At 74.1% G+C, this 57,671-nt stretch carries 38 protein-coding genes (2 of these 38 running past the window's edge); 13 read left to right on the forward strand and 25 right to left on the reverse strand.

The window, feature by feature from the left end:
- Together AC5WAM_RS10100 and AC5WAM_RS10105 are read right to left on the reverse strand one after the other, a co-directional pair.
- Positions 1-356: the beginning of a thioesterase II family protein gene (locus AC5WAM_RS10100; RefSeq protein ID WP_366792024.1), read on the reverse strand. Its footprint begins 424 nt before the window's first position; only the first 356 of its 780 coding nucleotides appear in the window; its start codon is at positions 354-356; the stop codon falls past the left edge of the window.
- Between the two features lie 13 nt (positions 357-369).
- Positions 370-6,483, reverse strand: a complete 6,114-nt coding sequence (locus AC5WAM_RS10105; RefSeq protein ID WP_495522379.1) for an amino acid adenylation domain-containing protein — start codon at positions 6,481-6,483, stop codon at positions 370-372.
- Between the two features lie 984 nt (positions 6,484-7,467).
- Between AC5WAM_RS10105 and AC5WAM_RS10110 the strand changes: the two genes are divergently transcribed.
- From AC5WAM_RS10110 to AC5WAM_RS10120, 3 genes are all read left to right on the forward strand, one after another.
- Positions 7,468-8,202, forward strand: coding sequence for an SDR family NAD(P)-dependent oxidoreductase (locus AC5WAM_RS10110; RefSeq protein WP_366792026.1), 735 nt, complete (start codon positions 7,468-7,470; stop codon positions 8,200-8,202).
- Positions 8,203-8,269: 67 nt separating this feature from the next.
- Positions 8,270-9,082 (forward strand): phytanoyl-CoA dioxygenase family protein, encoded by an 813-nt coding sequence (locus AC5WAM_RS10115; protein WP_495522380.1) that lies wholly within the window; start codon positions 8,270-8,272, stop codon positions 9,080-9,082.
- The gene (locus AC5WAM_RS10120; protein ID WP_495522381.1) at positions 9,079-10,185 is read left to right on the forward strand and encodes a zinc-binding dehydrogenase; all 1,107 of its coding nucleotides are present in this window, start codon (positions 9,079-9,081) and stop codon (positions 10,183-10,185) included. Before AC5WAM_RS10115 ends, AC5WAM_RS10120 begins: the two co-directional genes overlap by 4 nt.
- Positions 10,186-10,366: 181 nt before the next feature.
- Here the strand turns inward: AC5WAM_RS10120 and AC5WAM_RS10125 are convergent, their stop codons facing one another.
- The gene (locus AC5WAM_RS10125; protein WP_138962435.1) at positions 10,367-10,564 is read right to left on the reverse strand and encodes a ferredoxin; all 198 of its coding nucleotides are present in this window, start codon (positions 10,562-10,564) and stop codon (positions 10,367-10,369) included.
- Positions 10,565-10,843: 279 nt separating this feature from the next.
- Here AC5WAM_RS10125 and AC5WAM_RS10130 point away from each other — a divergent pair, with 279 nt between their 5' ends.
- A complete protein-coding gene (locus AC5WAM_RS10130; protein ID WP_495522382.1) occupies positions 10,844-13,996 on the forward strand; it encodes a non-ribosomal peptide synthetase in 3,153 nt (1,050 codons plus the stop codon).
- A gap of 89 nt (positions 13,997-14,085) precedes the next feature.
- Here AC5WAM_RS10130 and AC5WAM_RS10135 read toward each other — a convergent pair whose 3' ends face one another.
- The 5 genes from AC5WAM_RS10135 to AC5WAM_RS10155 form a co-directional block, all read right to left on the reverse strand.
- Positions 14,086-15,399, reverse strand: coding sequence for a cation:proton antiporter (locus AC5WAM_RS10135; RefSeq protein ID WP_495522383.1), 1,314 nt, complete (start codon positions 15,397-15,399; stop codon positions 14,086-14,088).
- Positions 15,400-15,584: 185 nt separating this feature from the next.
- The gene (locus tag AC5WAM_RS10140) at positions 15,585-16,283 is read right to left on the reverse strand and encodes a thioesterase II family protein (protein ID WP_495522384.1); all 699 of its coding nucleotides are present in this window, start codon (positions 16,281-16,283) and stop codon (positions 15,585-15,587) included.
- Between the two features lie 159 nt (positions 16,284-16,442).
- Positions 16,443-17,399 carry a chlorinating enzyme gene (locus AC5WAM_RS10145; protein WP_366795838.1) on the reverse strand — a complete coding sequence of 319 codons (957 nt, stop codon included), beginning with the start codon at positions 17,397-17,399 and terminating at the stop codon, positions 16,443-16,445.
- Positions 17,400-17,413: 14 nt separating this feature from the next.
- Complete coding sequence (locus AC5WAM_RS10150) at positions 17,414-17,659, reverse strand: acyl carrier protein (protein ID WP_172387784.1); 246 nt, start codon at positions 17,657-17,659, stop codon at positions 17,414-17,416.
- Between the two features lie 692 nt (positions 17,660-18,351).
- Complete coding sequence (locus AC5WAM_RS10155; protein ID WP_495522385.1) at positions 18,352-18,945, reverse strand: MBL fold metallo-hydrolase; 594 nt, start codon at positions 18,943-18,945, stop codon at positions 18,352-18,354.
- Positions 18,946-19,081: 136 nt separating this feature from the next.
- Between AC5WAM_RS10155 and AC5WAM_RS10160 the strand changes: the two genes are divergently transcribed.
- On the forward strand, positions 19,082-19,990 hold the full coding sequence (locus AC5WAM_RS10160) for a GlxA family transcriptional regulator (protein WP_495523551.1): 909 nt from the start codon (positions 19,082-19,084) through the stop codon (positions 19,988-19,990).
- A 12-nt stretch (positions 19,991-20,002) separates the two neighbouring features.
- Here AC5WAM_RS10160 and AC5WAM_RS10165 read toward each other — a convergent pair whose 3' ends face one another.
- Positions 20,003-21,235 (reverse strand): serine hydrolase domain-containing protein, encoded by a 1,233-nt coding sequence (locus AC5WAM_RS10165; protein WP_495522386.1) that lies wholly within the window; start codon positions 21,233-21,235, stop codon positions 20,003-20,005.
- A gap of 220 nt (positions 21,236-21,455) precedes the next feature.
- Between AC5WAM_RS10165 and AC5WAM_RS10170 the strand changes: the two genes are divergently transcribed.
- Positions 21,456-23,978, forward strand: a complete 2,523-nt coding sequence (locus AC5WAM_RS10170; protein ID WP_495522387.1) for a M14 family zinc carboxypeptidase — start codon at positions 21,456-21,458, stop codon at positions 23,976-23,978.
- Here AC5WAM_RS10170 and AC5WAM_RS10175 read toward each other — a convergent pair.
- The 5 genes from AC5WAM_RS10175 to AC5WAM_RS10195 form a co-directional block, all read right to left on the reverse strand.
- A complete protein-coding gene (locus tag AC5WAM_RS10175; protein ID WP_495522388.1) occupies positions 23,888-25,120 on the reverse strand; it encodes an MFS transporter in 1,233 nt (410 codons plus the stop codon). The two genes, AC5WAM_RS10170 and AC5WAM_RS10175, sit on opposite strands and share 91 nt — an antisense overlap.
- The gene (lanKC, locus tag AC5WAM_RS10180) at positions 25,117-27,639 is read right to left on the reverse strand and encodes a class III lanthionine synthetase LanKC (protein WP_495522389.1); all 2,523 of its coding nucleotides are present in this window, start codon (positions 27,637-27,639) and stop codon (positions 25,117-25,119) included. Before lanKC ends, AC5WAM_RS10175 begins: the two co-directional genes overlap by 4 nt.
- A 159-nt stretch (positions 27,640-27,798) precedes the next feature.
- Positions 27,799-30,354, reverse strand: coding sequence for a class III lanthionine synthetase LanKC N-terminal domain-containing protein (locus tag AC5WAM_RS10185; RefSeq protein ID WP_495522390.1), 2,556 nt, complete (start codon positions 30,352-30,354; stop codon positions 27,799-27,801).
- Positions 30,355-30,422: 68 nt separating this feature from the next.
- Entirely contained in the window at positions 30,423-31,484 is a 1,062-nt protein-coding gene (locus tag AC5WAM_RS10190; RefSeq protein ID WP_495522391.1) for a radical SAM protein, read from the reverse strand.
- 195 nt (positions 31,485-31,679) lie between these two features.
- Positions 31,680-32,324: a helix-turn-helix domain-containing protein gene (locus tag AC5WAM_RS10195; RefSeq protein ID WP_249401947.1), complete on the reverse strand. Its 645-nt coding sequence runs from the start codon at positions 32,322-32,324 to the stop codon at positions 31,680-31,682.
- A 497-nt stretch (positions 32,325-32,821) separates the two neighbouring features.
- Between AC5WAM_RS10195 and AC5WAM_RS10200 the strand changes: the two genes are divergently transcribed.
- Positions 32,822-33,610, forward strand: coding sequence for a polysaccharide deacetylase family protein (locus AC5WAM_RS10200; RefSeq protein ID WP_366795841.1), 789 nt, complete (start codon positions 32,822-32,824; stop codon positions 33,608-33,610).
- 9 nt (positions 33,611-33,619) lie between these two features.
- Here the strand turns inward: AC5WAM_RS10200 and AC5WAM_RS10205 are convergent, their stop codons facing one another.
- The 6 genes from AC5WAM_RS10205 to AC5WAM_RS10230 form a co-directional block, all read right to left on the reverse strand.
- Complete coding sequence (locus AC5WAM_RS10205) at positions 33,620-34,876, reverse strand: cytochrome P450 (protein WP_495522392.1); 1,257 nt, start codon at positions 34,874-34,876, stop codon at positions 33,620-33,622.
- A gap of 82 nt (positions 34,877-34,958) precedes the next feature.
- On the reverse strand, positions 34,959-36,113 hold the full coding sequence (locus tag AC5WAM_RS10210) for an XdhC family protein (protein ID WP_366795829.1): 1,155 nt from the start codon (positions 36,111-36,113) through the stop codon (positions 34,959-34,961).
- Between the two features lie 42 nt (positions 36,114-36,155).
- Positions 36,156-37,613: an NCS2 family permease gene (locus tag AC5WAM_RS10215; RefSeq protein WP_366795828.1), complete on the reverse strand. Its 1,458-nt coding sequence runs from the start codon at positions 37,611-37,613 to the stop codon at positions 36,156-36,158.
- 216 nt (positions 37,614-37,829) lie between these two features.
- Positions 37,830-40,220: a xanthine dehydrogenase family protein molybdopterin-binding subunit gene (locus AC5WAM_RS10220; RefSeq protein WP_366795827.1), complete on the reverse strand. Its 2,391-nt coding sequence runs from the start codon at positions 40,218-40,220 to the stop codon at positions 37,830-37,832.
- A gap of 4 nt (positions 40,221-40,224) precedes the next feature.
- Positions 40,225-40,818: a (2Fe-2S)-binding protein gene (locus AC5WAM_RS10225; protein ID WP_366795826.1), complete on the reverse strand. Its 594-nt coding sequence runs from the start codon at positions 40,816-40,818 to the stop codon at positions 40,225-40,227.
- Entirely contained in the window at positions 40,818-41,708 is an 891-nt protein-coding gene (locus tag AC5WAM_RS10230) for an FAD binding domain-containing protein (protein ID WP_366795825.1), read from the reverse strand. Before AC5WAM_RS10230 ends, AC5WAM_RS10225 begins: the two co-directional genes overlap by 1 nt.
- 482 nt (positions 41,709-42,190) lie before the next feature.
- On the opposite strand from AC5WAM_RS10230, the gene AC5WAM_RS10235 reads away from it, so the two are divergent.
- Both AC5WAM_RS10235 and AC5WAM_RS10240 read left to right on the forward strand, forming a co-directional pair.
- Entirely contained in the window at positions 42,191-43,948 is a 1,758-nt protein-coding gene (locus tag AC5WAM_RS10235) for a PucR family transcriptional regulator ligand-binding domain-containing protein (RefSeq protein WP_366795824.1), read from the forward strand.
- Positions 43,949-44,111: 163 nt separating this feature from the next.
- Positions 44,112-44,888, forward strand: a complete 777-nt coding sequence (locus tag AC5WAM_RS10240; RefSeq protein ID WP_366795823.1) for a hypothetical protein — start codon at positions 44,112-44,114, stop codon at positions 44,886-44,888.
- 224 nt (positions 44,889-45,112) lie between these two features.
- Here the strand turns inward: AC5WAM_RS10240 and AC5WAM_RS10245 are convergent, their stop codons facing one another.
- Positions 45,113-48,175 (reverse strand): alpha-mannosidase, encoded by a 3,063-nt coding sequence (locus tag AC5WAM_RS10245; protein ID WP_495522393.1) that lies wholly within the window; start codon positions 48,173-48,175, stop codon positions 45,113-45,115.
- Between the two features lie 164 nt (positions 48,176-48,339).
- Here AC5WAM_RS10245 and AC5WAM_RS10250 point away from each other — a divergent pair, with 164 nt between their 5' ends.
- Complete coding sequence (locus AC5WAM_RS10250) at positions 48,340-48,819, forward strand: ATP-binding protein (RefSeq protein ID WP_495523552.1); 480 nt, start codon at positions 48,340-48,342, stop codon at positions 48,817-48,819.
- 295 nt (positions 48,820-49,114) lie between these two features.
- Here AC5WAM_RS10250 and AC5WAM_RS10255 read toward each other — a convergent pair whose 3' ends face one another.
- Positions 49,115-50,167, reverse strand: a complete 1,053-nt coding sequence (locus AC5WAM_RS10255; protein ID WP_495522394.1) for a DUF2637 domain-containing protein — start codon at positions 50,165-50,167, stop codon at positions 49,115-49,117.
- A gap of 204 nt (positions 50,168-50,371) precedes the next feature.
- On the reverse strand, positions 50,372-51,241 hold the full coding sequence (locus AC5WAM_RS10260) for a (2Fe-2S)-binding protein (RefSeq protein ID WP_495522395.1): 870 nt from the start codon (positions 51,239-51,241) through the stop codon (positions 50,372-50,374).
- A 182-nt stretch (positions 51,242-51,423) separates the two neighbouring features.
- On the opposite strand from AC5WAM_RS10260, the gene AC5WAM_RS10265 reads away from it, so the two are divergent.
- Positions 51,424-52,167, forward strand: coding sequence for a GntR family transcriptional regulator (locus AC5WAM_RS10265; RefSeq protein WP_495522396.1), 744 nt, complete (start codon positions 51,424-51,426; stop codon positions 52,165-52,167).
- A 178-nt stretch (positions 52,168-52,345) separates the two neighbouring features.
- On the opposite strand, the gene AC5WAM_RS10270 is transcribed toward AC5WAM_RS10265, so the two are convergent.
- Together AC5WAM_RS10270 and AC5WAM_RS10275 are read right to left on the reverse strand one after the other, a co-directional pair.
- A complete protein-coding gene (locus tag AC5WAM_RS10270) occupies positions 52,346-54,088 on the reverse strand; it encodes a pyruvate dehydrogenase (RefSeq protein WP_495522397.1) in 1,743 nt (580 codons plus the stop codon).
- Between the two features lie 54 nt (positions 54,089-54,142).
- The gene (locus AC5WAM_RS10275) at positions 54,143-56,263 is read right to left on the reverse strand and encodes a protein phosphatase 2C domain-containing protein (protein ID WP_495522398.1); all 2,121 of its coding nucleotides are present in this window, start codon (positions 56,261-56,263) and stop codon (positions 54,143-54,145) included.
- Positions 56,264-56,527: 264 nt separating this feature from the next.
- Between AC5WAM_RS10275 and AC5WAM_RS10280 the strand changes: the two genes are divergently transcribed.
- Both AC5WAM_RS10280 and AC5WAM_RS10285 read left to right on the forward strand, forming a co-directional pair.
- Positions 56,528-57,535: a helix-turn-helix domain-containing protein gene (locus AC5WAM_RS10280; RefSeq protein ID WP_366795165.1), complete on the forward strand. Its 1,008-nt coding sequence runs from the start codon at positions 56,528-56,530 to the stop codon at positions 57,533-57,535.
- A gap of 66 nt (positions 57,536-57,601) precedes the next feature.
- Positions 57,602-57,671: the 5' end (the start) of a DUF456 domain-containing protein gene (locus AC5WAM_RS10285; protein WP_366795164.1), read on the forward strand. 416 nt of this gene lie beyond the right edge of the window; the window shows 70 of its 486 coding nt (coding positions 1-70); its start codon is at positions 57,602-57,604; the stop codon falls past the right edge of the window.

The raw sequence follows: 57,671 nt of genomic DNA on the forward strand, positions 1-57,671 counted from the left end.
GGCCCGGTCTGGCCCTTCGCGCGCAGGGCCTTGGCGAGCTCGAAGGCGAGGGCCGCGCCGCAGGAGTGGCCGAAGAAGGAGTACGAACCGCCGAGCACGGGCCGCAGCGCGTGGGTCAGCACGCTGACCAGCGGGCCGACCTCGCTGAACGGCTCCTCGGCGATGCGGTCCTGACGGCCGGGCAGCTGAACGGCGACCAGCTCGATCTCCGGCGGGAGCAGGGCCGCCCACTCGGCGTAGGCCGTCGCGCCGGCGCCCGCGTGCGGGAAGCAGATGAGCCGGTGCCTGCTCTGCGGCTGCCGGGCGCGCCAGATGTAGGGGGTCTCACCGGCGAGTTCGGGGCTCACTATGGACATGCTGGGTTTCTCCCTAGCTCATCTTGCGCAGTCGGGGGCCGCTCGCTGTGACGATCTCGTCCCAGTGGGCCGCCAGTTCGGCGATGGTCTTGTGCTGGAATATCGAGCGAAGGGTGAGCTCCACCCCGAGCTCGTTGCGAATGCGGCCGATGAGCCTGGTCGCGAGCAGCGAATTGCCGCCCATGGCGAAGAAGTTGTCGTCGACGCTGAGGTTCTCCCGCTGGAGCACCTCGCCGAAGACCTTCAGCAGGAACTCCTCGCGCTCGCTGCCCGCCGCCCGGGCCGGGCTCGGCGCCGCGGCTTCGGGCAGCCGCTTGGCGTCGAGCCGCCCGGTGGCGGTCCTGGGCAGCTGGTCCAGGACCAGGACCGCGCGGGGCACGAGCCGGTGCGGGAGGCGCTGCGCGGCCAGGGCCCGCAGCTCGTCGGGCACGATCCGGGCGCCCTCGGCGGTGACGACGTAGGCGACGGGGCCGCTGTCGTCGCTGACCACGGCGGCGGCCGCCACGGCGGCGTGGCCCGAAAGCACGGCCTCCAGGGCCTGTTGGCCCTCGGCCTGCTCGGCGGAACGGCCGAGCGGCTCGTACCCGCCGTCGGCGGTGACGCGGGCCCGCAGGCCGGTGCGGTAGAGGCGGGCCCCGGCCGGACCGTGGGGGTCGGCGACGAAGTGCTCGGCGGTGCGGGCCCGGTGCCTGGGGTAGCCGCACCCGTACTCACCGGTGAGGTACAGCTCGCCGGTGCCGCCGGGGGCGGTGGGGGCGAGGGACGGGCTGAGGACGCGGGCGCGGGTGGGGTCGGCGGCGAGCGGGTGGGCTTCCGGCGCGCCCTCGCGGATCTCGACGGCGCGGCCGGCGGCGAGCGCGAGCAGGAGCTCGGCGGCGGGCGTGGTGGGGCCCGCCTCGAGGAACGCCGCGGTGTCGGAGGCGAAGCCGGGCACGTCGCGCAGGAGAGCGGCGTGGGTGACGGCCAGCGCCCGCGGCCGGGCCGTGGTGTCCGGCGCGTGGGTCAGCAGGGCCAGGCGGCCGGGGAGCGGGTGGACCTGCGGGACGGCCGGAGCGGCGTCCAGGGCGTCCAGGGGCACCCGGATGCGGGGCGCGGCGCCCCAGTCGCGGTCGTCGGTCTCCTTGTCGACGATGACGGCGCTCACCGCGGTGTCCCGGACGACGGAGCCGGTCCACTCCGGGGAGTCCTCGGCGTCCAGGGGCAGGGCGCAGGCGCCCGCCTTCAGGACGGCGAGCAGAGCGGCCGTGCGGTCCACCGGGTCGACGCAGGAGACGGCCACCACGGAGTCGGGTTCCACGGCGTGCCGCAGGAGTTCACCGGCGAGGCGGTCGGCCCGCTCGTCCAGCTCGCGCCGGGTGATCACCCCGTCGGCGACGAAGGCCAGGGCGTCCGGGTCCTCGGTCACCAGGCGCGCGAAGAGCTGCGGCAGCAGCTCGCCGGACGCGGCCGGGGCCACCTGCGGGGTCTGGTCGGCCGCGAGCGCGCCGGACGCGGGGGCGCCCACCGCTCCGACCCTGCTGTGGGGGTCGGCGAGGAAGGCCCGCAGCACGCGAAGGAGGCGCTCCGCGACGTCGGCCGCCCGCTCCCGGTCGAACGCGCCGAGCTGGTACTGGAGCCGCAGGCGGAGCAGCGGGTCCTGCTCGGCCATCACGATGAGCGGGTAGTTCGCGCCCGCGATGTTGCGGAAGGTCGGCACGGACAGACCGGCCGCTCGGCCGGCGTCGGCGATGGCAGCGTTGTCGAAGGGGTGGGACTGGACCAGGACGAGGGTGTCGAACAGCGTGTCCAGGCCGGTGGCCTCGTGGATGTCGGCCAGGCCGCAGTCGTCGTGGTCGAGCAGGGCGGCCTGCGAGGCCTGGAGCTCGGTCGCCACCTGGGCGAGGGTCTTGCCCGGCGCGCAGCGCGCGCGGACCGGCACGGTGTTGATGAACAGGCCGACCGTGTCGGCCACGCCCGGCAGCTCCGGCGGGCGGCCGGAGACCGTGGCGCCGAACAGGACGTCGGTGCGGCCGGTGAGCTCGCCGAGGACGACGGCCCAGGCGGCCTGGACGACGTTGCTGGGCGTGCTGCCCGTCTCCGCGGCCCGCCGCACCAGGGCGCGGGCCTCGTCCGGCGTCAGGGCGAGGTCGAGTTCGCCGAAGCCGCTGGCGCCGCCTTCGGCCTCCTCGGGCACGAGCAGGGTCGGCTCGTCGATCCCCACGAGGGCGTCCGTGTGGGCCCGTACCGAAAGCTCGCGCCGTTCCTCGTCGCGGCGCTGGAGGTGGCCGAGGAACTCCTTGAAGGACGGCGCCTTGGCCAGCGCGGACGGGTCGGCGTACAGCCACAGCAGTTCGCGCAGCAGGATCGGCTCGGACCAGCCGTCGAACAGCACGTGCTGGCCGGTGAGGATCACCTCGGTGCGGCCGTCCCCGACGTGCGCCAGGGTCATGCGCAGCAGCGGCGGCTCGGTGGTGTCGAAGGTCGTGGTGCGGTCCTCGGTGAGGAAGGCCTCGAACGCGTCCTCCGCCACGGTCACCTCGCGCCAGGGCAGGGTCACGCCCGAGACGACGAGCTGCACGAGGTCGCCGTCCGCGTCGGGCACGTAGGCGGTGCGCAGGCTCGCGTGCCGGTCGAGGAGCGCCTGACCCGCCGCCCGCATCCGGGCGGCGTCCACCGGGCCTTCGAAGCCGAAGAGCAGCTGCACCTGGTACATGTCCACGCCGGTGCCTGCCAGCTCGGTGTGGTGCAGCAGACCGGCCTGCAGGGGGGTCAGCGGCCAGACGTCGCTCAGGCCCGGGTACCGCTTCTCCCAGGTTTCGAGCTCTCCCTGGGAGACGCTGACCAGCGGCACGTCCGACGGCGTCAGGCCGCCCGCGCCGGGGGCGGCCGCGTGCCGCACCAGGGCTTCGAGCGCCGACTGCCACAGCTCGGCCAGCTCAGTGACGTCCGCCGCCGGGAGCACCCCGGCCGGGGCGCCGAAGACCGCGCCCAGGCGCGGACCGGCCGCGGTGTCGGTGACCATCGCGTTGATGTCCACCTCGCACAGCGCGGGCATGGCCGGGTCGTGCCCGGCGTCCAGCTCGGCCAGCTCGGTGAACTCCGCGGCGTCCGCGGTCTGGGTGAAGCCCAGGCCGTGCAGCTCCTCGGGCATGTCGCCGGCGGAGAAGCGGCCCAGGTAGTTGAAGCCGATCTGGCCGAGGCCGCGCGGGCGCAGGACCTCGGCGGTCTCGGGGTTGAGGTAGCGCAGCAGGCCGTAGCCGAGGCCCTTGTCGGGCAGGGCGAGCAGCTGCTCCTTGACCGCCTTGATGACGGCGCCCGCGGCCCGGCCGGAGGCGAAGGCGTCCTCGACGTCGATGCCGGACAGGTTGAGGCGGACCGGGAAGACGCTGGTGAACCAGCCCACGGTGCGCGAGAGGTCGGCGCCGGGCACCGACTCCTCCTCGCGCCCGTGCCCTTCGAGGCGCAGCAGCGTCGAGGGCTCATCGACGCCGCGCGTGCGGCGCCAGCGGACCACCGCCATCGCCAGGGCGGCGAGCAGCACGTCGTTGACCCCGCCGCGGAAGGCCGCGGGCACGGAGGTGAGGACGGCCTCGGTGGCGGCGCTCGGGAGCACCACGCGCACCTTCTCGACGGTGGCCTGTACGTCCTTGGCCGGGTCGAGGCGCCGGGCGCCGAGGACCGGGTCGGGTCCGTCGAGGATCGAGGTCCACCGGTCGAGCTCGGCCACCCGCTCGGGCCGGGCCGCCTCCTCCACCAGGGCGTGGGCCCAGCGCCGTACGGAGGTCGCGGGGGCCGCGAGGCGCGGGGCGGCGCCGTCGCGCACCTGCTTCCAGGCGGTGGCGAGGTCGGGCATCAGGATCCGCCAGGAGACGCCGTCGACGACCATGTGGTGCAGGCCGACCAGGAGTCGTCCGGGGCCGGTGGGCGGCTGGAACCACACGAACTGCGCGAGGGCGCCGGCCGCCGGGTCGAGGCGCTTGGCCAGGTCCTGGAGTTCGGTCACGAGCAGGGTCCGCCAGGACTCGCCGGACCACTGTCCGTCGCAGGACACGGTGCGGATCAGCGGGTCCACGTCGACGGTGCCTGCCGGGGCGACGAGCAGCCCGTCGGGCAGCAGCCGCGCGCGCAGCAGGTCGTGCCGGTCGAGTACGGCCGTCAGGGTCGCGGCCAGGCCTTCCCGGTCGATGTCGTGCGGCAGTTCCAGGACCACGGCCTGGAGCAGGGAGTCGAAGCCCGCGCCGTTCTCCAGGATCCAGTGCGCCACCGGCATGAGCGGCAGGTGTCCCACGCCGCCGCCGTCGAGTTCGGCAAGGACGGGGCCGCTCTCGCCGGTGTCGGTGGCGGCGACGGCGGCCAGTTCGGCCACGGTCCGGTGCTCGAACACCTGCCGGGACGTGACCAGGAGGCCGTGGGTCCTGGCCCGCGACACCACCTGGATGGACTGGATGCTGTCGCCGCCGAGGGCGAAGAAGTCGTCGTCGACGCCGACGCGTGCCTGGCCGAGGACCTCGGCGAAGACACCGGCCAGGACCTCCTCGGTCCCGGTGCGCGGCGCGCGGTAGGCGGTGCTGGTGAAGTGCGGCTCGGGCAGGGCGGCCCGGTCCAGCTTGCCGTTCGGGGTCAGGGGCAGTCGGTCGAGCTCCATGAGCGCGGCCGGAACCATGAAGTCCGGAAGTCCCTTGGCCACGAACTCGCGCAGCTCGGCCGGGAGGTCCGCCGCGTCGGGCGCGGGCGCGCCGTCCTGGGTGCGGACCACATAGCCGACGAGCTGCTTGGCCGTGTCGCCGCCGCGGCCCTCCCGGGCGATCACCGCGGCGTGCGCCACCGCGGGGTGGGCGAGCAGCGCCGCCTCGATCTCGCCGAGCTCGATGCGGAAGCCGCGCACCTTCACCTGGTGGTCGGCGCGCCCCTGGTACACGAGGTCGCCGTTCGCGTCGCGGATCACCAGGTCGCCGGTGCGGTACATCCGTTCACCGGCCGGGCCGAAGGGGCAGGCCACGAACCGCTCGGCGGTCAGGCCCGGCCTGCGCAGATAGCCGCGGGCCACGCCGGGGCCCGCGATGTACAGCTCGCCGGGGACGCCCGGCTCAACCGGCCGCAGCTCCGCGTCGAGCACATAGCCCGCGAAGCTGTCAAGGGGCTGCCCGATCGGCACCTCGGCGTCCGGGTCCCGCGTGGGGTCGACCCGGTGGCTGGTGGCGAAGACCGTGGTCTCGGTCGGGCCGTAGCCGTTCACGAAGACGGTGTCGGGGCAGGCCGCCATGGCCTGGGCGACGGCCTGCGGCGAGACGCGGTCGCCGCCCACCCACACCTCGCGGAGCCCGGTCAGACAGTGCGCGTCCTCCTCCACCAGGAGGTTGAAGAGCGCGCTGGTGATCCAGACGGCGGTGACGTCGTGCCGCGCCACCTGCTCGGCGAGCGCGGCGGGCGTGAGGTCGGGCGAGGGGTCGACGACGACCGTGCCGCCGTTGAGGAGCGGCACCCAGATCTCGTAGACGGAGGCGTCGAAGGCCAACGGCGAGTGCAGCAGCATGCGTTCCTGCGCACCGCCGCGCCAGCGCTCGTCCAGGGCCAGGGCCGCCACGTCGCGGTGGGTGACGCCGATGCCCTTGGGCCGGCCCGTCGACCCGGAGGTGTAGATCACGTACGCGAGCGCCAGCGGGTGGGCGGCGACGGCGGGCGCCGCGCCGGTGGCGCCGGTCAGCTCCGCCACGTCCACGGCCGGGCAGGAGCCGGAGAGGCGCGGCGCGGAGTCCCCCGCGCTCAGCAGCAGGACGGGGTCCGCGTCGCCGAGCATCAACTCGACGCGCTCGACGGGGTAGTCGGGGTCGAGCGGCAGATAGGCGGCGCCTGCCTTGAGCACGCCGAGGAGGGCCACGACGGACTCCGCGGACCGCGGCAGCGCGACCGCGACGAGGGACTCCGGCTGTACGCCGCGCCCGGCGAGGCCCGCGGCCAGCGCGGCGGACCTGGTGTCGAGCTGGCCGTAGGTCAGGGTCTCGTCCCCGCAGACCACGGCGGTCGCGTCCGGAGTCAGCCGGGCCTGCTGGGCGAACAGCTCGAGCACCGTCGTGTCGAGGATCCGTCCGGCCGCACCGTCCCTACTCGTCAGCGGACGGTTTCGCTCCAGCGGAGCATGCACATCCATCACCCCACACAGACAAATGGATCGAAGAAGTGGTTCAGATCAAGCCGCCGCCCGCGGTGACCGGGCGGGGAAATATCCCCGGGCGTACCGCCGCCGGTGAATTCCGCACGCGCCGCCCAAGCCTCCCGGCCTGCGAACACACCCTCATGCCTGCGGCCTGCCGGGGTCAAGCAAAGAAGAGTCCCTGGCAGGGCGTTGCGCGGCGGCCCCCGTGTCCCGTCTACAGGACATCCGAATGGCGCCTGGCGAGGCCACTCGGGAGCACGGCGGACACGGACCCGAGCAGGGTTCACGGAAAGCCGCGGAAGGGCAATCCCCGGGCATGTCGCGGAGCATGTCCCCTACGTTTCCTCCGAGTTGCGCGACGGGGTCGCGCGGGCAACCGCGAAGGAGCGCCGCAGACATCTACGAAGAGGAGCCACAGGCTTCCGCGAAGGAGTGCCGCGGGCAACCGCGAAGGAGAGCGAAGGGCTTGTGCGGCGGCGGCCTGCCGCTGTCCGCTGTCCCTGTTCCGCACTGCTTCGCCATCGTTTCCGCATCGCGCGAAGGGGCCCTACTATCCCCCTCCGTGGCGCACGAAACCTCCGCGGCGCGAACACCAGCAATTCCCCGGCCCGTCCGCACGTGATTCCCCGGGGCATCGCCCGCACGACGCCCCACGTGTCCCGTGGACAGGACATCCGAGATGTCGCGAAGCGGTCTTGTCAGGCACTCTTTCCCTGCTTGACCCCGGCAGGCCGCAGGCGTGAGGGTGTGGCAGCGGGCCGGGAGGCCTGGGCGGCGCGTGCGGAATTCACCGGCGGCGTTACGCCCGGGGATATTCCCCGCCCGGTCATCGCGGGCGGCGGCCCGATCCGAACCAGTTCTTCGATCCATTCGTCCGTGCGGGGTGAGGGACGTACGCGATCCGCCCGGGCTGCTCGACGCCGGGGCGATCCCGCGTCCGGCCGACCGCCCCGCAGTACGCACCTCTGTGGAGTTCTCATGGCGACGGCAGTGATCAGCGGCGGCACCCGGGGCATCGGACTGACGCTGAGTCTGCGGCTCAGCGCCCTGGGCCACCGGGTGCTGGCCCTCTACCGGAGCGACGAGACCGCGGCCAAGGAGGCGGCCGAGGCGGGCGAGGGAAGCATCGTCCCCGTCCGGGCCGACGTCGGGCGGCCCGCGGAGGTCCGCGAGGTCTGCGCGCGGATCGTCGAGGAGCACGGCGCCCCCCGGATCCTGGTGAACAACGCCGGGGTCAACCGCGACCGGTCCTTCCTCTCCCTCACCGAGGAGGACTGGGACCAGGTCGTCGCGACCAACCTCTCCGGGCCGTTCCACCTCAGCCAGGCCCTCGCACCCGCCATGATCGAGGCGGGCGGCGGCTCCATCGTCAACATCGGCGCCACCACGGCGATCCGCCCGCGGGCGAACGGCGCCAACTACTGTGCCAGCAAGGCGGGGCTGCTCCAGCTCACCAAGTGCATGGCCCTTGAACTGGCTCCGCACATCCAGGTCAACGCGCTGCTCCCCGGATTTACCGACACCCCAGAAGTCACCGAGCGCTACCGGCTCGACGAGCCGGAACGACGCGCGGCCGTCATCGACTCCATTCCACAGCAGCGGATCGGCACCCCGCAGGACATCGCCGACGCTCTCGAATTCCTTGTGACCTCGCGGTCCTCCTACATCACGGGTCAGCAACTGATCGTGGACGGCGGACACTTCATGGGGTGAATCCCCGGCGCTACCTCACGTACGCGCCCACTACGTGAATTCCCTTCGCATAAGGAGCGAAAGAAGAATGCGTCTGACTCAGGAGCAGTTGGAGCAGTACCACGAGAACGGCTTTCTGCTGCTCGAATCCCTGCTGGACGAGCGCGAGGTGGACGCCCTGCGCACCGCGTTCCAGAAGGACTGCGAGACGGAGGGGCCGCACCGGATCATCGAGGACGGCGGCGAGGAGGTGCGCGCGGTCTACTCCTCCCACCTCCGGCAGCCCGAATACGCCCGCCTCATGCGTGATCCGCGGGTGCTGGTCCCCGCCCAGCAGCTGCTCCCCGACGACGTGTACGTCTACCAGTTCAAGATCAATGCCAAGCCGGCCTTCGGCGGCGACAAGTGGGCCTGGCACCAGGACTTCCTGGCCTGGCAGATCTCCGACACCCTGCCCGCCCCGCTCCAGGTGAACGTGGGCGTCTTCCTCGACGACGTCACCGAGTTCAACGGTCCCGTCATCTTCCTGCCCGGCTCGCACCGCGACGGGCTCGTGCACGAGGGGCGCAAGGCCGAGCGGAAGTCCTCGCAGCACCTGGACCCGGACGACATCTCGCTCTCGCCGGAGCAGCTGGCCGACCTCGTCGACCGGCACGGCATGGTCAGCCCGAAGGGACCGGCCGGTTCCGTGGTGCTGTTCTCCCCGGAGATCGTGCACGGCTCGGCCCCCAACATGTCCCCCTTCGCCCGCCGTCTGCTCATCGCGACGTACAACGACGTCTCGAACCTGCCGAGCTGGAGCGGCGAGCCGCGCCCCGACTACGTGGTGTGCCGCGACTCCGCCCCGCTCGCCCCGCTCGACGGCTCCTTCCTCGACGACTTCGAGGAGGCGGCCGTATGACCGGGCGCACCGGCCGCGCGGTCGTCCTGGAGGAGTTCGGCAAGCCGCTCGCGCTGCGCGAGTACCCGCTGCCCCCGGCCCCGGAGCGCGGCATGATCGTCGCCTGTGGCTACGGCGGCATCTGCGGCACCGACCTGCATCTGCACCAGGGCCACCTGCCGATCCCGACCCCGCTGGTCCTGGGCCACGAAGGCCTCGGTGTCATACGGGAGTTGGGCGAGGGCTTCACGCACGACGCCCTCGGCACCGAGCTCAAGCCCGGCGACTCCGTCATGTGGGCCTCGTCCATCGCCTGCGGGACCTGTCCGCCGTGCCGGATCCACCGCGAGCCGACGCTGTGCGAGAACCGTCGTACGTACGGGGTGAACCGCTCCACCACGGCCGGGCCCGAGCTGTCCGGCTCGTGGGCCGACCACATCGTCCTGCAGGAGGGCACCACCGTCGTCAAGGCGGCCGAGGGCGTCGACCCGCTCGCCGCGATGTCGCTGGCCTGCGCGGGCCCCACCGTCGTGCACGCCCTGTACGAGCGCCGCCCCGTGCGGCTCGGTGAGGTCGTCGTCGTCCAGGGCAGCGGCCCGGTCGGCCTCGCGGCCGCGGCGTTCGCCCAGATCTCCGGGGCCGCCAAGGTCATCGTCATCGGCGGCCCGGCCGAGCGCCTGGAGGCGGCGGCGCGGGCGGGCATCGGCGACGTCCACCTGAACATCGCCGACGCCGCCGACCCGGACGACATCCTGAACGAGGTGCGCGCGGCCACCGGCGGTCAGGGCGCCGACCTCGTCATCGAGTGCGCGGGCGTCCCCCAGGCCGTCGCCCAGGGGCTGTACCTGGCCCGCAGGGGCGGCACGTACCTGGTCATCGGCCAGTACACGGACGCCGGTGACACGCTGGTCAACCCGCACCAGATCGTCTACCGCCAGCTCGACGTGATCGGCTCCTGGGCCTTCACCGGGGCCCACCTCGTCGAGTACGTGCGCCTGCTGCCCACGCTCGCCGCCCGGTTCGACCTGGCGAGCCTGGTGACGTCCTTCCCGCTCGACCGGCACGCGGACGCCCTGGCCGCGGTCGCCGACGGATCGGTGATGAAGGCGGTCCTCACGAGCTGACCCGCGCTCGCACACGGGCAGCGCCGCCCCCGCTCGCCCGCGGGTGCGCAGGGGCGCCGGACCCCCGCTCCACCGCGGCCGGTCCCGCGCCCCGTTCCCCCCACACACAAAGAGCCGTGTCCCCCGGCCGCCTTCCGGCGGCCGGGGGACACGGCTCGTGCGGTGCGCGGCGGCGACGGGGTCAGGCCTCCGTCACCGTGATCGCCTGGGCCGGGCAGGCCCTCGCGGCCTCGACCACGTCCTCCTCCAGGTCCGCGGACGGCCGCCCCTCCAGGAGGAGGACCCGGCCGGTCATCTCGTCCTGGTCGAAGACGTCGGGGACGGTCAGGACGCACTGGCCCGCCCCGACACAGGACTGTTCATCGACGGTGATGTGCACGTTTTCTCCGTTCGGCTCCGGGCGGTTCCGGCTCATCCGTGAGAGGGATCCGGCCGCCACGACGATCGTCTCCGCCGGTCCCGTCGACGGGACAGACGAAAAGGCGCGGCCGGGCTTTGTCGAAATGGCGCGCGTCGAAATGACGCGTCACGCGTCGCGCATCGAGGTCGGACCCGGCACTGCGCACGCGGTTGTTCCGAGGAACACCCGGAACTATGGCACGGCGCGGACGGTCCCGACAGACTCGAACCACGCTGGACGAACAAGGAGTAGGCACGCATGAATCCGTTGTCGCTCGCGCAGCGCCGACTGTGGCTCATTCATCGAATTCAGGGCCCGTCGGCCATGCACAACATTCCGTTGGTACTGCGCATGACCGGGCCGCTGGAAAGGGCCGCGCTGGGGCGCGCCGTCAGGGATGTCGTGACCCGTCACGAAGGCCTGCGCACGCTCTGCACCGAGGACGTGGAGGGAGTTCCCGGCCGGTACGTGGTGCCCGTGTCCGAGCTCGACCTCGACATTCCCCTGGTGGAATCGGAGCCCGAGCGGATTTCCGATGCCGTCGCGGCACAGGCGTCCCACCGCTTCGATCTGACCACGGACATTCCCGTGCGCGCCGCCGTCATACGGTGCGCGCCCGAGGACCACGTCCTGGTCGTGGTGGTCCACGGCATCGCCGCGGACGAGGAATCGCTCCGGCCGCTGGCCGAGGATCTCGCGGTCGCTTATGCCGCCCGCCGGGAAGGGGCCGCGCCCGACTGGACGGACGCGCCGGTTCCCTATCCGGACTTCGCCCTGTGGCAGCAGAAACTCCTCGCGGAGGAGGACGGCCCGCACGGCGTCCACGCGCGCGACACCGCCTTCTGGCGCGCCGAGTTGGCGGGCGTGCCCGCTCCCCTGCCGCTGCCCACCGACCGGCCGCGCCCGCCGGAGGCCGGCCACCGCGCGGGCCGGGTCCCGCTGGTCGTGGACGAGGGCCTCACCAAGGCGGTGGCGGTCCTCGCCGAGCAGCGCGGGGTGGGCGCCGACACGGTGCTGCGCGCCGCCCTCGCGGTGGTGCTCCACCAGCTGGGCAGCGGTGCGGACATCCCCATCGGCTCCCCCGCCGCGCGGCGCCCCGACGCGGCCTGGGCGCACTGCGTGGGCCCCTTCGACGACCCCTGGGTGCTCCGGGCCGACCTCAGCGGCAACCCGGCCTTCACGGACCTCCTGGAGCAGCTGCGCGGCAAGGCCCTGGCCGCCGGGGCCCACCGCGACCTGCCGTTCGCCTCCCTGGTGGACGCGCTCGCCCCGCAGCGGTCCCTGGCCCACCACCCGCTGTTCCAGGTGGCGTTCGACCTGCGGGAGGACCCGGGGCCCGCCGTCGCGCTGCCCGGCCTGACGGTGACCGCGCTGGCGGCGGGGCCGGACAGCACCCCCTACGACCTGTCGCTGCGGCTGCACACGACGGCGGACGGCGCGGAGTTCCACGGCACGGTCACCTACGCCACCGACCTGTTCGACCCCGCGGGCGCGGAGTACCTGGCGGCCTGCTACCTGCGCGCGCTGCGGCACGTGACCGCGGAGCCCGAGGTGCGGGTGGGCGCGGTCGACGTCCTCGACGAGGCCGAACGGCGGCGGCTGCTCGTGGACTTCGTCGACACCGCGGCCCCCACCCCGCCGGTGACGATCCCGGAGCTGGTGGCGCCCCGGTTCGCCGCGGCCCCGGACGCCGTCGCCGTGGTCTGCGGAGACGTGTCGCTGACGTACCGGGAACTGGACGAGCGCACCGACCGGCTGGCCCGCACGCTGCTCGCGGCGGGCGTCGGCCCTGAGTCGGTGGTGGGCCTGGCCCTGCCCCGCTCCGCCGACCTGGTGGTGGCGCTCCTCGGCATCCTGAAGTCCGGCGCCGGATATCTGCCGATCGACCCCCGCTACCCCAGCCGTCGCCTGGGCCATCTGCTCCAGGACGCCGCCCCCGGCCTGATCCTCACCGACGCCGAGACCGCGCGGTCGCTGCCGGAGCACGCCATCACCTGTCTGCTGATGGAGACCCTGGGCCTGGACGGGCCCGCCGGGGACGAGCCCGGCGCCCGGCCCGCGCGGCCGCCGCTGCGCCCGGACAACCTCGCCTATCTGATGTACACCTCCGGCTCGACGGGCACTCCGAAGGGCGTGGCCATCTCGCACGCCAACATCGTCAACGGCGTGCTCCGCCTCGCCGCCACCGTGCACATGCGGCCCGGCGCGCGGATGCTGGCGAGCAGCTCCATCAACTTCGACGTGTCGGTGTTCGAGGTGTTCACCGCGCTGAGCACCGGCGCCACCGTCGAGGTCGTCCGCGACGTCCTTGAGCTCGGCGAGCGCGGGCGGTGGTCGGGCACCGTCCTGCACACGGTCCCCTCGGTCTTCGCCGAAGTGCTCGAACAGCTCCAGGGCCGTCTCACGGTGGACACCGCGGTGTTCGCCGGGGAGAAGCTCACGGCGGCCCTCGCGGACAAGGTGCGGGCGGCGCTGCCGGACACGACCCTCGTCAACGCCTATGGCCAGACGGAGAGTTTCTACGCCACCACGTACACCGTCCCCGACGGCTGGCGGGGCGCGGGCGGCGTGCCCATCGGGACGCCGCTGGGCAACATGCGCACCTACGTGCTCGGACCGGGCCTCGTCCCGGTCCCGCAGGGCGTGGTGGGCGAGCTGTTCGTGGCGGGCGCGGTGGGCCGCGGCTACCACGCCCGGCCGGGGCAGACCGCGGAGCGGTTCCTGGCCGACCCGTTCGGCCCGGCGGGCGAGCGGATGTACCGCACCGGCGACGTGGCCCGGTGGAACGCCGACGGGCAGTTGGAGCTGCTCGGGCGCGACGACGGCCAGATGAAGCTGCGCGGCATCCGCATCGAGCCCGCCGAGATCGAGTCGGCCCTGGTCACGCACCCCGGCATCGCCCAGGCCGTGGTCGCCCTGCGCCCCGCGGCCGGCTCGGGCGCCGGTGCGCTCGTCGCCTACGTCGTCCCGGTCGAGCCGGGCGGTGAGGCGGCGGCCGGGCTCACGGCGCGGGTGCTGCGCCGCCATGTGGCCGACCGGCTGCCCACCTTCATGATTCCGTCCGCGTTCGTGGTGCTCGACCGGCTGCCGCTGGCGCCGAACGGGAAGCTGGACCGGGCCGCGCTGCCCGCTCCGCGCCGGGGCGCGGGCAGCGGCGGCGCCGGGGACGGCGACCACGGCAGGACGCCGCGCACCGAGCGGGAAGGGGCCCTGGCCGCCCTGTTCGCCGATGTGCTCCAGCGGGCGGAGGTCGGGGTCGACGACCACTTCTTCGACCTCGGCGGCACGTCGCAGCTCGCGGTGCGCCTGAGCGTGCGGGCGCACGCGGAGCTCGGCCTGCGGGTGCCGGTGCGGGCGGTGTTCCAGGCGCCGACCCCGGCGCTGCTCTGCGACCACCTCGACTCCGTGTAGCCCCGGGGACGCGGCAACGCCAGGGCCCCGCCCCCGGATCTCGGGGGCGGGGCCCTGGCGTTGCCGGCGCCCTGGTGGGGCGGCGGCGGTCAGGAGGCCTGTCCGGCCAGCTCCCGTTGCCGCTCGTGCTCGGCCGTGGTGACCGGCATGCTCCGGGTGGCGTGGCGCAGGAACGGCGGGGCCATCATCGAGGTGATCACGGCGATCAGCACCACGATGGTGTACGTGGCGGTGGTCAGGACGCCGAGGTTGAGTCCGACCGTGGCGATGACGATCTCCACGACGCCGCGGGCGTTCAGGCCCGCGCCGATGGCGAGGCCCTCCCCGTGGTCGAGCCGGCTCATGCGGGCGCCGAGGTAGCCGCCCGCGAACTTCGCCAGGGTGGCGACCAGCAGGGTGACCACCGCGGCGAGGAGCACCGTGGGCCGGGTCAGCGCGCCCAGGTCCACCTGGAGCCCGGCGGTGGCGAAGAACAGCGGCGCGAGCGTCGACATCACGAAGGTGCGCATGGAGTCCAGCGAACGGCGGGCGGAGACGCCGAGGGAGCTGATCACGATGCCGCAGAGGAAGGCGCCGAGGATCGGCTCCATGTCCAGGGCCAGCGTGCCGGCGGAGGACAGCAGGATCATCACGGCGATGGCGGCGACGCTGACGTCCGACTGCGGCGAGCGGTCGGTGTACTGCAACACCTTGCGGGCCACCGGCCGGGCCACGAGGGCCGTGCACGCGAGGACCAGGAGCAGATAGCCGACGGACTCCAGGACCAGGCCGGTGTGCAGGCCGCGGGTGGCCATCGCGGCGACGATCGACAGGAGCATCCAGCCGACGATGTCGCTGATCGCGGCCGCGCCGATGATGAGCTGGCCGACGTTGCGGTGCAGCAGGTCCATGTCGAGCAGGGTCTTGGCGATCACCGGCAGCGCGCTGACCGCGATCGCGACGCCGACGAACAGGGCGAAGGTGCCGCGCTCCGCGTCGGGGGCCATCAGCGACTGCGGCATCAGGAATCCGAGGCCGATCCCCAGGGCCAGCGGCAGCAGCACGCTGGCCGCGCTGACCACCCCGATCACCCGGCTCTTGCGGCGCAGCAGCCCGACGTCGATGTGCGCGCCCGTGATGCCGACGAGGAGCAGCACGCCCAGCTGCCCCACGGCGGCCAGGAGGTGCATCTGTGCCACGTCGCGCGGGAGCAGCCAGTCGCGCAGGTCGGGCAGGAGGTTGCCGAACACCGACGGGCCGAGGAGCACGCCCGCCGACAGTTCGCCGACCACACGGGGCAGGCGGAGCCAGGTGGCCAGCCTGCCGAGGAGGATCGCGACGCCGAGCAGCAGTCCGACCTGGAGCAGGAAGACCAGCATCTGATGGTGGCTGATCGCGGGAAGAGGCGCTTGGGACAGCACCATCGTGATTCCTTTCGGATAAGGACTGAACGGCCGCCGCCGCAGGGCGGCGAGGGGAGGAGCGAAAGGAGCGGGCGCCAGGGGGAATCACGGGGGACGGGCGCCCGGGGAGGGACGTGCGGGGACGGGCGCGGGGTGCGGGACGGCCGCGGGCCCCCGAGGGGGGGCGGGCCTGTGGCCGGGCGGCCTCAGGCGCGGGCCAGTGCCTCCAGGACGTGCTCGGCGACGGCCGCGGGGTTCGTGGCGGACAGCAGGTGCCCGCCGGAGAGGGACACCACCTCGCAGCGCCCCCGGGTGTGCGCCGACCACGCCTCCAGGCGGGTGAGCGCGGTGTCGCCGGTGCCCGCGAAAACGGTCAGGTCCCCGGCCGCGGCGCTCCCGCGGACCAGGTCGATGCACGACTGGGAGAGGAAGAGGTCCGCGCGGATCAACGGGTAGGCGCTCTCGGCGAGTTCGGGGTCGCTGATCACTTCCGGGGGGATCTCGCCGCCCATCGCGCGCAGCGCGGCGACCGCGGCCTCGATGGTGCCGAGTTCCTCGGTCCTGATGCGGCCGCGCACCGAGGGCGGGGAGTTGGACGCGGCGAGCAGCAGCGGGGGCCGCTCCTGCTGGAGCACGTCGGCCACGCCCAGGGCGAGGTAGGCGCCCAGGCTCTCGCCGTACAGGGCGTCGAGCGGGGCGTCGATGCGGGCGACGAGGTCCGCGACGGCCTCGGTGGCGTCGGTGAGCGGGGTCTCCTGGTAGCGGCGGCCGTGGCCGGGGAGTTCGAGGGCGTGGAAGGTGACCCGGTCGCCCAGCTCGCGGCGCAGCCGGCGGAAGTAGCCCGCTCCGCAGCAGGAAGGCGGTATGAAGGCGACCGCGGGTCTCGGCGTACTGGGTGTGGTCACGGTGCTGCTGTCCCCCGGAGGTGGTGATGGAAGGTGCGGCGCCCCCGGGGGCCCGGAACGGCGACCCCGGTGGAGCGCTCAGGGTGACGACCCGCGGCCGGGCAGGCCGCGGGTCGTCATCCCGTCACGGTGCGCCGCTGATCCGCGGCGCGGCCCGGCTTACGCGGGCAGGTACTTCGTGCCGCGCAGCGTCTCCGTGGCGATCTTGTTGTGGCCGAACTCGTCACGGCCGCGGGCGAGCACCGCCGACCACTTCTCCAGCGAGATGTTGCCGCCGTACTCCTCGATGTGGTCGGTGCCGGGGTAGATCTGCACCGAGGTGGGCACGTAGCGGGTCGCGAAGCCCATGCGGTAGTTCTTGCCGGTGGCGATGTTCGGCAGCGAGGCGTGCATCAGCGTGGACCAGAAGATGATGCACTGGCCCTTCTCCATCTCGAAGGCGACCGCGTCCTCCTCGTTGGGCTTCCAGTTCGGGTCCTTCTGCAGCTGCCGGTAGTCGTAACCGAAGAAGCCGCGCGGAACGCCGTCCTTGACCTCGGAGTTGATGCGCTCCTCGTTGTAGTCCATCTGCTTGGTCTCGTCGTAGTTCATCTGGTGGTGCGTGCCGGGGATGACCTGCAGGCAGCCGTTCTCGCGGGTGGACTCGGTGAACGCGGTCCACACGGTGAGCGTGCCGGCGCCGAACGACTCCTCCGACTCACCGGGCCACAGCAGCTGCGGCTTGCCGCTGGCGTTGGCGAACGTGTCCGCCTGGTGCCAGTCGGTGCCCTCGTCGCCGGGGTACTTCGGGAAGAACTCCGAACGCCAGCACAGCAGGTCCGGGCCGAGGATCGAGGCGACCCGGTCGGTGATCCGCTGGTTCATGACGTGCCGCGCGAGCAGGTCGACGTCCAGGTGCCGGTCGTAGTTGAAGATGTTCGGGGCGCCGACGCCCTTGTCCACCTCCGGGTACGCGGCGTGCGACCGGTCCAGCGTCTCGCGCTGGACGGTCTTCCACAGCTGGTCCATCTCCTCGGGCGTGTAGATGGTGAGCGGACCGATGTAGCCGTTCTTCTCGAAGAACGCCAGTTCCTCGTCCGACAGCGAGAACTCCGTACGCACGGGGCTGCTGGTCATGTCTGGTGACTCCCTTACTTACTGGTCGGCTCGGTGGTGATCGGCTGCGCGGCGAGGAGCGCCGCGGCCAGGGTCCCGTCGTACGTCGTCTTCATGTCGAGGGAGATGCCGAACGAGTCCCCGAGGAAAACATTCAGCTTCGAGAAGGTCAGCGAGTGGCCACCGATGTCGAGGAAGTTGTCGGAGCCGCTGATCTCCTGATCGTCCAGCTCGGCACGCAGCCACTTCAGAGCCGACTGCTCCACATCCGCTGCACTCACTGTGCTGGCTTCCTTTTCGTTAGTTGCTGAACCCTGCATGGGAGCGCCCTTCTTTTGGTCTCTCTGTGCGGTGTGAGCGGTCCTGTTGGCCGGCGCGCCCCTGCGCAAGGCGGATACCGGAATTCCGAACGGCAGTCGTACGGCGTGCGCGCAGGAACCAGGAGAGTGCCGGGACCGACAGGGGACGGACCGCTCCACCGATCGACGGACCCTTTACGAACGGAAATTTCCGTCAGCAGATCCGCCGCATCGAGGCAGACCGCGTGTATCGTCAAACGTTCTGGTTCCTTTTCCCGGCCGAGCGTAGTCCCATTTCCCCGCGCGGCTCCAGGATCCGTAACTCGGCAGACGCAGACCACACTCGATAGAAGCGCATTACTGCCTCCGGATGGGAAGTTGCCCGAATGGGAAAATGATGTTCACCGGCCACGGTTGTTCGTCACGTTAGACCGGGCACGGAATCCCTACAAGCCTTTCTCGGCGATATCGAGCCAGCACCGACGCGCCGTTAACGCCGGTGCGGAATGTCCTGCTGACGGGACGGACGGGAGTCCCCGGACGGGAGCCGCGCCCGCCCTCCGGGCCCTGGCGCCCACCCCCGCGCCCTGACACCCGCCCCCGCGCCCTGACGTCCACTCAAACCCCGGGCCTCGCGTGGCCCTCGAAGCATTGACATCCTCATATCGCCCCTGCTAAAGGGGCGTTGTCCCGTCCGGTGCGAACGGGGCCCCGTGGCCCGGCACGATCAGGTCCGCCACGGCCACCACCCGGCGCCGGGAGGCACGCAGGACGTCGCGGTCCGGGGCGACGGGGTCGTCCGCCGGGCCCGCCGCGTGCCACCACAGGTCACCGGCGAAGGCCACCACGCCGTCGGCCGTGCCCGCGAGGAGCGTGATGTCCTCGGGGCTGTGCCCCGGGGTGCGGATCAGCCGGAGCGAGGGGGTGAGTTCATGGCCCTCGGCGTCCCTGTTGCGCCACTGGTCGCCTCGGTACTCCACCTTGTGGTCGTGGACCCGGGCCCGGCGGAACAGGCCCGCGTTCATGACGTTGTCCGGGTGGTGGTGGCTGAGCACCACGTCGGTGATGTCGTCGGGGCCGAGCCCGAGCTCCGCGAGCGGCCCGAGGATGTCGTCGGTGCTCGCCACCATGCCCGGGTCGAAGACGAAGTGGCGGCCCGCGTCGGCGACGTAGGAGACGGTCGCGGCGACACCGGGGCCGGTGGAGCCCACGTAGCCGGTGGTCAGGATCGTGTACACGGCGCTGCGGCCGAGCGGTGCGTCTGTCATGCCTCCATCCTTCCGAGCAGGTCAGAGGCGTACGAGTGGCATTGATGCCTATGATCGCGGGATTCGTGCCACATGGCACACTGCCCGCGTGCCGCCCTTCACCAACGTCGCCGCCTACGCCCCGCCCGGGGTCGGCATGCTCGCCGTCGGCGTCGTCGCCGAGGTGTTCGCCCCGCACGGGCCCGACCTGCCCGCCTTCGACTTCGCGCTCTGCGCCGACCGGCCGGGCCCGGTCACCACCGACGTCGGCGTGCCGGTCACCGTGGCGCACGGCCTGGACCGGCTCGCCTCCGCCGAGCTCCTGATCGCCCTGCCGTCGGCGGGGTTCCGCACCGCTCCCGGGCCCGCCGTGCTCGACGCGCTGCGGCGCGCCCACGCGCGCGGGGCGCTGGTCGCGGCCCACTGCGTCGGCGCGTTCGCGCTCGCGGCCGCCGGGCTGCTCGACGGCCGCCGGGCGACCACGCACTGGCGGTTCGCCGAACTCCTCGCCCGCCGCCACCCCGACGTCAGCGTGGAGTCCGACGCCCTCTACGTCGACGAGGGGAGCATCGTCACGGGCGCGGGGGCGGCCGCGGGCTTCGACATGTGCCTCCACCTGCTGCGGCGCGAGTACGGCGCGGCGCTCGCCAACACCGTCGCCCGTGACATGGTGCTGCCCTCCCACCGCGACGGTGGGCAGGCCCAGTACCTGACCGCGCCCGTCCCCGAGGACGCCCGGGACGAACGGCTCGCCGACGTCCTGGCCTGGGCCCGCGCCCACCTCCACGAGCCACTGCCCGTCGCGGAGCTCGCCCGGCGCGCCGCGATGAGCAAGCGCTCCTTCGCCCGGCGCTTCACCGCGTCGACCGGCACCACCCCGCACGCCTGGCTGCGGAACCTGCGCCTCAGCGGCGCCGAGGAGCTCCTGGAGACCACGGACCTGCCGGTCGAGGAGATCGCCCGCCGCGTCGGCTACGGCAGCGCCGCCGTGCTGCGCGAACAGTTCGTGCGCCGCCGGGGAGTGCCGCCCCGCTCCTACCGCCGCTCCTTCACCAACGCGCCGTAGGGGCGGGCCCGTTCACCCGCGGCACAGCGCGGCGTCCACCACGGCGTCCGCCTTCGCGAAGGCGTCCCGGGAGGGTTCCCTGTTGGCGGTGACGGCGACCGTGGCGGCCCGGCCTCGGTCGGTCACACCGGGGTAGGTGTAGTAGCCGGGGATGCTCCCGCCGTGGCCCCACATCGCTCCGCCGCAGCTCAACGGGGTGCGGGTCAGGCCGAGCCCGTAGCGCACCCCCTTCACCTGGCTGAAGCCGTCGGGCACCTTGACGGTGGTGCGCATCTGGGCGAGCTGTGCGGGCTTCAGGAGCTTGCCGCCGAGCAGCGCGGAGAAGAACCGGTTCAGATCGCCCGGGGTGGAGATCAGCTGCCCCGCGGCCCAGCCCCAGGACGGGTCGATCCTCGTGACGTCCTTCAGCCGCGCCCCGGGCCGTGCCGCGTCGTAACCGCGGGCGTGCGGGCCCCGGACGCCCTCGTCGCCGACGCCGGGGAAGGAGGTGTGGCGCAGCCCGATGCGGTCGATGACCCGCTCGGTGAGCTGCTCGGCCAGCGGGCGCCCGGTGACCTTCTCGATGAGGAGACCGGCGACGACGTAGTTGGTGTTGCTGTACGCCCAGCGGTCGCCGGGCTCGAACTCCGCCTTGTGCTTCAGCGCGATGTCCAGCAGGTCGCGGGGCTCGTAGTAGGTGTGGCGGGCCTTGCCGAAGACGTCCTTGAGTATGTGGACGGTGTATTCGGGCAGTCCGCTGGTGTGCTGGAGGAGCTGGCGGACCTTGATGTCCCGGCCGTCGATGCCGTCGCCGCGCAGCAGGTTCGGCAGGTACGTCTCGACGGGGGCGTCCAGGTCCACCTTGCCCTCGCCGACCAGCTGCAGGACCACGGTCGCGGTGAACGTCTTGGTGTTGCTCCCCGCCCGCACCAGCCCGTCGACCGGCACCTTCCGCTGCGTGCGCACGTCCGCGACCCCGGCCGTGTAGTGCCGGGCCCGCCCGTCGCGGTCGGCCGTGGCGACCAGGGCGGCGGGGAAGCGGGCGTCGCGCACCAGGCGCTCCACGTCCTCTCGCACAGAGTCCTCGCGTACGGAGTCCTTGCCTACGGAGTCCTCGCGCACGGCGTCGCGCGGGCCCTGGGACGGCGCCCCGGACGCGGGCAGCGTGCCCACGGCGCCCAGGGCGGCGGCCAGCAGAGCCACCACCGCCAGCCGCGCACGGGGCCCTGAGCGGCGGGAACGGACGGATGCTGAACGGTCGGTCACGGTGAACTCCCTTGGGAGAAGCGGCTGGTGCGGCCGGAAGCCCGGCTCGTCCATCCTGCGCACCCAAGATCAACAACACCATCCGGGCAGCCCCCGCCCCGTGCGTGGGAACCCGCTCCCCGCCTCTGGGAGACCGCTCCCCCGCGGTGGGACCCTGCTCCTGCCGGCGGCGCCGCGCACGGTCAGGGCCGTCGTCCTCGATCCGAAGGGGTGGGACAGCGTGGGGAGTTCGGGAAGAGCGGCCGTCGGCGCCGCCGTGCTCGCGGTCGTGGCGGCGGTCCTCACCGTGCCGTCCGGGGGCGCCGCGCGGGCGGCGCCCGCGGACGCGCTGCGGGCGGACCGGTCCGTGGCCCGGTCCTGTTTCGCGCGGCCGCTGCCGCCCGGGGCCGCGGGCGCCGACCGGCGCGAGGTGACCGCGGACGTGACCGGGATCGTCCAGGCGCGCCTGACCCCCGGCGGGCGGCCCGCGGGCGACTGGGACCTGGCCGTGTTCGACCGGGACACGGGCAGGGTCGTCGCCGCGTCGGCGGCCCCGCGCTCCCGCGAGCTGGCCGAGGGCTTCGTCGAGCGCGGACAGCGGCTCGTGGTGCAGGGCTGCCGCTACGGCGGCCCCGCACGCGAGGTGCGGCTCGGGCTCGACTTCCTGGCCACGCCGCCGGGGACGCCCGCGGCCGGGCAGCCGGTGCCGCCGCTCGACGGCGGCCGCGCCGGGCCGACCGCCGCGGCCCCGCCCCGGCTCGTCCGCGTCCGCACGCCCGGCCGGGCAGACCGCGAGCGCCTCGCCCGGCTCGGCCTCGACGTCACCGGCGGGGGCGACGCGCACGGCCTGGACGTCGTGCTCGCCGGCGCCGCCGACCGGGCCGCGCTGACCCGCGCGGGCCTGACCTGGCGGGTCGTCCGGCGCGACCTCGCCCGGCAGGCGGCCGCGGACGCCCGCGCGGACCGGGCGTACGCGGCGCGCACCGCGCGCTCCCCGCTGCCCTCCGGGCGCACCGGCTACCGGCACCTGTACGACTACGAGTTCGAGATGAAGGAGCTGGCCCGCGCCCACCCGCGCCTCGTCCGGGCGTTCACGCTCCCCGAACCGACGTGGGAGGGCCGGGACGTCGTCGGCGTCGAGATCGGCACGGACGTGCGCCACGGCGACGGCAAGCCCGTGAACCTCACCCTGGGCGTGCACCACGCCCGCGAGTGGCCGAGCGGGGAGGTCGCCCTGGAGTGGGCGTACGACCTGGTCGGCGGCTACGCCCACGACGCGGCCGTGCGGCGGCTCGTCGCGCGCACGCGCAACGTCGTCGTGCCCGTCGTCAGCCCCGACGGCTTCGCCGTGTCCCGCGAGGCCGTGCCCCGGGGCGACCAGTCCCGCTTCGACTACGAGACCAAGCGCAAGAACTGCAGCGTGCGGGACTCGCCGCCCGAGTACGCGACCGGCACGTGCGCCGCCAACCCGGCGGGCCGCGCGCGGGGCACCGACCCCAACCGCAACTACGGCGGCTTCTGGGGCGGCCCCGGCGCCGGGCTCACCTGGAACGGCGACACCTACCGCGGCCCCGCACCCTTCAGCGAGCCCGAGGTGCGCAACGTCCGCGCCCTGGTGTCCGCGCGCCAGGTGACGAACCTGACCACGCTGCACACCCCGGCCGCCCTCGTGCTGCGTCCGCCCGGCCTCGTCTCCACCCGGCCGCCGCTCGACGAGCCCGCGTACCGCAGGCTCGGCGCCGCCCTCGCCGCCCGCACCGGCTATCCGTCGCGGGCGAGCTGGGAGCTGTACGACAACACCGGCTCCACCGAGGACTGGTCGTACTGGGCGACCGGCGGCTGGGGCCTCACCGTCGAGCTGGCGGGCAGCGGCTTCCACGGCCCCTACGCCGAGGCCGTGGTCGCCGAGTACGCGGGTCTGCCCCCGGCGGCGGGGGCGGGCAGGGGCGGCAACCGCGGGGCCCTGCTCACCGTCCTCGCGCACGCCGCGGACCCGGCCACGCACGCGACCCTGACCGGCCGGGCGCCCGCGGGTCACCGCCTGACGCTGCACAAGACGTTCCGGACGCCGACCTCGCCGGTGCTCCAGCCGGACGGTTCGACGACGCCGCCGCTGTCCGTGCGGGACGACCTCACCACGGAACTCACCGCGCCGGGCGGGCGGTTCCGGTGGGCGGTGAACCCCTCGACGCGGCCGTACGCCGCCGGACGGTACGGGCGCGACCCGCAGGGGCCGCCGCAGGACGCCGTCGCCGCCGCCAACCCGCCGGGCGTGCCCCCGGTCAACGAGCGCTACCCCGAGGACCCGGCGGCGGAGAGCTTCACGTTCCGCGTCGCCGGGCCTCCCGAGGCGGACAACGGCAGGATGACCGTCGGCGTGTCCTGGACGTCGCCGCGCACGCACTGGGACCTGTATCTGTACGACGCCTCCGGCAGGCCCGTCGCCTCGGACACCAGCGGCGAGACGTCCGCCCGCGCCGTCCTCCTCGACCCGCCGCCCGGTGAGTACCGCGCGGTCCTCGTCAACTACGCGCAGGCCGACCCGGGCGCCGTCGACGACTGGAGCGGGCGCGTCGACTTCGCCGCGCCGCTCCCGGCCACGTACGGCGAGAAGGAGGCGTACCAGCTCACCTGCGCGACGCCGCGGGGGCGGGTCGTCGGGCTCACCGAGGTCTACGCCGAGCGCGGCGAGAGCGTCGACGTCGGGGACGTCTGCGACGTGACGGCGGTGAGGAGCAGGAGCAGCGCGCCGAAGGCCAGATAGGGCACCTCGTCCGGGAACCGTTCGAGGAGCAGGCCCGCGAGCGCGGAGCCGAGCGGCGGCGCCGCGAGCAGGAGCAGCGCGACGCCGCCGTGCACCCGCCCCTGGAGCGTGTCGGGGGTGCGCACGACCTGGGCGTACGTCATGACCGAGCCCGACAGCGAGACGGCGGCCGCGCAGGCGGCGAGCAGCGGGGCGAGGGCGGCGGGAGCGGCGCTCACCGCCATCAGCGGCACCACGAGGGAGCACACCGCCCCGCACGCCAGGAGCACGGTCCGGTACGGCACCCGGTCGACGAGGCGCGGCGCGAGCAGGGCCCCGACGAGCGCCCCGGCGGCCCAGAAGTCGTACAACAGGCCGATGGTGAGGCTGGACGTGCCGTGCCGGCCGCTGACCACGACGACGGTGAGGGCGACGCCGTCGACGGCGAAGTTCTGCGCAGAGGCGATCAGGGTGAGCCGGCGGAGCACCCGGTCGCGCCAGAGGAAGCGGACGCCTTCGACGAACGCCCGCCACCAGCGCGGCCCGGCCCGTTCCACGGCGTCGAGCGGGGTGCGCAGGGCGTGCACGGTGGCCGCGGAGACCAGGAAGGACAGCGCGTTGAGCCAGTACGGCAGGCTCGGGTCGAGGGCGAAGAGGGCGCCGCCCGCGAGCGGCCCGAGCAGCCCGGCGAGCTGGCCGCGGACGCGGCTGAGGGTGAGCGCGGCGGCGAGTCTGCTCCGCGGGACGACCTTCTGCACGGAGGCGAGCCCGGCCGTGCTGAACGGCGCGGTGAACAGGCCGAGCAGCACCCCGGCGCCCAGGAGCACCGGCAGCGGGGCGCGGCCGAGGGCGATGGCGGCGGCGAAGGCGGCGCTGACCACGACGCGGCCGTACTCGCACCGGAGCATGACCGCGCGCCGGTCGTAGCGGTCGGTGAGGGGGCCCGCCACCAGGCACGCCACGGCGACGGCGCCGGTCCACACCGCCTCGACCAGGCCGACCCGCAGCGGCGAGCCGGTCTCGGCGAGGACCAGCAGCGGCAGGGTGAGGGCGGCGGCGCCGGAGCCGAGGACGGACAGGCCCTGCCCCCACAGCAGCAGCTGGAAGTCGCGGTTGCGCAGCAGCCGGTGGGGCGCGGCGGGCGGGCTCTCGGCGGCGGTCACGGGCGGCCGGGGGCCGGGGCCAGGAACGGCAGGGCGTCCGGCGCCGCACCGGTGCGCGCGGCGTGCACGGCGAGCAGCACGCCCGCGGTGCCGGTGGCGAGGTCCATCGACAGGCGCAGCCGGCCGTCGAGGGCGAAGGCGGGGCGGCCCCGGAAGCGCACCGCGTGCAGGGCGAGCGCGTCGAGGTGCGCCGCGGTGGGCGCGCCCAGGTGGGCGCAGGCGTACAGGACGCCCGCCTGGCCGGTCAGAAGGCCGCCGTCCAGGAGGAGTTCGGTGTCCAGGCCGTCGCGGATCCGGTCGCGGACCCCGGCCAGGTGGGGGTCGTGGCGGACCCGCAGATACACGTCGAGGGCGAGGCCGATGCCCGCGCTGCCGCGTTCGAGGCCGGTCACCCAGTGCGGGCCGCTCCTGAGCTGGAGGCGGGGCCCGCGCGGCACGCCGAGGCGGCCGGCGTCCCGCGCGAGGGCCGTCTCGGCGTGCCGCAGCCAGGAGGGGTCGCCCGTGGCCTCGTACAGGCGGGTGAAGAGCAGGGCGGGGCCCGACCAGCCGTGCATCAGGCCTCTCGCGCCGGGGTCGGCGCCGAGGCGGTGGACCAGCTCCCGGCCGATCGCCATCGCTCCCCCGGCCCCCCGCGTCCTCGTGCCGAGGCCGGGCGCGTCCGCGCCGAAGCGCAGCAGGGTGAGCCCGATGCCGGCGAGTCCGCCGAAGAGGCCGGGGCCGCACCGGTGCGGCTCGACGTCCTTCAGGCCGTCGAGGGCGGCCAGCGCCTCCTCGCGCAGGCCGAGTTCGTCGAGGACGCAGGCGACGCCCGCCACGCCGTCGTACAGGCCGGGGCGCGGCCACCGGGCGCGGCGGGCGGCCGCGACCAGCCAGTCGGTGTGCTCCGCGAAGGCCGGGTGGTCGTCGCGGCCGGTGACGCGCAGCGCGTGCAGCACCCCGGCGGCCCCGAAGGCGAGCGCGGCGCCCTGGTGCTCCAACTGCCGTACGTCGCCGGGGAAGAGCCGGTCCGCGCGGCCGGGTGTCGCGCTGTCGACGATCGCGTCGCGCATCCCGTCGAGGAGGGCGTCCCAGTCCTGCGGGGCCTGCGGCCAGGCGGGCCGGGGCGCGTCCTCCTGCACGGGGGGCGCGAGCGCGCGGCGCAGCGAGGGGCCGAAGTCGGCGGGCACCGGGAAGCGGCGCTCGGCCGCCGCGACGAGCTGCTCGTGCTTGGCGGGCTCTCCGGGCGCGAACCGCAGCAGTTCGGTGAGCGGCAGGTGCAGCGCGAGCCGGACGCAGGCGAGGGCGTGGTCGTCGGCGGCGAACCCGGAGCGCGCCCAGGGGGCGCTGAACCCCTCGGTGGCCAGGGCCGGGCGCACGGCGTCGCCGATGTGCCGGGCGGTCTCGAAGTCGACGAGGCAGACGGAGCCGTCGGGGCGGACCATGATGTTGCCGGGCTTCAGGTCGCCGAAGACGATGCCGCGCGCGTGCAGCGCGGCCAGGGCCCGCTCGACGCGCGTGTACGTGATGTCGGCCCAGGCGGCGTAGGCGGCGCGCTCGTCCTCGGTGGGGGCGGGCCGCAGCAGCGGGTGGCGGCGGCCGATCGCCTCGTGCAGGGGCTCGCCCTCGATGAACTCCTGCACCAGGAAGTGGTGTTCCCAGTGGCGGACGCGGCCGTACGTCTTCGGGGCGCAGGGCAGGTCGTCGAGGCGTTCCAGCATGGCGTGCTCGCGGGCGAGGCGGGTCACCGCGTCGGTGCCGTCCAGGTCGAGCCCGGCGTGCGGGCGGGCCTCGCGCAGGACCACCGTGCGGCCCGTCGCCGACTCCACGGCGCGGTAGACCCCGCCGCCGTTGCTGAACAGGAGCACCTTCTCCACGCGGTACGGGAAGTCACCGGTGCGCTCCGCCCGCGCGGCGTCGATCTGCGCCTGCACGAACGCGGGGACCTCCACCCACGGGGGCACCTTGAACGAGGCGCCGCGCGTGTCCGGCACGAGGACGCCGTCGGGCCGGGCCACGGCCGCCACGTACGCGCCCTCGGGCGAGAAGCAGTAGCGCTCCTCGAAGCCGCCGTAGCGCAGGTACAGCGGGCCGGGGCCCCAGCGCAGGTCGTTGAGGACGTAGGGGCCCTCGACGCCGTGCAGGAGCGCCGAGAGCTCCTTGAGGGCGAGTTCGAGGACGGTGTCGGTCGCGGGGTAGAGGGTGACGAGCTTGCCGCCGGCGGAGCGGGCGGCGGGCTTGCCGTTGACCTGCCGCAGGATCGCGGTGCCGCGCAGGAACTTGAAGGCGATGCCGTGGGCGAGGCAGTAGTCGGCGACGGTGTCGACGACGCGCTCGGCGTCCGCCGGGGTCGCCGACGCGTGCACCTTCCAGCCCTGCCGGGGCAGCCGGGTGCCGACGGCCTGGAGGTTGACCCAGGGGCCCTGCTCGGCGCGCTCCCAGCCGTCCGGCGCGGGGGCGCGGGTGCGGGCGAACCACGTCGCCTCGTCGTCGAAGTGTTCAAGCCCGTCGGCGAACAGCGGGGCGGCGCCGGGGTGGCTCATGGCTCGGATCCTTCCGTGCGGGGCGGGAGTCGAGCGGCCGCGGCCAGGGCGTCACCGCCGGCCGCTCGACCCTCTCAGGAGCGCCGTGACGCTCAGAGGAACGCGAAACCGCTCTTGCTGCTGCCGGAATTACAGGGCCACAGCGACAGGGTCTCCTCCTCAAGCTCCTGGAGTTCGAGGATGTCGGTCATGGGGTTCACCTCCTCTCGTACGTCCGGTCGTGCGGGCCGGCCACGGCTGGAGGTGCGGCAGGACAAGGGCTCCTTCGAAGGCCGCGGCCAGGGCGAGCAGGACACCGGCGGAGCCGGTGGCCAAGTCCATGGAGAGCCGGGGCATCCGCAGCCCCGGGAAGGCGAGCGCGCCCTGCCAGGTGCGGGCGTGCCAGGAGAGCAGGCGGATCTGGGTCTCCAGGGCGGTCCGGTGCGCCGCGGCGTCGTCGTGCGCCGGGGCCCCGTGGTGGGCCGCCGCGAGCGTGGCGATCGCGCCCGCCCGGCCCCTGAGCAGCCCGGGGAACCGTACGTAGACGGTGCCGCAGGTGCGGTGGACGCCGCTCAGGAGCGCCGCCCGGGTGTCGTCGGGGCGGTGGCGCAGCAGATGCGGGAGCACGGCCGCGAGGCCCCAGCTGCCGCCGTGCAGATAGGGCAGCATCGTGGTGGCGTGCCGCAGTTGGACGCCGCCGTCGGGCGCGGTCACGCACCGGGCGAGGTCGTGTGCCAGGTGCCGCTCGGCCAGGTCGAGGTGGCGCGGGTCGCCGGTGTGCTCGTGCAGGCGGCAGAAGAGCGCGGCGACGCCGGTCGGGCCGTGCAGCAGGCCGACGGGCTCGTACCGGTCGGGCCGGGCGGGCTGCCGGGGCGCGGGCGGCTCGGCGGCGAGCGTCTCAGCGAGGCGCAGGGCCTCGTCCTCGAAGCGCCGCTCGCCGGTGGCGGCGGCGAAGTGCAGCAGGTTCAGGGCGGCGCCCGCGCGCCCGCCGTACAGATCGGGCCCCGGCGGGGTCACGCACCGGTCGAGCACGGCGAGCGCCTCGTCGCGGCGGCCGAGCAGGTCCAGGGTGTACGCCACGCCGTGCAGCCCGTCGTACAGGCCGGGCGGCGGGTCGGTGACGGCGCGCGCGGCGTCGGTCAGCCAGCGCGCGTAGCGGTCGGGGACCTCGGCGCCCGCCCGGTGCAGGGCGTAGAGCACCCCGGCCGCGCCGTACCCGAACGCGGCGCCGCCGAGCGCCCGGGGCCCGGTGGGTGTGCCCGGGAAGAGCCGGTCGGCGCGCTCGGGCGTGGCCGAGCGGTGGATGCCGCGGACCAGCGCGTCCCGGACGCGGGGCCAGTCGAACGGCTCGGCGGCGAACAACTCGCCCGCCGTGTCGGGCCGTTGCGGCCGCCCCTGGGGCAGGAGTCCGGCGAGGATCCGCTCGCCCTGGCCGGGCGGCAGCGGATAGTGCCGGGACAGGGCGGCGACGACGGTGGGGACCTTGACCGGGTCGTCGAGGTCGACGGGCAGCAGCAGTGCCACGCGCACGCGGTTCAGCAGATACGCGTGGGCCTGCGCGGCGGTGAGTCCCGGGGGCACGGTGTGGCCGGGGTCGCCGTGCGCGGGCGGCCGGTCGTCGTCGAGGGCGGTGGCGGAGGCGAGGTCGACCAGGACGACCTCGCCGCTCGGCCGCAGGATGACGTTGTGGGGCTTCAACTCGCCCAGGCGCAGGCCCCGTTCGCGAAGGGCGTCGAGGGCGCGGGCCAGGTGTTCCAGGACGTCGTGGGCCCAGCGGGCGTAGCCGGGCGCTTCGCGGCGCGCGTACTCCTCGACACCCAGGGGCAGTTGGAGGCTCTCGGCGAACAGGTTGGTGCCCTCGATGTACTCCCGTTCGAGGAAGTGGTGCCCCTGGGCGGTGCGGTAGCGCCCCGGCACCGGGACGCAGTCGAGACCCGCGAGGTGTTCCAGGTTCGCGTGTTCGCGGGCGAGGCGGGTGACGGCGTCGGCCCCGTCGCGGTCGAGCCCGGCGCCGGGGCGGGCCTCCTTGAGGACGACGGTGCGGCCGTCGCCCGGGCCGGTGCGGGCGAGGTAGGTGCCGCCGCCGCAGCCGAGCCGCAGGGCGCTGCGCACCCGGTAGGGGAAGTCGTCGGCGGGGGTGGCGTGCTGCGCGGCGAGGTCGTCGGCGAGGATCCGGGGCAGCGGCCGGTCCTGGGGCGGCGCGAAGACGGCGGTGCCGGGCCGCGCCGGTCCTTCGTACGGGGCGTGGCGCACGTGCAGCGGCCCGTGGCGGTGGGCGAGGGCGCCGAGCACGCGGGGCCCGGACAGGCCGTGCAGCAAGGCGGCGAGGTCGGTGAGCGTGCCGGTGAGGACGGCGTCGTCGACGGCGTAGAGGGTGATGAGCCTGCCGCAGCCGAAGCGGTCGGCGCTGTCGCCGTTGACCTCGCGGGCGGTGGTGGTGCCGCGCACGAAGTCGAAGGGGACACCGCGCTCCACGCAGTGGCCCCAGACGATCTCGACGGCCTTCTCCAGGTCCGCGAGGCCGACGGAGACGTGGACGAGCCAGCCCTCGGCGGGCAGCGTGAGGCGTGCGGGCCGCAGCTGGATCCACCAGTCGGACGCGGTCCGCCGCCAGCCGGGCGGTGCGTCGAGGCGGGCGGCCGCGAACCGGTCGGCGTCGTCGGCGAGCAGCTCGGGGCGTTCGAAGAAGTCGGGGTCGGCGAGCGAGAAGCGGTGGAAGTCCTCCGGCGTCATCATCGGCGGCGACGGCCACGACGGCGGGGGCGCGGGCGGGGCGGGCGCCGCCGGGGCGGGCCCCTGTGCCCTCACGAGGGCCTGGCCGTGAGGGCGACCGGCACCGGCGCCTTGCGCTTCTCCAGGCGCTCGCGGTCCGCGTCCGAGGCGAACCGGTCGTTGAGCAGCCGGACCGCGCGGGCCCACTCGCGCACGGTGCGCACCGGCTCCAGGACGCCGAGGACGTCCGGGTCGGCCCAGCGCTCCTTGGCGCGGGCCCAGATCGCGTGCGGGTCGTCGTGCAGGAGGTTGCCGACGGAGCCCTCGTACACGGGCATCCAGCGCACCTCGCCGTCGGGCTCGACCTGCATCACGTGGGAGCCGTCGCGCGGCAGGCGCGGGTCGGGCGGCATGACGAGGCCGAGGTTGTCGGTGGTGAAGACGCGGATGTCCGGGCCCGCGATGTCCTGGAGGCGCTGGCGGAATTCCGCGGAGACCAGGTGTTCCAGCTGCTCGTCGAACAGCAGTTCCGTCTCGCCGAATTCCACTCCGCTGCCGAGTCCGGCGGGCGCGGCGGCGTTGAAGGTGATGCTGCCAAGACGCGGGAAGCGCCGCGCCATGAGGCGTACGAAGTCCTCCAGCTCGCCTATGTTGCTGCGCAGGACCACGTATTCGGAAGTGAAATTCAGCGGTCCGGGGCCGGCGGCGGCACGGCGCGCGGCCGCCGCGTCGAGATGGCCGAGTGCCGTCAGGGCGCGGTCGAAGGATCCGGCGCGCCCGCGCACCCGGTCGTGCGTCTCCTTGCGGGCCCCGTCGACGCTGACCGTGATCTGGCTGAAGACCTCGGCGAGCCGGTCGGGCAGGGCCTCGTCGAACAGCCAGCCGCTGGTGTACAGGCAGGTGGAGACGGACGCGGCGGCGAGCTTCCCGGCGATGTCCAGGAGGTTCTTGATGAGCAGCGGCTCGCCGCCGGCGAGGGACACCACGCGGGGCTTCAGGGCGAGGAGCGCGTCGGCGACGCGCAGGCCCTCCGCGGCCGAGCGCAGGTGCCGTGCGGGCCTTCGGCCGGATTCGGAATAGCAGTGGACGCAGCGCAGCGGACACGCGTACGTGATGTCCCAGATGATGATCTCCGGGCCTTCGACACCGTCCATGGATTCCCCCAGATTCGTTCCGCAGGCGTTCGTCCGGCGTCCGGCGGCGGCCCGCCCGCGGCGCCCTTCCCCGAATGCGGTCGGCTTTTCCCCGGCCTCCGGGTGACCTCACCATGACGAATGCGACGGGGGCCGCGCTACGGGAGTTCCGCTCACCGGAACACCCGCGCGGCCCCCGTTTGCGGGAGCGGGAATTCAGTACAGGAGCATGGCCGAGCGGGCCGCCGCCTCGCGCGGCGGCATCCGGGTCAGCCTGCTCTCGATGGCCGCGGACGCGGCGGCCGTCTCGGCCGCGACCTGGGCGAGCTGCTGGCGCGCGGGCACCACGGCGGCGAGGGCCGCGACGGTGTGCCCGTCCGGCGCCCGCACGGGCACGGCGACGCAGGACACGCCCTCCTGGACCTCCTCGCGCTCCAGGAGCGGGCCGCGCGGGCCGTCGGTGAAGACCCGCCCGGCGGCCGTGTCCAGCGGGAAGCTCATGCCGTTGCGCACCGGCACCAGGCCCTCGACGCGGCCGGGCACCGAGGCCACGGTCAGGGCGAGCTCGTCGCGCAGCACGGTGAGCACGACGCTGGCGCCGGTGGCGGCGCGCAGCCGGTGCAGCGGGATGCGGGACGCGGCGCGCAGCCCCGGGTAGGGCTGCCAGGCCTGGCCGAGCCGGAAGAGCTGCGGCCCGACGGCGTAGCGGTTGCCTCTGCGTTCCACGGCGCCGAGCAGGCCGAGCTGGTCCAGGAGGCGGTGCGCGCTGCCCTTGGGCAGGGCGCAGGCGAGGGCGAGTTCGGTGAGGCCGGCCTCGCCGCCGCGGCGACGCAACGCATCGAGCAGGGCGAAGGCTCCCACGAGCACCCCCCTGCCCTGCTGAAGGGATGCTCCTTCGTCGTGCGGTGGCGCCGCCTCCCCGTCGGGCCCGCATCCCCGGCGCAGTTCCTGCCGGAGCTCCTGGCGGGGCGCCCCCCGTTTCGACGTGCCCCGCCCGCGTGCGGGCATGGCTGATGACAGTCCTGTCCCTGGCATGGTGGTTCCCCCGTTTCGCACACCCGCGGCCCCCTGGCGAGGTCGCGGGCAACTCGCCATGCTGCGGTGCGACGCGGCCGTGCCGCCAGATGAGATTGCGCCGACTACCGGCCATCCACAGCAGACCCGGGCGCCCCTGCCGTCCCACCCTTCACAGGTGCGACCGGGGGCGGTCCGGCGGCACGTCCCGGCGGCGCGAGGCGCGTACGGTGGACGCGCGGTGCGAACGTCCCGCTCATCGGGCTCCCGAGGCGCTATGAACGGGACGTATACACGGCATGTATAGTGCGCGCATGCGTCCGATAGTTATGCCGACCAGCAAGATGACGAAGACAGGGAAGAAGTTGCTTCCGCGCACCAGGTTCGGCGGTGCCGCGCTCGTCGCAGGCCTGGCCGCCACCCTCGCCCTCACCGGCTGCACCAAGCTCGACACGGTCTCCCCGAGCACCGTCCGCAAGGGCGCTGCGGATGCGAAGGGCAAAGACCGGGCGGCGTTCGGCACCGTGGACTGCCGCAAGGCCAAGTGCATCGCGCTGACCTTCGACGCGGGCCCCAGCGAGAACACCCCGCGGCTGCTGAAGATCCTCAAGAAGGAGAAGGTGCCCGCGACCTTCTTCACGCTCGGCAAGAACCACATCGAGAAGTACCCCGAGCTGGTCAAGCAGATGGACGCCGAGGGCCACGAGGTCGCGAGCCACACCTGGTCGCACAAGATCCTCACCAAGATCAAGCCCGCGGAGGCGCGGGCCGAGCTGGAGCGCCCGAACAAGGCGATCGAGAAGCTCATCGGCAAGAAGCCGACGCTGATGCGGCCCCCGCAGGGCCGCACGAACGACACCGTCAACAAGCTCTCCCGCGAACTCGGCCTGGCCGAGATCCTGTGGACGGTGACGGCGAAGGACTACACGACCGAGGACTCCGCGCTGATCGAGAAGCGCGTGCTCGAACAGTCCGGCCGCGACGGCATCATCCTGCTGCACGACATCTACAAGGGCACGGTGCCCGCGGTGCCCGGCATCATCGCCGAGCTGAAGAAGCGCGGCTACGTCTTCGTCACCGTGCCCCAGCTCCTCGCGCCGGGCAAGGCCGAGCCGGGCAAGGTCTACCGCTGACGGCCCGCCTCACCAGGTGAGGTGCAGGGCCTCCGGGGCGCGGTGGATGAGCGAGGGCCGCATGGTGACCTCGGGCGCGTCGGGGGCGATCCGCAGGCCCGGGAAGCGGCGCGTGAACAGCTCCAGGGTCAGCCGCACCTGCTCCCGGGCCAGCAGGGCCCCGGGGCAGGCGTGGGCGCCGAGGCCGAAGGCCACGTGCCGGGCGGCGGCGGGCCGGGTGATGTCGAAGACGTCGGGGCGGGGATAGCGCGCGTCGTCGCGCCCGGCCGCGCCGAACGCGACCAGGAGCTCGGCGCCCGCGGGCAGCTCGGTGCCCGCGAGCGTCGCGGGCCGCGTGGTGACGCGCCGGAACGCCTGGAGCGCGGTGTCGAAGCGGGCCGTCTCCTCGATGGCGGCCGGGATCATCCGCTCCGGCTCCTCGCACACCATCCGCCACTGGTCGGGGTTGCTCAGCAGGTGCAGGAACGCCGTGCCGATGAGGGCGGTCGTGGTCAGGTGCCCGGCGAGCAGGAAGTTGTTCAGATGGGCGACGAGCTCGGTGCGCTGGGCGAGCGTGAGCAGCCCCGGCTCGCCCTCCTCCGCGTCGTCGGCCGTGACCAGGGAGGCGACCAGCTCGCTGGTCAGGTCGTCGCGCGGGGCGGCGTACCGGTCGCGCACATAGCCGTCGAGGAGCCGCTTCACCGCGACCATGTCGTGCGCCGCCGCCAGCTGCTCCTCCTCGCTGAGGAGCCGGAACAGCAGGGCCTCGGTGCGGTGCCCGGCCCGCACCACGAGCGGCACGTGGGCCGGATCGAAGCCGAGCACGTGCCCGACCACCTCGCCCGGCAGGCGCGTGGCGTACGCCTCCATCAGCTCCACGCGCCCCTTGTCCGCGAACGCGTCGACGAGGGCCTCGGCGCGCTCGGCCACGAAGGGCAGCGCGGCCGCCACCCGGGCCGGACCGAGACCGCGCACGATCGGCGCGCGCAGCCGCTGGTGGGCGAGGCCGTCCGAGGTGACCACCACCCCGCCGCGGGGGCTGAAGCCGTCGCCGTCGGCGAGGACCGCGAGCGCCGCCGGGGAGGGCCTGGCGCTTCCGCGGACCGCGTTCGCCGACGAGAACACGTCGGGCCGCCGCAGCACCTCCCGCACGTCGGCGTCCCGCGCCACCAGCCAGGCACCGAACTCGGGCACGTAGGTGAGCCCCTTCGCACGCCGGGCGCGCGCGTACAGCGGATACGGATCGCGCGTCAACTCATCGACTCGGTCGTGCTGTTGGGGATCCATGCCTCCATGGTGACGCCCAGCACCGGCCTTCGAAACCCACCGGAGCGGCACGGGCGCGACGAAGGGCGCGCGGGGCCGTGGCTCACGCCACCGAGGTGATGCCGCGGGGCGGCGGAGCGTCGTGGTGGATCGGGGTGTGGGCGCCCGTCAGGGAGCGGCCGCCGCCTCCCCTGCGGTTCGCCACGACCTCCGCCGCGATGGACAGCGCGGTCTCCTCGGGCGTCCGCGCCCCGAGGTCGAGGCCGATCGGGGAGCGCAGCCGGGCCAGCTCCAGGTCCGTGACGCCGACCTCGCGCAGCCGCGCCGCCCGGTCCAGGTGGGTGCGGCGCGAGCCCATCGCGCCGACGTACGCGACCGGGAGGCGCAGCGCGAGACGGAGCAGCGGCACGTCGAACTTGGCGTCGTGGGTGAGCACGCACAGCACGGTGCGGCCGTCGACCTCGGTGTCCGCGAGGTACTCGTGCGGCCAGCGCACCACGATCTCGTCGGCGTCGGGAAAGCGGACGCGGGTCGCGAAGACGGGCCGCGCGTCGCACACGGTCACGTGGTAGCCGAGGAACTTGCCGACCCGGACGAGCGCCGAGGCGAAGTCGATCGCGCCGAAGACGATCATCCGGGGCGGCGGCACGGACGACTCGACCAGGACGGTGAGGGGCTGCCCGCAGCGGGAGCCGTCGGCGCCGATCTCCACGGTGCCCGTGCGCCCGGCGTCGAGCAGGGCGCGGGCCTCCCCCGCCACCGTCCGGTCCAGCTCGGGGTGGCCCCCGAGGCCGCCCTCGTGGGCGCGGGCCCCGTCGTCGCCGCGCACCAGCAGCGCGCGGCCGAGCAGCTCGTCGGGGCCCGCGGTGACCCGCGCCAGCGCCGCCGCCCCGCCCCGGGCTGCGGCGTCGAGCGCGGCGGCGAACACCGGCCGCGCGGGAGCGTCCGCCCGGACCGGTGTGATCAGGATGTCGATGACGCCGCCACAGGTCAGGCCCACGGCGAAGGCGTCCTCGTCGCTGTAGCCGAAGCGCTCGACGACGCTCTCGCCGTCCTCCAGGGCCTGCTGGCACAGCGCGTAGACGGCGCCTTCGACACAGCCGCCGGAGACCGAGCCGATCGCCGTGCCGTCACGGTCGACGGCGAGCGCGGCGCCGGGCTGCCGGGGCGCGCTGCCGCCGGTCGCCACCACGGTGGCCACCGCGAAGTCACGCCCCTGCTCGACCCACCGGTGCAGCTCCTCGGCGATGTCCAGCATGTCGGTCTCCTTGGGGTTCGCATACGTCGGGCCGGTGCGCCCCTAGTGGACGCCCAGCCAGCTCTCTATCGGGTTGAGGGCGAAGTACACGAGGAAGACCACGGTCAGGCCCCACATGAAGGCCCCGATCTCCCGTGCCTTGCCCTGGGCGACCTTGATGGCGACCCAGCTGATGACGCCCGCGGCCACACCGGTGGTGATGGTGTAGGTGAAGGGCATCAGGACCACGGTCAGGAAGACCGGGATCGCGGTGGCTCGGTCGGCCCAGTCGACGTGCCGGGCGTTCATCATCATCATCGCCCCGATGACGACGAGCGCGGCGGACGCGACCTCCTGCGGGACGATCGCGGTCACCGGCGTGAAGAACAGGCACGCGGCGAAGAACAGACCGGTGACGACCGAGGCCAGGCCCGTGCGGGCGCCCTCTCCCACGCCCGTCGCGGACTCCACGAAGACGGTCTGGCCGGAGCCGCCGGCGACGCCGCCGATCGCGCCGCCCGCGCCGTCGATGAACAGGGCCTTGGACAGGCCGGGCATGCGGCCCTTGTCGTCGGCGAGGTCGGCCTCGGTGCCGACGCCGATGATCGTGGCCATGGCGTCGAAGAAGCCCGCGAGGACCAGGGTGAAGACGATCATGCCGACCGTCATCGCGCCGACCTCGCCCCAGCCGCCGAACTCGACGTCCCCGAAGAGCGAGAAGTCGGGTGTGGAGACGGCGCCGCCGTGCAGTTCGGGAGCGCCGTTGGCCCACTGCTTCGGGTCGATGACGTCCAGCGCGTTCAGGGCGACGGCCACGACCGTGCCGGTCACGATGCCGATGAGGATCGCGCCGGGCGTCTCGCGGGCCTGGAGCATGAAGATCAGCAGCAGCGTGCCCGCGAAGAGCAGGACGGGCCACCCGGCCAGCTCACCGGTGGGACCCAGGGTGAGCGGGGTCGCCTTGCCCTGGTGGACGAAGCCGCTCTTGACCAGGCCGATGATGGCGATGAACAGGCCGATGCCCATGGTGATGCCGTGTTTGAGGGCGAGCGGGATCGCGTTCATGATCAGCTCGCGGAGCCCGGTGACCACCAGGAGCATGATCACGGCGCCGTACATCACGCACATGCCCATGGCCTGCGGCCAGGTCATCTCGGGCGCCACCTGGGAGGCGATCACCCCGGACACCGAGAGCCCGGCCGCCAGGGCGAGCGGCACCTTGCCGACGAAGCCCATGAGCAGGGTGGTGACGGCCGCGGCGAAGGCCGTCGCGGTGATGAGGGCCTTCTGCCCCATCGTGTCGCCCGCGGCGTCCTTGCCGGACAGGATCAGCGGGTTGAGCAGGACGATGTACGCCATCGCCATGAAGGTCGTGATGCCGCCGCGCACCTCACGCGCGACCGTCGATCCCCGGTGGGATATGTGGAAGTACCGGTCGAGCCAAGACCGCCCGGCGGGGACGCGCGAGCCGCGGCCCGCGTCCTCCGCGGTGGTCTTGGGCTCCAGGGACTGCTGGGTCATGGTGCCTACTCCCAAGGTTCACAGGGGCACCCGCGGAGACCGCGGGATTTGGGATGGTGACTGGCTGCACGACCCGGGGGACGGCCCGAGACGAACGGGGGCGCGCGAAGGGCGCGGGGCCGCGAGCGGCGCGGCACTTCGGGCTCCGGGCGGTGTGGGCTGAGGGAAGTGTGACGTTCCTGGGAGGCACACACCGCCCGGAGAGCGGGGGGCCGGTCAGGTTCCGGTGAGGTGCTCCGGACGGACCGGCGTCCTGTTCAGTTCGAGCCCCGTCGCGTCGCGGATGGCGGCGAGGACCGCCGGGGTCGACGACAGGGTCGGGGCCTCGCCGATGCCGCGCAGCCCGTACGGGGCGTGCTCGTCGGCGAGTTCGAGCACGTCGACCGGGATGGTCGGCGTGTCGAGGATGGTCGGGAGCAGGTAGTCCGTGAAGGACGGGTTCCTGACCTTCGCGGTCTCGGGGTCGACGACGATCTCCTCCATCACCGCGATGCCCATGCCCTGGATGGTGCCGCCCTGGATCTGGCCGAGGACGGAGAGCGGGTTGAGCGCCTTGCCGACGTCCTGCGCGCAGGCCAGTTCGATGACCTTGACGAGGCCGAGCTCGGTGTCGACCTCGACGACGGCGCGGTGCGCGGCGAAGGAGTACTGGACGTGGCCGTTGCCTTGTCCGGTGCGCAGGTCGAAGGGCTCGGTGGGCCGGTGGCGCCACTCCAGCTCGACGTCGACGGCCTCGCCCTCCAGGACGTCCACGAGGTCGGCGAGGACCTCGCCGCCGTCGGTGACGACCTTGCCGCCCTCCAGGAGGAGTTCGGCGGTGGCCCACGCCGGGTGGTACGTGCCGAACTTGGCGCGGCCCAGCTCAAGGACTCGCTCGCGCACGGCCTCGCAGGAGTTCTTGACCGCGCCGCCGGTGACGTACGTCTGCCGGGACGCGGACGTCGAGCCCGCGCTGCCCACCTGGGTGTCGGCCGGGTGGATGGTCACCTGGGTGACGCCCAGCTCGGTGCGGGCGATCTGCGCGTGCACGGTGACGCCGCCCTGGCCGACCTCGGCCATCGCGGTGTGCACGGTGACGACCGGCTCGCCCGCGACGACCTCCATGCGGACCCGGGCCGTCGAGTAGTCGTCGAAGCCCTCGGAGAAGCCGACGTTCTTGATGCCGACCGCGTAGCCGACGCCGCGGACGACGCCCTCGCCGTGCGTGGTGTTGGACAGGCCGCCGGGCAGCTGGCGCACGTCCGCGCCCTCGGTGGTCTCCCACTGGCGCTCCGGCGGCAGCGGCATCGCCTTGACCCGGCGCAGGAGTTCGGCCACCGGGGCGGGCGAGTCGACCGGCTGCCCGGTCGGCATGATCGTGCCCTGCTCCATGGCGTTGATCCTGCGGAACTCGACGGGGTCCAGGCCGAGCTTCGCGGCCAGCTTGTCCATCTGTGCCTCGTACGCGAAGCACGCCTGGACCGCGCCGAAGCCGCGCATGGCGCCGCAGGGCGGGTTGTTGGTGTAGAGCGCGATGGCCTCGATGTCCACGTCGTCGATCACGTACGGGCCGACGCTCAGCGAGGAGGCGTTGCCGACCACGGCCGGGGACGCGGAGGCGTACGCGCCGCCGTCCAGGACGATCCGGCACTTCATGTGGGTGAGCTTGCCGTCCTTGGTGGCCCCGTGCTCGTAGTGGAGCTTGGCGGGGTGGCGGTGGACGTGCCCGAAGAAGGACTCGAAGCGGTTGTAGACGATCTTGACCGGCTTGCCGGTGCGCAGCGCCAGGAGGCAGGCGTGGATCTGCATCGACAGGTCCTCGCGGCCGCCGAACGCGCCGCCGACCCCGGCGAGCGTCATCCGGACCTTCTCCTCGGGCAGGCCGAGGACCGGGGCGATCTGCTTGAGGTCCGAGTGCAGCCACTGGGTGGCCACGTACAGGTCGACGCCGCCGTCCTCGCCGGGCACGGCCAGGCCGGACTCGGGGCCGAGGAAGGCCTGGTCCTGCATGCCGAAGGTGTAGTCGCCCGTGACGATCACATCGGCCCGCCGCGCGGCCGCGGCCGCGTCGCCGCGGACGATCGGCTGGCGGTGCACGATGTTCGGGTGCGGGACGTGGCCCGCGTGGTGGTCGTCGCGCCCCTCGTGGACGAGGACCGCGCCCGGCGCCGTCGCGCTCGCCTCGTCGGTGATCACGGGCAGCTCGCGGTACTCGACCTTGATCTTGGCGGCGGCGCGGCGCGCGGTCTCGGGGTGGTCGGCGGCCACGAGGGCCACCGGCTCGCCGTGGTGGCGGACCTTGCCGTGCGCGAGGACCGGGGTGTCCTGGATCTCCAGGCCGTAGTTCTTCACGTCGGTCGGCAGGTCGTCGTGGGTGAGGACCGCGTAGACGCCCGCGGTCGCCAGGGCCTCGCCGGTGTCGATGGAGACGATCTCGGCGTGCGCGACCGGGGAGCGCAGGATCTGGCCCCACAGCATGTCCTCGTGCCACATGTCGGACGAGTACGCGAACTCACCGGTGACCTTGAGGATGCCGTCCGGGCGGAGCGTGGACTCGCCGATGCCGCCCTTGGTCTGCGAGCCCTGGGTGACGTCGGCGGGGATGCCCGTGGTGCGGGTGTCGGCCATGTCCTCAGACCTCCTGGGTCTGGCGCGCGGCGGCGAGGCGGACCGCGTCCAGGATCTTCTCGTAGCCCGTGCAGCGGCACAGGTTGCCGGAGAGGGCCTCGCGGATGTCGGCGTCCGTCGGGTCCGGGTTGCGCTCCAGCATCTCGTCGGCGGCGACGAGCAGGCCCGGAGTGCAGAAGCCGCACTGGACGGCGCCCGCGTCGATGAACGCCTGCTGGACGGGCGAGAGTTCGGCGCCCTCGCCGGCTTGGGAGTCGGCGGACCCGGCCTGCCAGCGCTTGGCCTGGTCCAGGGAGACCCCGCAGGAGCCGCTGGCGCCGGTGGCGCAACCGCCGTGCTCCGCACGCTGCTTGGCGAAGTCCGCGAGGCCCTCGACGGTGACGACCTCGCGGCCCTCCACCTGTCCGGCCGCGACCAGGCAGGCGCACACCGGCACCCCGTCGAGCCGGACGGTGCAGGAGCCGCACTCGCCCTGCTCGCAGGCGTTCTTCGAACCGGGCAGACCGAGCCGCTCGCGCAGCACGTACAGCAGGGACTCGCCCTCCCACACGTCGTCGGCTTCCTGCGGACGGCCGTTGACCGTGAAGTTGACACGCATTACGCGACTCCCTCCGTGCCGCGGCCCGCGCCGCGGTAGGACTCCCAGGTCCAGCCGAGCGTGCGGCGGGCCATGATGCCGACGGCGTGGCGGCGGTAGCTCGCCGTGCCCCGGACGTCGTCGATCGGGTTGGCGGCGCCGGAGACCAGGTCCGCGAACTGCTTGGCGACCGACGGGGTGATGATCTTCTTGCTGTCCCAGAAGCCGCCCTCGTCGAGCGCCGCGTTCAGGAAGTCCTCGGCGGCCTTCGCGCGGATCGGGGTCGGGGCGGCCGAGCCGATGCCGGTGCGCACGGTGCGGCTCGCGGGGTGCAGCGCGATGCCGAAGGCGCACACGGCGATGACCATCGCGTTGCGGGTGCCGACCTTCGAGTACTGCTGCGGGCCCTCCGCCTTCTTGATGTGCACGGCCCTGATCAGCTCGTCGGGGGCGAGCGCGTTGCGCTTCACCCCGGTGTAGAAGTCGTCGATCGGGATCAGCCGGGTGCCGCGCACGGACTCCGCCTCGACCTCGGCGCCCGCGGCGAGGAGCGCCGGATGGGCGTCACCGGCCGGGGACGCGGTGCCCAGGTTGCCGCCGACGCCGCCGCGGTTGCGGATCTGCGGGGACGCCACGGTGTGCGAGGCGAGCGCGAGGCCGGGCAGCTCGGCGCGCAGGTGCTCCATGATGTGGGTGTACGGAACGGAGGCGCCGAGCCGGACGGAGTCCTCGCCGACCTCCCACTCCCGCAGCTCACCGATGCGGTTGAGGTCCAGGAGGTACTCCGGACGCCGGTGGTCGAAGTTGATCTCGACCATGACATCGGTGCCACCCGCGATCGGCACAGCCGTGGGGTGCTCGGCCTTCGCGGCGAGCGCCTCCTCCCAGCTGGCGGGGCGAAGGAAGTCCATGAGTGGCTCTCTCTTCGTAATCGTGCGTCGTCATCGTGCTCGGTGTGCGTACGCGGTGCCGGTACGCCGTGCTGGTACGCGATGCTTCGTGACCGGTGGCGCTGCTGCTGATCGTGAACGCCGGACGCGGTCTTCCGGGGGACGCGGCCGTCCGCCTTCCGGGTGGTGGCGGCGGCGCGACAACCGAGTGGAGGCGATCGATCCGGCCACGGGGGCCGCCGGCCTCTCGACTGCTCGTTCATGTGCTGTTAACGCGGAGTGGGGCAAGTACACCGCCCGCTCCTCCCATGGGGTCAGTCACCGAAACCATGAAGGAGTTGGCTGGCCAAGCCGTGAGTCTTGTAGATTCGTATGAAGAACGGGCCCCGGTTACCTCGCGGCTTCCCCCGGGAAACCGCAAGGACGCCGCGGCCCGCGGTCCCCGGAACCCCCGGCGCGGCCGGGCACACACGAAATCGAGACAGATCGGCGGCGACGACACGATGCGGCTGCGCGCACTCCTTGACACCGACGCCCTAGGCCTCAGGCTGCTCGGCGGCGAGGACGAGCTCGACCGCACCGTCCGGGGCGTGATGACCACGGACCTGCGCGACCCCAGCCGCTATCTGGGCGGCGGCGAGCTGGTGCTCACCGGCCTGGCCTGGCGCCGGGACGCCGCCGACACGGAGCCGTTCGTACGGATCCTCGCGACCGCCGGGGTCGCGGCGCTCGCGGCGGGCGAGGCCGAGCTGGGCGACATCCCCGACGACCTCGTCGAGGCCTGCGCCCGCCACCGGCTCCCGCTCTTCGCCGTCAACGAGTCGGTGGCGTTCGCGACGATCACCGAGCACGTCGTGCGCCAGGTCTCGGGCGAGCGCGCCGGGGACCTCGCGGCCGTCGTGGACCGGCACCGGCGCCTGATGACCTCGGGCCCCGCGGGCGGCGGCCCGGACGTGGTGCTCGACCTGCTCGGCTCCGACCTGGACCTGCGCGCCTGGGTCCTGTCCCCCGCCGGGCGCGCCATCGCCGGGGCGGCCGCGGGCGCGCCCGGCCTGTCGGCCCGGGTCCGCGCGCGGCTCGCCGGGGAGCACCTGGCCGCCGCCCGCACCGGGCGGCGCGGCCCGCACCGGGTGGCCGTGGACGGGGTCACGTACTCGCTGTTCCCCATCCGCTCCAGCGGCCGGGGCAGCGCGGGCGCCTCCCGGGACGTGCGCGAGACCGTCCTGTCCGACTGGCTGCTCGCCGTCGAGGCCGACGCGGGCGACTGGCCCGAGGAGCGGCTCGACCTGCTCCAGGGCGTCACCCAGCTGATCGCCGTCGAGCGGGACCGCAGGGACGCGGCCCGCACGGTGCGCCGCCGTCTCGCGCAGGAGGTCCTCGAACTGGTCCAGACGGGTGCCGCGCCCGCCGAGATCGCCGCCCGCCTGCGGGTCGCGGCGCCGGTGCTCCTCCCCGGACTCGGCGCGGCCCCGCACTGGCAGGTCGTGGTGGCCCGCGTGGAGTGGGACGAGGTCCAGGGCGGGCCCGCGGCCGACGCCGGCGGGCGCCGGGCGGGCGAGCCCTCGGGGTCCTCGATCGACGGCGGGCGCCGCGCGGGCATCGAGAGCGGCCCGGTCGCCCAGGCGCTCCTGGAGGAGATCCTCGTCGACCCGGCGACCGCGGGCCCCGACCCGTCCGACCGGATCGCCGTCGCGCACACCGGTGACGAGGCCATCGCGCTGGTGCCGCTGCCCGCGATGTCCCCGGAGGCCGAGGGCGGCGACGCGGGCCTGCTCGCCGACGCGCTCCTCGCCGCCGTGCGCGAGCCCCTGACGGCGGGCCTCGCCGACGACGGCCGCCTCACCCTCGGCGTCAGCGCGGCCGTGCACTCCGCGGAGGGCCTGCGCGGCGCCCTGGAGGAGGCCCGGCACGCCCGCCGGGTCGCGGCCGCCCGCCCCGGCCGGGTCTGCGCCGCGGGCCACCAGGAGCTGGCCTCCCACGTGCTGCTGCTGCCGTTCGTGCCCGACGACGTGCGCCGCGCGTTCACGGCCCGCCTCCTGGATCCGCTGCGGGAGTACGACCGCCGCCACCGCGCGGAGCTCATCCCCACCCTGGAGGCGTTCCTCGACTGCGACGGCTCCTGGACGCGCTGCGCGACCCGGCTGCACCTGCACGTCAACACACTGCGCTACCGCGTGGGCCGAATCGAGCAGTTGACGGGCCGTGACCTCGCGCGCCTGGAGGACAAGCTGGATTTCTTCTTGGCATTGCGGATGAGCTGAGCCACGGGCGCGGGCGTGCGCCGGCCGACCCGGCCCAAAACCACACCATCCGCCTCCCTCAACTTTGTGAAATCCTTCACCCACCCCCTTGGCCCAACGCGCCGATCCGTGCTGAGATTCGCCCACGACTCAACAGCTCAATGGTGCGCTAGGGGAGGGCAACGTGGCGCATACCGCCATGTCTGGTACGGGAAATGGCTCAGGGCACGATCCACTCCAGACCGCGGTATGGCGGCTGCGCTCGCGCGGCTGCTGGACCGACGCCGCAGCACTGCTCGCGCCCCGGCAGGGCGCGGCCGCCGCGCTCCAGAGAACCTCGCTGCTCGTCGAGCGCTGCCTGTTCACCGGGGAGGGCTGGGCCGAGGCCGAGGACGGCCTGCGGACGGCGGAGGCCGTCGCCGACGATGACGACGCGCGCGGGGCCGCCGCCTGCGAGCGCGGCCAACTCGCCTACGCCGCGACCGTGTTGGGCGTGCGCGACCGCGCCGACGAGGCCCGTACCGCGCTCGGCCGCGCCGCCGCGCTGCTCGCGCCCGGGGCCGCCGGGCGGGCCCTGCTCGACTTCCGCCGCGGCCTGGTCGCCGAGCACCTCGCCGACTCGCCGCAGGCCGCGCGGGCCGCGTACCGGCGCGCGCACGCCGGGGCCACCGCGCACGAGGACTCCCTCCTGCTCTCCTTCACCTGGCGGCACCTCGCCGGACTCGCCCTGCGCGAGGGGGAGTTGGCCGAGGCCCGGCACGGCTTCTCCGAATCCCTGCGCCTCCGCGAGGAGTTGGGCTTCCTCGTCGGCACGGCCCCGGCCCTCGCCGCCCTCGCCGACGCCGAGCCCGAGCCCGAGGCCTCCCGCCTCCGCGCCGAAGCCACCCGCCTCTTCCGCCTCCTGGGCGGTGTCCCCTCCTGGCTGGCCCCCCAACTCACCCCACCGGCCCCGGCGGCGTAGCCCTCGCGGGGGCGCCCCGGGCCCGCCCCTTCCCGCTTCCTGGGGGCTCCGCCCCCAGACCCCCGCTCCTCAAACGCCGGAGAGGCTGAAAATTCTGCCGCAACCGGCGACAGTTCCAGCCCGTCCGGCGTTTGAGGACGAGGCGCGAAGCGCCGAAAAGGCGGGGGCACGGGGGCGGCAGCCCCCGGATCGGGAAGGGGCGGGCCTGGGGCGCACCGCGAGGGCTACGCCGGTCGGAGCCTGAGCGTCAGGATCTGGAAGGGCCGCAAGGAGAGGGAGAGCCCCGCGCCGGTGGTGGCGGCGGGCCGCAGGGGCCGCTCCAGCAGATCCGTGACCTCCGCGCGGGCGACAGCGAACGCCGAGGTCAGCACCGCCCGAGCCCGCCCGCCCCGGGACTCGTACAACCGCACCACCACATCTCCGCTCCGATCCTCCGCGAGCTTCACCGACTCCACCGTCACCCCCGGATGGTCGACCCGCACGAGCGGCGCCACGTCCCCCGCCTCCGCCACCCGCACCGGCAGGTTCAGCGCGAGGCCCTCGGCCACGGCGTCCCCGACCTCCGCCCCCGGGAGCAGGGCGTACGTGAACCGGTGCGGCCCCACGTCCGTGTCCGGGTCGGGGCTGTGCGGCGCCCGGAGCAGCGTGAGGCGCACGGTCGTGCCGAGCCCCTCGGCGTGCTCGGCACGCGTCACGTCGTGGCCGTACGTCGAGTCGTTGAGGACCGCGACCCCGTACCCGTCCTCGCCCACCCGCAGCCACCGGTGCGCGCAGATCTCGAACCGGGCCGCGTCCCAGCCGGTGTTGGCGTGCGTCGGCCGGTGCACGTGCCCGAACTGGATCTCCGCCGTGGACCGTTCGGCGTGCACGTCCAGCGGGAAGGCGGCCTTGAGCACCTTCTCCGACTCGCGCCAGTCCACGTCCGTGACCACGTCGAGGCGGCGGCTGCCCGCCGCGAGCCGCAGCTCCTGCGTGATCCGCGAGCCCTCCCCGAAGGCGCGTACGACCCGCACGGAGGCGCGCAGCGGCCCGTCCTCGACCAGCTCCACGGACTCGGCGTCCGTCAGGTCGACGTGCCGGTGACGGTAGTGCTTGTCCAGGTCCCAGGCGTCGTAGTGGGTGGGGTGGTCCGGGTGCAGCTGGAGGAGGTTGCCGCGGGATCCGGGGGCGAGGACCTCGCGGTCGTGGTCCAGGTCCCGCACGGAGGCGAGCAGCCCGTCGGCGCCGATGGTGACGCGCAGGTGCTCGTTCGTCAGGATGATCTCGGCGCCGGTCCGCGTCGCCGACGTCACCGCCACCGGGGCACGCTCCTGACCTGCGGCGGCGGTGAGGCTGCGGGTGCCGAGCGGGCCCACGTGCACCTGCGTGAGCACGCCGTCGTGCTCGACGACCTCGCTGCGCGCGTACGGCGACGCGTTCAGGACGCAGACGTCACCGGCGCCGAGGTGCCGTACCGCGTCCGCCGTGAGGGCGTCGAGCTCGGCGAGCACGCGCGCGTAGGTGTCCCGCGCCTCCCGGTGCACCCACGCGATGGACGAACCCGGCAGGATGTCGTGGAACTGGTGCAGCAGGACGGTCTTCCACAGCCGGTCGAGGGCATCGTACGGATAGGCGTACGCGGGGTCCTTGAGCGCGGCCGTCGCGCACCACAACTCGGCTTCCCTCAGGGCGTGTTCGCTGCGCCGGTTGCCGCGCTTGGTCGCCGCCTGCGTCGTGTACGTCGCCCGGTGCAGCTCCAGATACAGCTCGCCGGACCACACCGGCGCCCGCTCGCCGTACTCCTCCTCGGCCGCCGCGAAGAACGCCGAGGGCCGCTCGATCTCGACCCGGGGCGAGCCCTCCAGGGAGCGCAGCCTGCGGGCCCGCTCCAGCATCTCGCGGGTGGGCCCGCCCCCGCCGTCGCCCCAGCCGAACGGCACCAGGGAGCGGGTCGCCCGCCCCTTCTCGGCGAAGTTCCGCTCGGCGTGGGCCAGTTCGGAGCCGAGGAACTGGGAGTTGTACGTGTCCACGGGCGGGAAGTGCGTGAAGACGCGGGTGCCGTCGATGCCCTCCCACCAGAACGTGTGGTGCGGCATCTTGTTGGACTGGTTCCAGCTCAGCTTCTGGGTGAGGAACCAGCGCACGCCCGCGAGCCGCGCGAGCTGCGGGAAGGCGGCCGTGTACCCGAAGGAGTCCGGCAGCCAGATCTCCTCGGTGTCGACCCCGAACTCCTCCTGGAAGAACCGCTTCCCGTGCACGAGCTGCCGGGCCAGGGCCTCCCCGCCCGGCATGTTCGCGTCCGACTCCACCCACATCGAGCCGACGGGCGCCCACTGGCCCGCCGCCACCGCCTTCTTGATCCGCTCCCAGATGTGCGGCTGGTGCTCCTTGACCCACGCGTACTGCTGCGCCTGCGAGCAGGCGAAGACCAGCTCCGGATAGTCACGCGCGAGCGCCGTCACATTGGCGAACGTCCGGGACGCCTTGCGCACCGTCTCGCGCAGCGGCCACAGCCACGCCGAGTCGATATGCGCGTGCCCGGCAGCCGATACGCGGTGGGAGCTGGCGTGCGCGGGCCGCGCGAGCACCTCGGCCAGCTCCTCGCGCGCCGCCGCGGCGGTTGCCCGCACGTCGTGCAGATCGAGCGCGTCGAGCATGTCCTCCAGGGCGCGCAGGATCTCGTGGCGCCGCGGACGCGCCGCGTCCAGCTCGCCCATCAGCTCCGTCAGGACCTCGATGTCCAGGAGCAGATGCCAGACGGCCTCGTCGAGTACGGCCAGGTCGGCAGCGGCGAATCGGTACATCGGCCGATCGCCCGCGGTCAGGACGTCGCCGAGCCGGGTCGGCACGAAGTCGTGCAGGACCGCCGGGTTGGCCGCCGCCTCAAGCAACAGGCGCACCGGCTCGCCACCCTCGGCGGGGTCCGCGACGGGTACGTGACGGTTGCGCGGGTGAATGCCCTTGAGCGGGACCCCGGAGGCGTCGTGGACCAGGCCCTCGGCCTGGAACCCGGGCCCCTCACCGGTGAACCCCGGGTCGACGACCACCTCCACCCGCCGCCCGCGCCACGCCCGCGGCACCTCCCCTTCCATCCGGAACCAACTCGTCGACCAGGGCCTTCCCCAGGCGGTGCCGGTGTCGAAGGGCTCGTAGGCCGCCGCGAGCGCCTCGGCGACGGGCACCGGCTCGCCCGGCGCGTGCCACACGGAGAGCGCGAGCGGCACGCGGTCCGCGTACTGGGCGGGGCGGATGAACTGCCGCACCGCGCGTTCCAGGCGCTCCTCCACCAGACGTCGGTCGTCGTGCACGGCGGCTCCTCCACATGGTCGATCCCGAGTGGTACTCGGCTTCACTTCCCCTCAACCCATCGGCGCATCCGCTTCGTTGGTTGACGAATGGACATGAGTGGGCCCAAGTGGGGCGGGCATGCATCCCGTGAGCATGTTCGATGACGGACTTGTGGGCGGGGGTCATGGTCAGGTACGGGCAAGGAGGTGCCGCCATCGGTTGGGGGGCGGTTCCGGTGAGACGAGAGGACCATCAAGTCGACGGCGTGAGGGGTGAGGGCGGGCTCCAGCTGCGGCGAAGGCTGGGGCGTTCCGACCTCAGGGCGGTGTCCGAGGCCCGGGCTGCGCTGCGGGACCTGCTGCGGCGCTGGGGGCGCTCCGGCTCGTCCGACGTGGCCGAACTCCTCACCAGCGAGCTGGTCACCAACGCCTTGGTGCACACCGACCGGGACGCCGTCCTGACGGCGACGGTGGGGCCGCGGCGGCTGCGGGTCGAGGTCCGGGACTTCGTGGGACGGCGGCCGCGGATGCGGACGCCCGCGGCGGGCGACGCGACGCACGGGCGCGGCCTGATGCTCGTCCAGTCCCTCGCGGACGCGTGGGGCGTGCGGGCGCACGGCGTGGGCAAGGCGGTGTGGTTCGAACTGGACACGGACGGCCTCTAGCCCTCACGCGGCGCCCCAGGCCCACCCCTTCCCGAACCATGGGGCTCCGCCCCCTGGGACCCCCGTATCGGCGCTCCGCGCCTCGTCCTCAAGCGCCGGACGGGCTGAAAGTTCCCGGTGCGGGCCGCGGACGACATCCGGTCCGCACCGGCAACCATCCAGCCCGTCCGACGTTTGAGGACGAGCGCGCCAGCGCGATGAAGGGCGGGGTGCCAGGGGCGGCAGCCCATGGTTCGGGAAGGGGCGCCCGCGCGCGGAGCGCGCTGATGGGCACAGCGGGGCGCACCGCGAGGGGTTAGCCGAACTGCTGCTCGAGATCCTTCAGCTTGCGCTCCAGCGAGTCGAGGCGCGGAATCGTCTGCGTGTCGTCCTCGGCCGTGAGGTCGACGGTCACGGTCTCAGGACCGCCCTTGACGGCCTGGAGGGAGGGACGGGACCGTACGGGCAACTGCTCCTGCTGTGGCGGAGCCGCTATGGCAGGGTCCGCGCCGACCTGCGCGGACCCCACCGAAGGCGCCACGGCCTGGACGTCGACCCGCCGACCCCCGCGCCCGTGGTAGCCACGGCCCCGGCTGATGGCCTTCAGCTGCGCCCGCTCCAGCTTCTCCTGGTCGCGTCGGCGCGTGCGGGCCTGCTCCTTCTCGCGCCGGTCCTCGCGCACCTCCTCGACCGCCTCGTCGAGCGTGCGCACGCCTTCCAGGAGCATCAGCGACCACGCGCCGAACGTCTCCCGGGGCGCCCGCAGCCACCGTACGATCCGGATCTGCGGCAACGGCCGCGGCACGAGACCCTGCTCGCGCAGGGCGGCACGGCGGGTCTGCTTGAGGGCCCGGTCGAAGAGGACGGCCGCGGACAGGGACATCCCGGCGAAGAACTGGGGCGCGCCCGCGTGGCCGAGGCCGCGCGGCGCGTGCACCCAGTTGAACCAGGCGGCGGCCCCCGCGAACGTCCACACCAGGAGCCGCGAGCCGAGCGCCGCGTCGCCGTGGCTGGCCTCGCGCACCGCGAGCACGGAGCAGAACATGGCGGCCCCGTCGAGCCCGAACGGCACCAGGTACTCCCAGCCGCCCGACAGGTTCAGGTTCTGCCGGCCGAAGCCGACCAGGCCGTGGAAGGAGAGGGCCGCGGCGACGGCCGCGCAGCAGAAGAGGAGGACGTAGGAGGCGGTGCCGTAGAGGGCTTCCTTGCGCCTGCGGCGCTCCTCGCTGCGTTCCCACGAGTCGTCGGCGGCGGCCGCCTTCGTCTGGGCTTTCTTGCCCCGTGCGAGCACCGCCACCGCCACTGCCATGCCCAAGAGCAGGACGCCGCCGGGCAGCAGCCAGTCCAGCGATATGTCGGTCAGTCTCATCTGGGGTCCCTTGCGTCGCGGTAGGGCGTTTCGGGCGCCATAGTGACCCACGCCCGACGGCGCTCAAGGGGTTTTCCGGCAAGAGGACGCCAAGTGGGTGGCAAGGACCGCGCCACGCCGGAAATCGTTCGAACTACTGCCAGGAATATGCGAGTTGAGTTCGATTAGGCGGGCGCCCGGGGCGGCGGGACGGGCCGGAGCGCGTCAGGCAGCGGCCGCGGCGGCCAGTTTGGCGGCGCGGTCCGCGTCGCACATGCGCGGGCAGGTGACGCAGGTCTCCTCGGGCCGCAGCGTGTAGAACATGCAGCAGCTCGCGCGGTCACGGGTGGGCAGCTTCTCGCCGTTCGGCCCGGTCAGCTCGCGGAACGCGGCCGTGCCGACGTACGGCTTGGTGGCGCCGGGGAGCAGCCGCTCCAGCTCGGTGGTGGCGCGCCCCTCCTCGCCGAGGAGATGGGCGACGTACCAGATGCCCTCGACGATCTCGTCCGTCGCCATGGCCCACAGCGCGCGCCCGCGGCGGCGCATGCGCGGCCCGAAGCCGTCGAGCAGCGGTCCCAGGTGCTCGGCGACGGCGGCCCGCACCTCGGCGCGCAGCGCCTCCTCGTCCGGTACGACGGTGGCGCCGGGCAGGTCCGCCGCCGGGTCGTCGGGCAGGCAGGCGAAGGTGGTGGGGCGCACGGCCAGCTTGCCGAGCGCGCGCTGGAAGGAGACGTGCTCCACGGGATAGCGCGGCACGCGGCGGTGCAGGAACCAGGGCACGGTGATCAGCAGACAGGCGGGCCAGGCGTAGCGGTGCAGCGCGAAGCTGGCCACGACGTCGGGCCGGGCGCGCAGGCCGTAGTCCTTGAGGACCTGCGCGTCGTCCCAGGCGAGGAACTCCTCGAACTCCGGCCCGGCGGCGGCGAGCCGCGCGACGGAGACCCAGCCGTCGCCCCGGGGTGCGGGTTCGTCCTCGGCCAGCTCCTGGATCCGCAGCCCGGGGTACACCTCGGTGAGACGGGCGTAGGCGCCCGTGACGGAACTGTGGCGGGGCGCCGAGTGCCGGGCGCCGGGCTCCAGGGTGGGAAGGGACATGCGGGACCGCCGAATCACGATCGATTGCAGGTAAGCCTAACCTTACCCAACATGATCGAGGTTTCAACTGGAGTGCGGTCCGCCTAAGGTGCTTCTCGGGTGATTCGGGTCGTACGTTTCGCGTCCGGCGCGATCCCCTAGGTGCCGGGTGGGCCGCGGGAGCGCGGGAGCGGGAGGTAACAGTGGAGCGGGCCGGAGCGCGTGCGACGGGGGCCTCCGCCCACTGCGCCGTCGCGAGGGTCCCGGGGCAGGCCGGGACGGGCAGCGGGGACCGGGGCGCGCCGGGGGAGCCGCCGGAGCGCGGCGGCGTGCGGCGCAGCTCCGTGCGCGGGCAGGTCCTCGACGCCCTGCGGGCCGCGCTCGTCGACGGCGACCTAGCGCCCGGCGGGGTGTACTCGGCGCCCGCGCTCGGGGAGCGCTTCGGCGTGTCCGCGACGCCCGTGCGCGAGGCCATGCAGCAGCTCGCCCTCGAAGGCGCGGTCGAGGTCGTGCCGAACCGGGGGTTCCGGGTCCTGCGGCGCGGCGCGCGGGAGCTCGGGGAGCTGGCCGAGGTGCGGGCCCTGATAGAGGTGCCGGTGATGCTGCGGCTCGCCCGCAGCGTGCCCGCCGGACGGTGGGAGGCGCTGCGGCCGCTCGCGGAGGCGACGGTGGTGGCCGCGGCGGCCGGCGACCGGGCCCGCTACGCGGACGCGGACCGGGCCTTCCACCGGGCCCTGCTCGGGCTCTCCGGCAACGGGCAGCTCGTCCAGGTCGCCGACGACCTGCACCGGCGCTCCCAGTGGCCCCTCGTCACCGGCCCCGTCCACCCCCGCCGCGCCGACCTCGTCGCGGACGCGGCCGAGCACACGACCCTCCTGGACGCCCTGATCGCGGGCGACCTGCCGGTGGTGCACGCCTTGGTGACGGAACACTTCGCAGGCAGCTGACCCTTCGCGGGGCGCCCCTCACCCGCCCCTTCCCGATCAAGGGGGCTCCGCCCCCTTGCACCCCCGTTTGTCGGCGCTCCGCGCCTCGTCCTCACACGCCGGACGGGCTGAAAGTCCTCGGTCCGCACCGGCAACCATTCAGCCCGTCCGGCGTTTGAGGACGAGCGGGCCAGCGCGATCAAGGCCGGGGGATGTTGCGCAAGTTGGACCGGGCCATCTGGACCATGCGGCCCACCCCGCCGTCGAGGACGATCTTGCTGGCGGAGAGGGCGAAGCCGGTGACCATGTCGGAGCTGATCTTCGGGGGGATGGAGAGGGCGTTGGGGTCGGTGACGATGTCGACGAGGGCGGGCCCCTTGTGGGCGAAGGCGTCCTTGAGGGCGCCGGCGAGCTGCTTGGGCTTCTCCACGCGCACGCCGTAGGCCCCGGCCGCCCGGGCCACGGCGGCGAAGTCGGGGTTGTGGTTGGCGGTGCCGTACGAGGGCAGGCCCGCGACGAGCATCTCCAGCTCCACCATCCCCAGGGACGAGTTGTTGAAGAGGACCACCTTCACCGGCAGGTCGTACTGCACGAGCGTGAGGAAGTCGCCCATCAGCATGGAGAAGCCGCCGTCGCCCGACATGGAGACCACCTGCCGTGTGCGGTCGGTGAACTGGGCGCCGATCGCCTGCGGCAGGGCGTTCGCCATGGAGCCGTGGCTGAAGGAGCCGATGATGCGGCGCTTGCCGTTCGGGGTGAGGTAGCGGGCCGCCCAGACGTTGCACATGCCGGTGTCGACCGTGAAGATCGCGGAATCGTCCGCCAGCTCGTCGAGGACCGACGCCACGTACTCGGGGTGGATCGGCACGTGCTTCTCGACCTTGCGGGTGTAGGCCTTGATCACGCCTTCGAGCGCGTCGGCGTGCTTCTTGAGCATCTTGTCGAGGAACTTGCGGTTGGTCTTCGGCGAGATGCGCGGCGTCAGACAGCGCAGCGTCTCGCGCACGTCGCCCCAGACCGCGAGGTCGAGGCGGGACCGGCGCCCCAGGTTCTCGGGCCGCACGTCGACCTGGACGATCTTCACGTCGTCGGGCAGGAAGGCGTTGTAGGGGAAGTCGGTGCCGAGCAGGATCAGCAGGTCGCACTCGTGGGTCGCCTCGTACGCGGCGCCGTAGCCGAGCAGTCCGCTCATGCCCACGTCGTACGGGTTGTCGTACTGGATCCACTCCTTGCCGCGCAGGGCGTGCCCGACGGGGGCCTTGAGCTTCTCGGCGAAGGCCATGACCTCGGCGTGCGCCCCCGCGGTGCCGCTGCCGCAGAAGAGCGTGACCTTGTCCGCCTCGTCGATCATCGCGGCGAACTCGTCGATCTCGGCGTCGCCGGGGCGCACCGAGGGTCGCGAGGTGACCAGGGCCGTCTCGGCGGCCTTGTCCGGGGCGGGCTCGGAGGCGATGTCGCCGGGCAGCGAGACGACGCTGACGCCGGACTGTCCCACGGCGTGCTGGATGGCGGTCTGGAGCAGGCGCGGCATCTGCTGCGGGTTGGAGATCAGTTCGCTGTAGTGACTGCACTCGCGGAACAGCTGGTCGGGGTGGGTCTCCTGGAAGTAGCCGAGGCCGATCTCGGAGGAGGGGATGTGGGAGGCCAGGGCGAGCACCGGGGCCATGGAGCGGTGGGCGTCGTAGAGGCCGTTGATGAGGTGGAGGTTGCCGGGGCCGCAGGAGCCCGCGCAGCCGGCGAGGGTGCCGGTGATCTGGGCCTCCGCGCCGGCCGCGAAGGCGGCGGTCTCCTCGTGCCGCACCTGGATCCAGTCGATCCGCGGGGTGCGCCGGATCGCGTCCACGACGGGATTGAGGCTGTCGCCGACCACTCCGTAGAGCCGCTTGACCCCGGCGCGGACGAGGATGTCGACGAACTGCTCGGCGACGTTCTGCTTGGCCATGTGTTCATGCACCCCTTCGGTCGCTATGGGTCCATGAATTCACAGGGGACGCGCTCACGCCTCCCAAACGGCTGCGGCCGTGCGGTCGTCGGCGTATCCCTTGACCCGTACTTGGGTGTCGGCGAGGAAGGCGGCGAGGCCGGGCGGCCCGCCCTCGGCCCACCGGCGGGTGAGGTGCCGGGACAGCTCGGGCTCGCCGCGCAGCGGTTCGGCGAGGCCGCCGGTGCACAGCAGCAGCGTGTCACCCGGGCGGGCGACGGAGGCGCGGAAGCGGAAGGGGTCGCGGGGCGGCGCGGGCGCCGGTTCGTACGGGCTCGGGGGCGTGGTGATGCCCAGGTCCATGGTGAGCCGGTCGCCCTCGGGGGTCTCGGCGGGCGGCGAGCCGAAGCCGACGACGGCGGCGCCCGTGGTGGTGGCGACGCGCGGTTCGATGTCCTGCCACTCGCCGCCGCGCAGCCGGAACAGGCCGCCGGAGCCGACGCCGAAGAACACCCGGGTGCGGCAGCTCGGGTCGGCGGGCAGCAGCAGACAGCGCAGGGACGCCGTGTACTCCTCCGGTTCGAGCCCGAGGTCGGCGGCGCGGGCGCGCAGCTTGCCGAGGCTGCGGTCGGTGAGCCGGTGCAGGCCCGACTTCAGGTCGCCGCGCCGCGCGGCCTTGATGTCCTGGGCGAGCCGGGCGTGGCTGCGGCCCACGGCCCGGCCGATCCAGGCGCAGGCGTCGGCCGCCGCGCGGTGGGCGCCCGCCGTGGCGCGGGCGCCGGTGGCCATGGCGATTAGGACGAGGGCGTCCTCGCCGGTTCCGAAGCGGGCGGTGAGCAGCGCGTCCCGGCGCGGCTCGGCCCGGTACCGGGCGGAGTCCCCGCGTACGGAGGCCGCGCGCAGCGTGCTGGCGCCGTACCGGGCGCCGTCGAGCACGGTGTCGGCGACGAGGCTGCCGAGGTCGTCCGGGTCGGCGGCGGGCAGCCCGGTCGGCTCGGCTTCGTAGGTCGGGGGCCCGTCCCCCACGTACGCCCTGGCGGGGAGCTCCGGGGCCTCGCCGACGGGCCCCTGCCCCTCCGGCTCCGCCGGGGTCTTCGGGGGGTGGGAGGCCGCGGCGGTCGCGGCGCTGCTCTCCGTGGAGGGCCGCGTGGGCGGCGCGACGGGCCGCTCGGGCGCGGAGGGGAAGGTGACCGGGCCGGAGGGGGTGGCGGGCGTCCACGGGGCGGGGACGCGGTAGGTGGGGGGCGCGGGGGGATCCGTGCGGCGGTCCGTGGGCGGATGCGTGGGTGGAGGTGCCGCGGGGGGATCGGTGCGGGGTTCCGTACGGCGGTCCGTGGGCGGATGCGCCGCGGGGGAATCGGTGCGGCGGTCCGTGCGGGGTTCCGTACGGCGGTCCGTACGGCTGTCAGCGGGCGGAGGTGCCGCGGGGGGCGCCGGAGAGGGCGGGCGGCGGGGTGCCGGGGTGCTGGCGGGGGGAGTCGCCGGGCGGCGCGGTGGTGCGACGCCGGGGGGCCAGGCGGGGGCCGGGGGCCCGGCGCCCGGGGTGCCGGGCGTGGTGGGGGGTGCGGGAGGCGGGGGCCCCGGGCTCGGCGCCTGGGGTTGCGGGCGCGACTCCCCTCGCGGCTCGCGCAGGGGCTCCTCCCGCGGCTCGCGCAGGGGCTCTCTCTGCGGCTCACGCAGAAGCTCGCTCCGCGACTCGCGCGGGGACTCCCCCTGCGGCTCGCCCCACGGCTCCCCTCGCGACTCCCCCGCCGGAACCTCCCGTTGCCCGGGAACGTCGTACGGCTTCGCTCCCCCGCCCGCGTCGGGCGGCCTCGCGGGGGCGGGCGGCGGCGTGGGCGCGTCGTCGTCGGGGCCCACCCGGGGCGCGCTGCCCGCGGCGTACGCGGTGGTGTCCCTCGGCGGCGGCTCCCCCGCCGCCGGGGCGAAGGGGCCGCCCCGGGAACCGGCCGTGGGCTTCGCCGCGAACGTGCCCCCGAGGGCCGGGCCCCCGGGTCCCGCGCGGTGCTCCGCGGTGCCGGACGCGGCGGGCGGGCCGTCGCCCGCCTCCTCGCCCACCGTCCCCGCCGCCGAGGCGAACCGGTCGTCCAGGGAATCGGCCGCGGCCGCGGGCCCCGTGTCGTCCTTCGCCTCGTCGTACAACTGCGCCCACCAGTCGGCCTCCTGACCGGTGCGCCTCTCCCCCTGCTGGCTCATGCCCCTATTGTCCACAGCACAGGCCGTACGAAAACGGTGCATCCGGAAATTCCCACCGGGGCCGACGGGGGCGGCGGGCGGTGGCGCGGGGTGCCGGGCGGGCCCACCCCCCACGGGAGGACCGCCCGGCGAGGAGGCCACCCTGGCAGAGCGGCGGGTGGTGCGGTGATGATGTTCGCGGCGGGTTCACGCCGTGGCCGGTTTCCGCCAGCCACGGGCAGAACGGCAGGGCCGCGCCGGAACGATCGGGGAGGGAGCCGCCGCATGCTGGCCGCTATTGGTCTGGACGAGACGCACGAGGCGGCGTACCGCGCGCTGGTGTCGGTCGGGGCGGCCGACGTGCCGGACCTGGCGCGCCGCCTCACGCTCGCCGAGCCGGACACGGAGCGGGCGCTGCGCCGGCTCGAACGGCACGGGCTCGCCGCGCAGGCGTCGGGCCGGGCCGGGCGCTGGGTGGCGGCGCCGCCCGGCGTGGCCCTGGGCGCGCTGCTCACCCAGCGGCGGCACGAGCTGGAGCAGGCGGAGCTGGCGGCGACCCTGCTCACCGAGGAGTACCGGGGCAGGGCGGCCGAGCCCACCGTGCACGACCTGGTCGAGGTGGTGACGGGCGCGGCCGCTGTCTCGCAGCGCTTCCTCCAGCTCCAGCTCGGCGCGAGCCGCGAGGTGTGCGCCCTGGTGACGGGCCGGCCGGTCGCGGTGACCGGCCTGGAGAACGACGCGGAGGAACAGGCGGCGAGCCGGGGCGTCGCCTACCGCGTGGTGGTGGAGCGCGCGGTCCTCGCCGCGCCGACGGGCCTGACCGAGATCGCGGAGGCGATGGGGCGGGCCGAGCGGGTGCGGGTCGTGGACCGCGTGCCGACGAAGCTGGTGATCGCGGACGGGTCGCTCGCGATGGTGCCGCTGACCACGCGGACGGCGGAGCCCGCGGCCCTCGTGGTGCACGCGAGCGGGCTCCTGGAGTCCCTCACGGGCCTGTTCGAGGCGGTGTGGCGGGGCGCGCTGCCGCTGCGGCTCGGCGAGGGCGGCGCGGTGCGCGAGGCCGCGGACGGCCCCGACGGCACGGACCTGGAGGTCCTGTCGCTGCTGCTCGCCGGGATGACGGACGCGAGCGTGGCGAAGCAGCTGGACCTCGGCCTGCGCACCGTGCAGCGCCGGGTCAAGCGGCTGATGGAGCTGACGGGCGTCACGACCCGGCTCCAGCTGGGCTGGCACGCCTACGAACGGGGCTGGGTGGCCCGGGAGGCGGGCGCCCCGGGACCGGCCCGCGGCTAGGCGCCGACGCGGGCGCCGGGACTAACGCGACCTGCGGTTTCGCGGCCGCTCCTGCACCCTGGGCAGATGGGAGCGTGGGAGCTCACGCTGGTCGGCGTGGTGATGCTGCTCGGTCTGTGCGGCGTCCTCGTACCCG

This window comes from Streptomyces sp. JLYT201 (assembly GCF_059448825.1).

Excerpts from the sequence above, each read along its gene's own strand:
- AC5WAM_RS10105 (WP_495522379.1), bottom strand. The coding sequence starts at position 6,483 with ATGGATGTGCATGCTCCGCTGGAGCGAAACCGTCCGCTGACGAGTAGG.
- AC5WAM_RS10110 (WP_366792026.1), top strand. The coding sequence starts at position 7,468 with ATGGCGACGGCAGTGATCAGCGGCGGCACCCGGGGCATCGGACTGACG.
- AC5WAM_RS10115 (WP_495522380.1), top strand. The coding sequence starts at position 8,270 with ATGCGTCTGACTCAGGAGCAGTTGGAGCAGTACCACGAGAACGGCTTT.
- AC5WAM_RS10120 (WP_495522381.1), top strand. The coding sequence starts at position 9,079 with ATGACCGGGCGCACCGGCCGCGCGGTCGTCCTGGAGGAGTTCGGCAAG.
- AC5WAM_RS10130 (WP_495522382.1), top strand. The coding sequence starts at position 10,844 with ATGAATCCGTTGTCGCTCGCGCAGCGCCGACTGTGGCTCATTCATCGA.
- AC5WAM_RS10135 (WP_495522383.1), bottom strand. The coding sequence starts at position 15,399 with ATGGTGCTGTCCCAAGCGCCTCTTCCCGCGATCAGCCACCATCAGATG.
- AC5WAM_RS10145 (WP_366795838.1), bottom strand. The coding sequence starts at position 17,399 with ATGACCAGCAGCCCCGTGCGTACGGAGTTCTCGCTGTCGGACGAGGAA.
- AC5WAM_RS10155 (WP_495522385.1), bottom strand. The coding sequence starts at position 18,945 with ATGACAGACGCACCGCTCGGCCGCAGCGCCGTGTACACGATCCTGACC.
- AC5WAM_RS10160 (WP_495523551.1), top strand. The coding sequence starts at position 19,082 with ATGCTCGCCGTCGGCGTCGTCGCCGAGGTGTTCGCCCCGCACGGGCCC.
- lanKC (WP_495522389.1), bottom strand. The coding sequence starts at position 27,639 with ATGAGCCACCCCGGCGCCGCCCCGCTGTTCGCCGACGGGCTTGAACAC.
- AC5WAM_RS10185 (WP_495522390.1), bottom strand. The coding sequence starts at position 30,354 with ATGATGACGCCGGAGGACTTCCACCGCTTCTCGCTCGCCGACCCCGAC.
- AC5WAM_RS10190 (WP_495522391.1), bottom strand. The coding sequence starts at position 31,484 with ATGGACGGTGTCGAAGGCCCGGAGATCATCATCTGGGACATCACGTAC.
- AC5WAM_RS10200 (WP_366795841.1), top strand. The coding sequence starts at position 32,822 with ATGACGAAGACAGGGAAGAAGTTGCTTCCGCGCACCAGGTTCGGCGGT.
- AC5WAM_RS10205 (WP_495522392.1), bottom strand. The coding sequence starts at position 34,876 with ATGGATCCCCAACAGCACGACCGAGTCGATGAGTTGACGCGCGATCCG.
- AC5WAM_RS10210 (WP_366795829.1), bottom strand. The coding sequence starts at position 36,113 with ATGCTGGACATCGCCGAGGAGCTGCACCGGTGGGTCGAGCAGGGGCGT.
- AC5WAM_RS10215 (WP_366795828.1), bottom strand. The coding sequence starts at position 37,613 with ATGACCCAGCAGTCCCTGGAGCCCAAGACCACCGCGGAGGACGCGGGC.
- AC5WAM_RS10220 (WP_366795827.1), bottom strand. The coding sequence starts at position 40,220 with ATGGCCGACACCCGCACCACGGGCATCCCCGCCGACGTCACCCAGGGC.
- AC5WAM_RS10225 (WP_366795826.1), bottom strand. The coding sequence starts at position 40,818 with ATGCGTGTCAACTTCACGGTCAACGGCCGTCCGCAGGAAGCCGACGAC.
- AC5WAM_RS10230 (WP_366795825.1), bottom strand. The coding sequence starts at position 41,708 with ATGGACTTCCTTCGCCCCGCCAGCTGGGAGGAGGCGCTCGCCGCGAAG.
- AC5WAM_RS10235 (WP_366795824.1), top strand. The coding sequence starts at position 42,191 with ATGCGGCTGCGCGCACTCCTTGACACCGACGCCCTAGGCCTCAGGCTG.
- AC5WAM_RS10250 (WP_495523552.1), top strand. The coding sequence starts at position 48,340 with ATGGTCAGGTACGGGCAAGGAGGTGCCGCCATCGGTTGGGGGGCGGTT.
- AC5WAM_RS10255 (WP_495522394.1), bottom strand. The coding sequence starts at position 50,167 with ATGAGACTGACCGACATATCGCTGGACTGGCTGCTGCCCGGCGGCGTC.
- AC5WAM_RS10260 (WP_495522395.1), bottom strand. The coding sequence starts at position 51,241 with ATGTCCCTTCCCACCCTGGAGCCCGGCGCCCGGCACTCGGCGCCCCGC.
- AC5WAM_RS10270 (WP_495522397.1), bottom strand. The coding sequence starts at position 54,088 with ATGGCCAAGCAGAACGTCGCCGAGCAGTTCGTCGACATCCTCGTCCGC.
- AC5WAM_RS10275 (WP_495522398.1), bottom strand. The coding sequence starts at position 56,263 with ATGAGCCAGCAGGGGGAGAGGCGCACCGGTCAGGAGGCCGACTGGTGG.
- AC5WAM_RS10280 (WP_366795165.1), top strand. The coding sequence starts at position 56,528 with ATGCTGGCCGCTATTGGTCTGGACGAGACGCACGAGGCGGCGTACCGC.